The 57,671-nt window shown below is 38.1% G+C and carries 55 protein-coding genes; 43 read left to right on the forward strand and 12 right to left on the reverse strand.

Translation table 11 applies throughout. The features are described from left to right. On the reverse strand, window positions 1–219 hold a 219-nt coding region (locus tag BMY57_RS05720; RefSeq protein ID WP_501037448.1), incomplete at its 3' end, for a transposase. A 140-nt stretch (window positions 220–359) separates the two neighbouring features. Further along, window positions 360–1,259 carry an EamA family transporter RarD gene (gene rarD / locus BMY57_RS05725; RefSeq protein ID WP_091773072.1) on the reverse strand — a complete coding sequence of 300 codons (900 nt, stop codon included), beginning with the start codon at window positions 1,257–1,259 and terminating at the stop codon, window positions 360–362. Window positions 1,260–1,396: 137 nt separating this feature from the next. On the opposite strand from rarD, the gene BMY57_RS05730 reads away from it, so the two are divergent. The 4 genes from BMY57_RS05730 (at window position 1,397) to typA (ending at window position 4,701) form a co-directional block, all read left to right on the forward strand. Next, on the forward strand, window positions 1,397–1,687 hold the full coding sequence (locus BMY57_RS05730) for a HesB/YadR/YfhF family protein (RefSeq protein WP_091773073.1): 291 nt from the start codon (window positions 1,397–1,399) through the stop codon (window positions 1,685–1,687). 15 nt (window positions 1,688–1,702) lie between these two features. Beyond that, window positions 1,703–2,143, forward strand: coding sequence for a hypothetical protein (locus BMY57_RS05735; protein ID WP_091773074.1), 441 nt, complete (start codon window positions 1,703–1,705; stop codon window positions 2,141–2,143). A 177-nt stretch (window positions 2,144–2,320) separates the two neighbouring features. Then, window positions 2,321–2,788, forward strand: coding sequence for an MFS transporter (locus BMY57_RS05740; protein WP_369678848.1), 468 nt, complete (start codon window positions 2,321–2,323; stop codon window positions 2,786–2,788). A 77-nt stretch (window positions 2,789–2,865) separates the two neighbouring features. Then, a complete protein-coding gene (gene typA / locus BMY57_RS05745) occupies window positions 2,866–4,701 on the forward strand; it encodes a translational GTPase TypA (protein WP_091773076.1) in 1,836 nt (611 codons plus the stop codon). A 173-nt stretch (window positions 4,702–4,874) separates the two neighbouring features. On the opposite strand, the gene BMY57_RS05750 is transcribed toward typA, so the two are convergent. From BMY57_RS05750 to BMY57_RS05760, 3 genes are all read right to left on the reverse strand, one after another. Then, window positions 4,875–5,309, reverse strand: a complete 435-nt coding sequence (locus tag BMY57_RS05750; RefSeq protein ID WP_091773077.1) for a ferritin-like domain-containing protein — start codon at window positions 5,307–5,309, stop codon at window positions 4,875–4,877. 167 nt (window positions 5,310–5,476) lie between these two features. Next, window positions 5,477–8,080 (reverse strand): thermonuclease family protein, encoded by a 2,604-nt coding sequence (locus BMY57_RS05755; protein WP_091773078.1) that lies wholly within the window; start codon window positions 8,078–8,080, stop codon window positions 5,477–5,479. Window positions 8,081–8,242: 162 nt separating this feature from the next. Next, a complete protein-coding gene (locus tag BMY57_RS05760) occupies window positions 8,243–9,877 on the reverse strand; it encodes a glutathione ABC transporter substrate-binding protein (RefSeq protein WP_091773079.1) in 1,635 nt (544 codons plus the stop codon). A gap of 600 nt (window positions 9,878–10,477) precedes the next feature. Between BMY57_RS05760 and BMY57_RS05765 the strand changes: the two genes are divergently transcribed. The 6 genes from BMY57_RS05765 to BMY57_RS05790 all read left to right on the forward strand — a co-directional run bounded on the left by BMY57_RS05765 (window position 10,478) and on the right by BMY57_RS05790 (window position 16,674). Further along, window positions 10,478–11,377 carry an ABC transporter permease gene (locus tag BMY57_RS05765; protein ID WP_091773080.1) on the forward strand — a complete coding sequence of 300 codons (900 nt, stop codon included), beginning with the start codon at window positions 10,478–10,480 and terminating at the stop codon, window positions 11,375–11,377. Between the two features lie 15 nt (window positions 11,378–11,392). After that, window positions 11,393–12,313, forward strand: coding sequence for an ABC transporter permease (locus BMY57_RS05770; RefSeq protein ID WP_091773081.1), 921 nt, complete (start codon window positions 11,393–11,395; stop codon window positions 12,311–12,313). Between the two features lie 25 nt (window positions 12,314–12,338). Next, window positions 12,339–13,361 carry an ABC transporter ATP-binding protein gene (locus BMY57_RS05775; RefSeq protein ID WP_091773082.1) on the forward strand — a complete coding sequence of 341 codons (1,023 nt, stop codon included), beginning with the start codon at window positions 12,339–12,341 and terminating at the stop codon, window positions 13,359–13,361. Beyond that, window positions 13,339–14,352, forward strand: coding sequence for an ABC transporter ATP-binding protein (locus tag BMY57_RS05780; protein ID WP_091773083.1), 1,014 nt, complete (start codon window positions 13,339–13,341; stop codon window positions 14,350–14,352). The genes BMY57_RS05775 and BMY57_RS05780 overlap by 23 nt, the downstream gene beginning before the upstream one ends. 155 nt (window positions 14,353–14,507) lie before the next feature. Continuing rightward, the gene (locus BMY57_RS05785) at window positions 14,508–15,698 is read left to right on the forward strand and encodes a glycine C-acetyltransferase (protein ID WP_091773084.1); all 1,191 of its coding nucleotides are present in this window, start codon (window positions 14,508–14,510) and stop codon (window positions 15,696–15,698) included. Between the two features lie 28 nt (window positions 15,699–15,726). Beyond that, on the forward strand, window positions 15,727–16,674 hold the full coding sequence (locus BMY57_RS05790; RefSeq protein WP_091773085.1) for an L-threonine 3-dehydrogenase: 948 nt from the start codon (window positions 15,727–15,729) through the stop codon (window positions 16,672–16,674). A gap of 18 nt (window positions 16,675–16,692) precedes the next feature. On the opposite strand, the gene BMY57_RS05795 is transcribed toward BMY57_RS05790, so the two are convergent. Further along, window positions 16,693–17,172 (reverse strand): tetratricopeptide repeat protein, encoded by a 480-nt coding sequence (locus BMY57_RS05795; RefSeq protein ID WP_091773086.1) that lies wholly within the window; start codon window positions 17,170–17,172, stop codon window positions 16,693–16,695. A 269-nt stretch (window positions 17,173–17,441) separates the two neighbouring features. Here BMY57_RS05795 and BMY57_RS05800 point away from each other — a divergent pair, with 269 nt between their 5' ends. From BMY57_RS05800 to BMY57_RS05875, 16 genes are all read left to right on the forward strand, one after another. Continuing rightward, on the forward strand, window positions 17,442–19,016 hold the full coding sequence (locus BMY57_RS05800; RefSeq protein WP_091773087.1) for a BCCT family transporter: 1,575 nt from the start codon (window positions 17,442–17,444) through the stop codon (window positions 19,014–19,016). Window positions 19,017–19,274: 258 nt separating this feature from the next. Next, window positions 19,275–19,808, forward strand: a complete 534-nt coding sequence (locus BMY57_RS05805; protein ID WP_091773142.1) for an acyl-CoA thioesterase — start codon at window positions 19,275–19,277, stop codon at window positions 19,806–19,808. A 59-nt stretch (window positions 19,809–19,867) separates the two neighbouring features. Then, window positions 19,868–20,317, forward strand: coding sequence for a histidine utilization transcription antiterminator HutP (gene hutP, locus BMY57_RS05810; protein ID WP_091773088.1), 450 nt, complete (start codon window positions 19,868–19,870; stop codon window positions 20,315–20,317). 94 nt (window positions 20,318–20,411) lie between these two features. Continuing rightward, window positions 20,412–21,887, forward strand: coding sequence for a histidine ammonia-lyase (gene hutH, locus BMY57_RS05815; RefSeq protein ID WP_091773089.1), 1,476 nt, complete (start codon window positions 20,412–20,414; stop codon window positions 21,885–21,887). A gap of 50 nt (window positions 21,888–21,937) precedes the next feature. Next, window positions 21,938–23,218 carry a YjiH family protein gene (locus BMY57_RS05820; RefSeq protein WP_091773090.1) on the forward strand — a complete coding sequence of 427 codons (1,281 nt, stop codon included), beginning with the start codon at window positions 21,938–21,940 and terminating at the stop codon, window positions 23,216–23,218. Window positions 23,219–23,239: 21 nt separating this feature from the next. After that, complete coding sequence (gene hutU / locus BMY57_RS05825) at window positions 23,240–24,904, forward strand: urocanate hydratase (RefSeq protein ID WP_091773091.1); 1,665 nt, start codon at window positions 23,240–23,242, stop codon at window positions 24,902–24,904. A gap of 168 nt (window positions 24,905–25,072) precedes the next feature. Beyond that, on the forward strand, window positions 25,073–26,332 hold the full coding sequence (gene hutI, locus BMY57_RS05830) for an imidazolonepropionase (protein ID WP_091773092.1): 1,260 nt from the start codon (window positions 25,073–25,075) through the stop codon (window positions 26,330–26,332). After that, window positions 26,319–27,278 carry a formimidoylglutamase gene (gene hutG, locus BMY57_RS05835; RefSeq protein WP_143063790.1) on the forward strand — a complete coding sequence of 320 codons (960 nt, stop codon included), beginning with the start codon at window positions 26,319–26,321 and terminating at the stop codon, window positions 27,276–27,278. Before hutI ends, hutG begins: the two co-directional genes overlap by 14 nt. Before the next feature lie 69 nt (window positions 27,279–27,347). Continuing rightward, a complete protein-coding gene (locus BMY57_RS05840; RefSeq protein ID WP_143063789.1) occupies window positions 27,348–27,872 on the forward strand; it encodes a hypothetical protein in 525 nt (174 codons plus the stop codon). 79 nt (window positions 27,873–27,951) lie between these two features. Then, window positions 27,952–28,134, forward strand: a complete 183-nt coding sequence (locus BMY57_RS05845) for an SE1832 family protein (RefSeq protein ID WP_091773095.1) — start codon at window positions 27,952–27,954, stop codon at window positions 28,132–28,134. 384 nt (window positions 28,135–28,518) lie between these two features. Continuing rightward, the gene (locus tag BMY57_RS05850; protein WP_091773096.1) at window positions 28,519–29,151 is read left to right on the forward strand and encodes a CalY family protein; all 633 of its coding nucleotides are present in this window, start codon (window positions 28,519–28,521) and stop codon (window positions 29,149–29,151) included. A 99-nt stretch (window positions 29,152–29,250) separates the two neighbouring features. Further along, window positions 29,251–29,814: a TasA family protein gene (locus tag BMY57_RS05855; protein WP_091773097.1), complete on the forward strand. Its 564-nt coding sequence runs from the start codon at window positions 29,251–29,253 to the stop codon at window positions 29,812–29,814. 125 nt (window positions 29,815–29,939) lie between these two features. Next, window positions 29,940–30,821, forward strand: coding sequence for an amyloid fiber anchoring/assembly protein TapA (gene tapA / locus BMY57_RS05860; protein WP_091773098.1), 882 nt, complete (start codon window positions 29,940–29,942; stop codon window positions 30,819–30,821). A 13-nt stretch (window positions 30,822–30,834) separates the two neighbouring features. After that, window positions 30,835–31,443, forward strand: a complete 609-nt coding sequence (sipW, locus tag BMY57_RS05865; RefSeq protein WP_091773099.1) for a signal peptidase I SipW — start codon at window positions 30,835–30,837, stop codon at window positions 31,441–31,443. A gap of 45 nt (window positions 31,444–31,488) precedes the next feature. Then, window positions 31,489–32,217, forward strand: coding sequence for a TasA family protein (locus tag BMY57_RS05870; RefSeq protein WP_177176338.1), 729 nt, complete (start codon window positions 31,489–31,491; stop codon window positions 32,215–32,217). Further along, window positions 32,214–32,837: a class D sortase gene (locus BMY57_RS05875; protein WP_091773101.1), complete on the forward strand. Its 624-nt coding sequence runs from the start codon at window positions 32,214–32,216 to the stop codon at window positions 32,835–32,837. Before BMY57_RS05870 ends, BMY57_RS05875 begins: the two co-directional genes overlap by 4 nt. 45 nt (window positions 32,838–32,882) lie before the next feature. On the opposite strand, the gene BMY57_RS05880 is transcribed toward BMY57_RS05875, so the two are convergent. Beyond that, window positions 32,883–33,215 carry a helix-turn-helix domain-containing protein gene (locus BMY57_RS05880; RefSeq protein ID WP_091773102.1) on the reverse strand — a complete coding sequence of 111 codons (333 nt, stop codon included), beginning with the start codon at window positions 33,213–33,215 and terminating at the stop codon, window positions 32,883–32,885. A gap of 180 nt (window positions 33,216–33,395) precedes the next feature. Between BMY57_RS05880 and lipM the strand changes: the two genes are divergently transcribed. The 3 genes from lipM to BMY57_RS05895 all read left to right on the forward strand — a co-directional run bounded on the left by lipM (window position 33,396) and on the right by BMY57_RS05895 (window position 35,427). Continuing rightward, a complete protein-coding gene (lipM, locus tag BMY57_RS05885) occupies window positions 33,396–34,235 on the forward strand; it encodes a lipoate--protein ligase family protein (protein WP_091773143.1) in 840 nt (279 codons plus the stop codon). A gap of 24 nt (window positions 34,236–34,259) precedes the next feature. After that, the gene (lipA, locus tag BMY57_RS05890) at window positions 34,260–35,183 is read left to right on the forward strand and encodes a lipoyl synthase (RefSeq protein WP_091773103.1); all 924 of its coding nucleotides are present in this window, start codon (window positions 34,260–34,262) and stop codon (window positions 35,181–35,183) included. Window positions 35,184–35,244: 61 nt separating this feature from the next. After that, window positions 35,245–35,427 (forward strand): hypothetical protein, encoded by a 183-nt coding sequence (locus BMY57_RS05895; RefSeq protein ID WP_091773104.1) that lies wholly within the window; start codon window positions 35,245–35,247, stop codon window positions 35,425–35,427. 237 nt (window positions 35,428–35,664) lie between these two features. On the opposite strand, the gene BMY57_RS05900 is transcribed toward BMY57_RS05895, so the two are convergent. The 3 genes from BMY57_RS05900 to BMY57_RS05910 form a co-directional block, all read right to left on the reverse strand. Continuing rightward, entirely contained in the window at window positions 35,665–37,053 is a 1,389-nt protein-coding gene (locus tag BMY57_RS05900) for an ammonium transporter (RefSeq protein ID WP_091773105.1), read from the reverse strand. A gap of 12 nt (window positions 37,054–37,065) precedes the next feature. Then, window positions 37,066–37,407 carry a P-II family nitrogen regulator gene (locus tag BMY57_RS05905; RefSeq protein ID WP_091773106.1) on the reverse strand — a complete coding sequence of 114 codons (342 nt, stop codon included), beginning with the start codon at window positions 37,405–37,407 and terminating at the stop codon, window positions 37,066–37,068. A gap of 168 nt (window positions 37,408–37,575) precedes the next feature. Beyond that, the gene (locus BMY57_RS05910) at window positions 37,576–39,147 is read right to left on the reverse strand and encodes an FMN-binding glutamate synthase family protein (RefSeq protein WP_091773107.1); all 1,572 of its coding nucleotides are present in this window, start codon (window positions 39,145–39,147) and stop codon (window positions 37,576–37,578) included. A 133-nt stretch (window positions 39,148–39,280) separates the two neighbouring features. Between BMY57_RS05910 and BMY57_RS05915 the strand changes: the two genes are divergently transcribed. From BMY57_RS05915 to BMY57_RS05970, 13 genes are all read left to right on the forward strand, one after another. Beyond that, window positions 39,281–41,077, forward strand: coding sequence for a cation:proton antiporter (locus BMY57_RS05915; protein ID WP_091773108.1), 1,797 nt, complete (start codon window positions 39,281–39,283; stop codon window positions 41,075–41,077). A 445-nt stretch (window positions 41,078–41,522) separates the two neighbouring features. Next, window positions 41,523–42,107, forward strand: a complete 585-nt coding sequence (locus tag BMY57_RS05920; protein WP_246247161.1) for a TRAP transporter small permease — start codon at window positions 41,523–41,525, stop codon at window positions 42,105–42,107. Window positions 42,108–42,134: 27 nt separating this feature from the next. Beyond that, on the forward strand, window positions 42,135–43,409 hold the full coding sequence (locus BMY57_RS05925) for a TRAP transporter large permease (RefSeq protein ID WP_091773109.1): 1,275 nt from the start codon (window positions 42,135–42,137) through the stop codon (window positions 43,407–43,409). Between the two features lie 91 nt (window positions 43,410–43,500). After that, the gene (gene dctP / locus BMY57_RS05930; protein ID WP_256205252.1) at window positions 43,501–44,619 is read left to right on the forward strand and encodes a TRAP transporter substrate-binding protein DctP; all 1,119 of its coding nucleotides are present in this window, start codon (window positions 43,501–43,503) and stop codon (window positions 44,617–44,619) included. Between the two features lie 376 nt (window positions 44,620–44,995). Further along, a complete protein-coding gene (locus tag BMY57_RS05935) occupies window positions 44,996–45,793 on the forward strand; it encodes a TerC family protein (RefSeq protein ID WP_091773111.1) in 798 nt (265 codons plus the stop codon). 91 nt (window positions 45,794–45,884) lie between these two features. Further along, window positions 45,885–46,955 carry a hypothetical protein gene (locus BMY57_RS05940; protein ID WP_091773112.1) on the forward strand — a complete coding sequence of 357 codons (1,071 nt, stop codon included), beginning with the start codon at window positions 45,885–45,887 and terminating at the stop codon, window positions 46,953–46,955. A 152-nt stretch (window positions 46,956–47,107) separates the two neighbouring features. Then, complete coding sequence (locus BMY57_RS05945) at window positions 47,108–48,499, forward strand: L-cystine transporter (RefSeq protein WP_091773113.1); 1,392 nt, start codon at window positions 47,108–47,110, stop codon at window positions 48,497–48,499. 118 nt (window positions 48,500–48,617) lie between these two features. Further along, complete coding sequence (locus tag BMY57_RS05950) at window positions 48,618–49,853, forward strand: aminopeptidase (RefSeq protein ID WP_091773114.1); 1,236 nt, start codon at window positions 48,618–48,620, stop codon at window positions 49,851–49,853. A gap of 93 nt (window positions 49,854–49,946) precedes the next feature. After that, window positions 49,947–51,194 (forward strand): helix-turn-helix domain-containing protein, encoded by a 1,248-nt coding sequence (locus tag BMY57_RS05955; protein ID WP_091773115.1) that lies wholly within the window; start codon window positions 49,947–49,949, stop codon window positions 51,192–51,194. A 198-nt stretch (window positions 51,195–51,392) separates the two neighbouring features. Further along, window positions 51,393–51,524, forward strand: coding sequence for a hypothetical protein (locus BMY57_RS16265; RefSeq protein ID WP_256205253.1), 132 nt, complete (start codon window positions 51,393–51,395; stop codon window positions 51,522–51,524). 174 nt (window positions 51,525–51,698) lie between these two features. Continuing rightward, window positions 51,699–53,054, forward strand: a complete 1,356-nt coding sequence (locus tag BMY57_RS05960; RefSeq protein ID WP_369678849.1) for a sodium-dependent transporter — start codon at window positions 51,699–51,701, stop codon at window positions 53,052–53,054. Window positions 53,055–53,106: 52 nt separating this feature from the next. After that, window positions 53,107–53,409 (forward strand): DUF5327 family protein, encoded by a 303-nt coding sequence (locus tag BMY57_RS05965; RefSeq protein WP_091773117.1) that lies wholly within the window; start codon window positions 53,107–53,109, stop codon window positions 53,407–53,409. A 17-nt stretch (window positions 53,410–53,426) separates the two neighbouring features. Continuing rightward, the gene (locus tag BMY57_RS05970) at window positions 53,427–53,798 is read left to right on the forward strand and encodes a DUF423 domain-containing protein (protein ID WP_091773118.1); all 372 of its coding nucleotides are present in this window, start codon (window positions 53,427–53,429) and stop codon (window positions 53,796–53,798) included. 431 nt (window positions 53,799–54,229) lie between these two features. On the opposite strand, the gene BMY57_RS05975 is transcribed toward BMY57_RS05970, so the two are convergent. Further along, window positions 54,230–55,888: a methyl-accepting chemotaxis protein gene (locus BMY57_RS05975; protein WP_091773119.1), complete on the reverse strand. Its 1,659-nt coding sequence runs from the start codon at window positions 55,886–55,888 to the stop codon at window positions 54,230–54,232. Continuing rightward, window positions 55,885–56,826 (reverse strand): BMP family lipoprotein, encoded by a 942-nt coding sequence (locus BMY57_RS05980; protein ID WP_091773120.1) that lies wholly within the window; start codon window positions 56,824–56,826, stop codon window positions 55,885–55,887. The genes BMY57_RS05975 and BMY57_RS05980 overlap by 4 nt, the downstream gene beginning before the upstream one ends. A gap of 191 nt (window positions 56,827–57,017) precedes the next feature. Between BMY57_RS05980 and BMY57_RS05985 the strand changes: the two genes are divergently transcribed. Then, window positions 57,018–57,539, forward strand: a complete 522-nt coding sequence (locus tag BMY57_RS05985; RefSeq protein WP_091773121.1) for a YwhD family protein — start codon at window positions 57,018–57,020, stop codon at window positions 57,537–57,539. The last annotated feature ends 132 nt before the right edge of the window (window positions 57,540–57,671 follow it).

Genomic DNA, 57,671 nt, shown 5'->3' on the forward strand with positions numbered 1-57,671 from the left:
AATCCCATAGAAATAACCTACAAACATCATCTTGAATAATACGAGTGGGTCGAGCGAAGGTCGACCATTATCTTCAGAGTAATATGAACGAACTTTTTCTGGAATGAAAGAAAAGTCTATGTATCGATCTATTTTTCTTAATAAATGATCATCAGGGACAAGCTCATCAATTGTAACCATTTCTATTTCCATTTGACGCTCTTTATTACTATTAAACATGGGAACACCGCCTTTTATTAATCTAACTATATTATAACAAATTAACGCGGTGAATTGTTAAAGTTTAGGCAAAAAATATAGGCTGTCGAGACTTTCTCGACAGCCTGCGGAGGCCTTTTCATTAAAGACCTCCGTTTTTCTTATGCGGCTTTTGCTTTAGTTTTTCTTAAACTTTGTATGCGTTCATAGGAATATAAGATTAATCCTAACCAAATCAGGGTAAACGTAATACCGTGAACGTATGTGAACGATTCATTAAATAAAAAGACACCAAGTAAAAGCATAATAGTCGGAGCAAAGTATTGTAAAAAACCGACTAAAGATAATGGGATGCGCTTGGCTCCTTGGCCGAACAAGAGGAGAGGGAGCGCAGTGGCGAGTCCTGTTCCAATTAAGATTAAGCCTTCGAATGAAATGCCCATTGCCCCTGTTCCATTAAAACCTAAATAAAGTATATAGATCGTTGCAATCGGTGTGACGATTAATGTTTCAATGGCTAGCCCGAAGATGGCATTCAAATCAACAGTTTTCTTTAGTAATCCATAAAACGCAAACGTAATCGCCATTCCTAAGGCAGCCCAAGGGACTGAGCCGAAGTTATACGTCATAAAAAAGACACCTGAAAAGGCGAAGGCAATGGCAATCCATTGTATCTTTGAAAAACGTTCTTTTAAAAAGATGAAGCCAAAAAATATGCTAATGAGTGGATTAATGTAATAGCCTAAGCTTGCATCTAACACGCGATCAGAATTGACGGCCCATATAAAAATGACCCAGTTTAGGCTAATAATGATTCCAGCAGCACTAATGCCAAATAATTTTTTCTTATTAAGCATGATTTGTTTACATTCGTCCATGAATAAATGCCAACGACGAATTACAACAATGAGCACCATCATAAGGACAAAAGACCATAATATACGATGGGCTAAAATCTCCCAAGCTGATACGTGTTCAACAAGCTTCCAATAAAGGGGTAGAAATCCCCACAGTATGTAAGCACTAGAGGCATAGAGTGTTCCTAGGCGTTCTTCTGACATGTTATACATCTTCTTTCTATAAGATTATGATTTTTGAATTTTAGTACAGTATAGAAAAATTTGCAATTAAGATGCTTTAAGTTGAGGTTGATCCATCATTTAGATACACTAAAAGTAGAGTAGAAGGAGGATGCGCTTTGAAAATACACGTGAGTGACCAAATTGTTGATTGGTTTATGGATGAAATGGATTTAGTTGAAGGAGATGCCGTTCGTTTCTTTCCTAAGTACGGTGGGACGAGTGATTTCCAGGATGGCTTTTCAGTTGGGATTGAACCTGGAAGTGCCGAAGTAGTTGGAGTCGAAACGGAAAAGAAAAATATTTTGTTCCAGATTGATGAAAAAGACGAATGGTTTTTTAAAGACCAAGACCTATACATCGGTTTAAAAGATGGGGAAGTAGCCTTTTCAAACGAGCCAATCGAATAACTAGGGGGATGTGTGATGGCTTGGACAAGAGAGGAAGCATTTGATTATTTAAAAACGGTTTATACAGATGAAGTGATGCAGGATGAGAAACGTCGCGTCTTTAAAATGCTGAATCGGCAACTTTATGAACGTTTAGACGATCTGGCGATTAACAATGCTTTATCTGACAAATCAGAAAAGCAGTTGAAATTTTTTAAAGAATTTACGTTTATGCCCGGAGATAATATTTTTCAGTCGATGCGTTATCTGTTTTTAATGGCGCGAGGTGAAAAAGAGCGTGACCGTCAAACGACTGAACAACATTTAAATCGAATTTATAAATCTTTATTTCAGGCAGCTGGATGGAAGAACCCGGTGATCCCTGATTCATTTTGGGAGACGCCGCTTGGAATCGCCTGTACGATTGCAGAAAAAGGGGTCGAGGAAGTCTACCCGATCCTTGATGAGATGAAATAGATAATCACGTACCTACTCGGCAAGAGTGGGTATTTTTTATGCTTTCCGTCTATAGGCTGAAGAGCCTTTCTTGCTTCAGACTGATTTTGTTAGAAACAAGCAAAATAACGTTTACATCAGGGTTTTATTAACATAGTATTTTTGAACTTATTTTTTTCTGGTCCTCTTCAAGTAGGATTGCCGATCTTTGCGAAAAATATCTTAAACGGTAATGAGTTCGTCTTTAGTACATTGAGTGCGGGATTAGCTGTTGGGATGCTTTTAGGTACCATTTTAGTGGGGCTTATCAATATTAAAAAAAGAAGAGGAATCGTTGCTCTAGCTGCGTTAGGAGGAATGGGGGTTTTTTATACCGCATTTAGCTTGGTTGAAATCTTTTGGATAAACGTCACTCTAGTTGTCCTAATCGGGGTGACGGTCGCTTTTACCAATGTACCGTTATCATCAGCAATTCAACATCATACAGAACAACAATATATCGGTCGTGTCATGAGCCTTGTTCAATTTTCGGCAATGGGATTGATTCCCGTTTCATATTTAATCACAACCCTTTTTATTAGTATGGGTATATCCATTGATGTCATTATGTTGTTTGCAGCGTTAGCGCTTTGTTTATTATCGGTTATTGTCCTAATGAAAGCCTAAATTAGGTATTTTGGTCACTTTTTGTTATAATATAAAGGTTGAATAAGTCTAACTGATATGAGAATAGGAGAATAATAATGCAAGAGAACAAAGACATTCGCAACATAGCGATAATTGCCCACGTTGACCACGGGAAAACGACGTTGGTTGACCAAATGTTACATTACTCAGGAACGTTTCGTGAGAATGAACATGTAGATGAACGTGCCATGGATTCGAACGATTTAGAAAAAGAACGCGGTATTACGATTTTAGCCAAAAATACAGCGATTAATTATAACGATACAAGAATTAATATTTTGGATACACCAGGACACGCTGACTTCGGTGGAGAAGTAGAGCGTATCATGAAAATGGTCGATGGTGTTTTACTTGTTGTTGATGCGTACGAAGGCTGTATGCCACAGACTCGTTTTGTGTTGAAAAAAGCGTTAGAAGATGGCTTGAAACCGGTTGTTGTATTAAATAAAATTGACCGTCCGAATGCTCGACCTGAAGAGGTTGTTGATGAAGTATTAGACCTCTTCATTGAGCTTGGTGCAGACGATGATCAGCTTGAATTCCCAGTTGTTTATGCATCAGCATTAAATGGAACTTCTGGTGACGAGCCTGAAGAACAACAAGAAACGATGGATCCGGTATTTAAAGTTATTTTAGATTATGTTCCAAAGCCTAAGCGTGATGTGGAAGGACCACTTCAGTTCCAAATCACGATGCTTGATTATAATGATTATGTAGGTCGTATTGGTGTTGGACGTGTATATCGCGGACGCATGAAAGTTGGCGAGCAGGTAGCGTTAATGAAAAAAGACGGCAGCGTGAAAAAATACCGTGTCACGAAGCTGTTTGGTTTTATTGGGTTAAAACGTGTAGAAATTCAAGAAGCAGAAGCGGGTGACATTGTGGCAGTTGCCGGTATGGAAGACATCAACGTTGGTGAGACGGTTTGTAGTGATGTTGAAAACCCTGATGCACTACCAATTCCGCGTATTGATGAACCGACATTACAGATGAAGTTTGTCACAAACAATAGTCCTTTTGCGGGTCGTGAGGGTAAATTTGTAACGGCTCGTCAGATTGAAGAACGTCTACTCACTCAACTTGAAACGGACGTAAGTCTCCGCGTTGAGAAAACTGATTCCCCAGATGCCTGGATTGTATCTGGTCGTGGTGAGCTTCACTTATCGATTTTAATAGAAAACATGCGCCGTGAAGGTTTTGAACTACAAATTTCTAAGCCACAGGTCATTATAAAGGAAATTGATGGTGTGAAATGTGAACCTATGGAACGCGTTCAAGTGGACGTACCAGAAGAACACCAAGGTGCAGTGATGGAATCACTTGGTGAGCGTAAAGGTGAAATGCTGGATATGGTGAACCAAGGAAATGGTCAAGTCCGCTTAGAATTTAAAATACCTTCACGAGGTTTAATTGGTTATACGACAGAATTTATGACCCAAACACGAGGGTTCGGGATCATTAACCACTCATTTGATTCTTATGAGCCAGTCGTTGGGGGCCGAGTAGGTGGCCGTCGCCAAGGTGTATTAGTATCTCAAGAAAAAGGTAAAGCGACAAACTACAGCATCCTTGCTCTTGAAGATCGTGGCGTCATTTTTGTTGAACCAAATACAGAAGTATATGAAGGTATGATTGTTGGGGAGCACAACCGTGAAAACGACTTAACAGTTAACATCACGAAGGAAAAGGCTCTAACTAACGTGCGTTCAGCAACAAAAGATAACACACAAACCATTAAATCTACACGTAAATTAACGCTTGAAGAAGCAATTGAGTATTTAGATGACGATGAATATTGTGAAGTGACGCCTGAATCTATTCGTTTACGTAAGAAAATCTTGAACAAGAGTGAACGTGAACGCGCTCAGAAAAAGGCAAAACTAAATAGCTAATATGTAAAAAATCCGCTGAACTTAGTGTCAGCGGATTTTTTGATACAATATTTTGAATTTATGAGATGTTTCTTGAAATTTATGAGGTGTTCTTTGAATTTTATGAGATGTTTTTGGGATTTTTTGATGCGTTTTTCTTAATTTATGGTACATTTGACTACATTTATGAGACATTATTGAAAATGCGGGTCCATAAGTAAACGATCGATTTCTTCCATATGACCTGTTTCATCAGCGATCATATCATCGAGTTTAACAGCCAGTTCAGTCAACCTAAGTTCTTCAGCTTGTTTTTTGCGTTTTTCATAACGGTCAATGGTTGCTTTTTCTGCATCACGTGCAGCTTCAAGCATTTTCTTAACATCTGTCTCTTGAGGAACTGGTGCTGGTTCTACAGTCGGTGTTCCGCCTAATGATTTAATTTTTTCGGCTAAATAGAGAGCGTGACTTTGTTCATCTGAAATTTCGCTTTCGAAAAATGGTTTTAATGTTGCTCGATATAAACCGGATACGACTGCAGCGTTATTCGTATACATAATCGAAGCTGTATACTCATTACTTAAGTCTTCATTTAATCCATCAATTAGTTCTTTCATTTTTTGATCCATAACGATCCACCCTTTCTAATTGAGTTCTAATAATGGTTTTCCCTGAATGGCGAGGAATAAACATTGACGATGCCTCATAAATAAATCCGAATGTCCCACATATACGATACTTAATTAATCATTAGGTGCAATTAAAAGAGCCTCCCATCAGGAGAGGCTCTTGTTCATTATGAAGCGTTACGCTCGAATAATTTAGTCAATTCATGATCGATTTTCTTAAGGTGAGCATCTTTACCACTGTTTTGATATTTGATTAAGGCTTTTTCGACTGAATGCATCACGGATTTAATGTGTTGTTCAGTGTTTCCGTTCGTTTCCACGGATTCATAGAGCTCTGTTTCCAACTTGTTTAGTAAAAATTCATTGCCATGTTGCTTCGCAATGTCAACTAACTCAGTAGCTGAGAAGTTTAAAAATTGTGCTTCTACTACATCTTCAGCGTTTCTTGGCATCACTTTGTATTCATCATAGTTATAAGTTAAAACGCCTGTAATAGATTCATAGTATTGATTGGTTTCAACTAGATGGGTATCTGAATCAATGACAAAATGTCCATTTGAGTCATATGCCTGATAATTGTTAAAGCCATCTTCATCTTCAATGTAAAAATCCTTAATCGTTACAAGCTGACCTTCATATTCTTCTCCAACTTCATCAGATGTGATAATTTGAGGTTCTGGGAGGCCAACATCTTCTTCAACAATTGAAATGTTGGATTCATTCGGTAGAATTTGCAATAAACCGAAATATTCTTCAGTACGTGCCTTAGCACTAATTCGATCGCCAACTTCGGCACCAAAATCACTTGCCCGTACGACAATACCAGCTGTGTCATCTTGAACATAGTAATTGTACATGCCGCCTGCGTAGAATGCTGCAGTAATGATACCTTCAATATGAACTCGTGTATCCAGTTCGGCATCACGAGCAGATTGAATGGTTTGAACAGGGAGCTCTTCCTTAAGGTCGTCTTCATGACGAGGCATTAATTTAAACTCATCAAAATTGTAGTCAACAACGCCAACAATTTCATCATAAGTTTTTCCAACTTCTAAGAATCCAGCATCATTATCAATAACGAATTCACCATCAGCATCACGAGCTGTGTAGTCATTGTATTGATTAACAGATAAAATTTCAACATCTTCCATTTTGACTAGTTGAGCTTCAATCGATTCACCAAGGTCTTGAGATGTAACCAAAGTAGGATTAATGGGTTCATCATTTTCTTCAATGATTTCAGCATTGGCATTTACGATTTGAAGCATGCCATAGTATTCATCTGTTACACCGGATGCCATAATTTTGTCTCCAACGTTAGCTTCTAAGTCACCAGTACGAACCACTATTCCTGCCGTATGGTCTTGAACATAATAATTAGTTTGTCCGCCGCTTTCTACTTTATGAGTGATCGTACCTTCAATCGTAACATTCGTACCAAGTGGGGCAGTTCTAGCATCTGCAATAATTGAATCGCGTTCGAATGCTGGCTCATAGCCTTCATTTAAAGCTGTTAATTCATCTTCAAAGAAAATTCGTGCATCAACTGGTACCTCAGCCCAGTCGTTTGGCATATAGTAGAGCCCTGTTTCTGAGTTCGCAACATATCGATATAAAGCACGATCATCGTAACGAGAGCGGAACACAAAAGGTAATTCCATTAATGGAGTATCTTCTGACCAAATACCTCTATGGTGATCTTTCGCTTCACGTACTGCATCTTGGTATTCTTGGTAAGTTTCTTCAGGTCCAATAGGCCAGATAAAGTATGTTGAAGCATAGCCTTGTCGAACTAATTCTAAGTTAGTGTTTAGGTTATCGTCCTTACGAACAACTTCTGCAAGCACCCGACCATACGTATCAAGTGGTTCCTCGCCAACTTTGATGATCACTTCATCGCCAGGTTGAATAAGTTCACTTAAATATTCAGTTGCTTGGTCACCGTGGTATTTTTGTGAATGGTTTGGATCTTCTAAAATCAAGTCTTCGTCATAATCATTTTGGTGGTAAGTTTCTGGGGTGTCCATGTTTAAAAAGCGGATTGTTGTTTCACCTAAAATAGGTTCGTTTACATGAATAGTATCACCATCAACGATACGATCGACGGTTCTAATGTATTCATCTTGAATGTCATCTTCTGGGGGTTCAACTTCTTCATGACTACCAAGATAATCAAAAGTATCTCTAGGAAAAGCAATCCATTCAACTGTAGGGTCAAAATCATCAGTTGCGTTCGTATCACCAGCTGCCACAGAGTAATCTCTTAGGAGTGTCATATCCTGTGTTTTATGTTGGGGGGTTCCCCAATAGCTACCAGGATCTTCTCCAACTTTTCCGATGGAATCGATGATATCTCCACTACGTGTTTCTTCATCATAGTTTTTAAATATAACAATAGCATCATTACCGTTAAAGTTGTAGGCATACGATGTACCGGATACGTCTGCAACATCTAAAATGGCTTGGTCAGCTTGCCCATGAGCCATAACAAATGTTTCACCTGGTTCTATGGTACCTGTTAAGTCAAGCTCATTTGCAAAACCATCGTCAGGTTCGAATGAAGCACCATTTGTAAATGTAACAATAGAATAAGGGGATAAATCAATAGACTCGCTTGTCCCGTTGTAAATTTCAATCGCTTTGTTATAACTACTACCTTCAATATACTCTGAAATGATTAAATCTTCGTGAGTGTCAGCGATTAGAGGTGTTAGGAGAAAAATACTACCGATAAGCGTGAAAAACGATACTAAACTAATGAATTTTTTCACTAAAGAAACCTCCCTAAATTATAAGTACAGGTCTATTATAAAAGAAGAATAAACATAGTTGTTGTTAATTTTCAGTAAATTCATCGAATTGAGTCAAAAGTCACAGGTTTTTGTCATAAAAAAACTGAGTACCTGTTAAAGGCACTCAGTTTATAGTAAGTCTTACTCTTCAATGTAAGCTTGTTTGATTTGGTAAATACCTTGAGCATTAATATCAAAGTCTTTAACGCTATCGCTCACACCAAGTAGATACTCTTGGTGGTGAACATAAAGCATTGGAGCAAGTTCTACTAACATTTCTTGAGCTTGAGTGTATAACTCTTGACGTGCTTCAGGATCTGTTTCACGACGAGCCTCATCAAGAATTTCATCTAACTCTTCGTCTGTTAAGAATGAACGGTTACCAGGGTCACCATGTTGTGATGAATGGAATAATGGGTACATTCCGTAGTCAGCATCAGATGTTACTGTAGACCAACCAAGAATGAACATGTCGTGTTCACCATTAGCTGTACGCTCTAAGTAAGCACCCCATTCAACTTCTTCAATCTTAACTTCGATACCAATTTCTTTTAATTGGTCTTGAATGGCAACAGCTGTGTCAACACGCTGTTCGTTATCGTTAGTCCAGATTGTCGTTGTAAAACCATCTTCGTATCCAGCTTCAGCTAATAAATCTTTAGCTTTGTCTAAGTCATACTCTAAACCACTTACAGAGTCATCATAACCGAATACAGGTGGTGCTAATGGTCCAATTGCAGGAATACCTACACCATTGTAAACACCTTGGATAATTTCATCTTTATCAATTGCATGAGAAATAGCTTGACGTACACGAACATCATCAAAAGGTTCTTGTTCAACGTTAAAGCCTACGTATGATAAAGAAACAGATGGTGCTTGTAGAACACTAGCATCTTGCATACCTTCTACACGTGATACATTGTTTGGACCGATTGCATCAGCAACATGAGAAGTACCAGATTCAAGTTCAGCTACACGAGAGCTTTGCTCAGATACTACTTTGAAAGTAGCCGTGTCTAGCTTAGCTTTTTCACCCCAGTAATCATCATAACGAGATACAACTACTTTCTCGCCAGGTGTCCACTCCTCAAATTCGAAAGGACCAGTACCTACAGGGTTTTGGTTAATGTAAGCATCAGGGTCGCCGCCTTCTTCCATTTGAGCATAATCTTCTTCAATAATTGCAGGACTCATAATACCAGTACCATTATGTGCAAGGTTAGCTAATAATGGAGCATACGGGTATTCTAAGTTAAATCTAACTGTGTATTCATCTTCAACTTCTACACTCTCAACAGCTTCGAATAAGAAAGCACGAGGAGAAGCGATTTCTTCGTCTACAAGTCGATCGAAGTTAGCTTTTACAGCTTCTGCATTTAATTCTTCACCATCATGGAATGTTACGCCTTCGCGGATTTTGAAATCCCATGTAGTTTCATCAACCTCTTCCCAGCTTTCCGCTAGTCCAGGCTGTACTTCTTGGTTCTCATCTAAAACTGTTAAAGTTTCATAGATGTTTTCAGCAACGTTACTAGAAGGAACGTCATTAGAACCTTGAGTTGATAAAGATACAACGTCAGAACCGATTGAGATTACTAAATCTCCACCAGAACCTTCGTCGCCGCCTTCAGCGTTTTCATCCTCGTTCTCAGAACCAGTCTCTTCACCATCATCAGTTGGTTCTTCTGGTTCGCCATCGCCAGCACAAGCCGCTAAGACTAGTGATAGCATTAGCAATAGAGAAACGAGCCATAAAGTTTTGTTAAACTTCATTGTAGATTAGCCCCCTTAAATTTTGTATCGATTACACAATTATAGTATGTAATCAGTTCTTAATATATATGATTTAAGTAAAAATATCAAGAAAATTTGCAAGGCTAAAACTATTTAAATTACTGAAATAATTACCAAACAATTTTCTATATAATGTAGAAAAAAATAAAGTGAATTTCTAGGGAGCGATTAAAGAAATTCTATTAATTTCATTTTTAGAATTGAAAGAATCCAAAATAGGAATAAATATTCACATTGATCGAATATTTATTAGAAACTATAATTTTCAAATTCAAGAACTATTTTTTGAAAAATCGACATAAACTGAAAATTTAAACTTATTGAAAGCGTTTACAAGAAAACGGTTACATACAAATCTTTATCAAAATTGATGACATCGCTATTATAAGGGGGAGTAGGTTTGATAGAGTGTAAGATTTACCATCGACAAATTTCGTAACCTTGTTGTAAAAAAACTAGAATAATTGTATTATGAAATATGAGTCTTTTCTTGGAAGGTCACCACATAAATAGCTTGAATTTTCCGATTTTTGTTAAAAAAACTACTATTAATAAACAAATAGGGGAGGTTATGACAACATGAATGCTGAACAAGCGAGCAGCGAAGTGACACAAGTGCCTAAAGTTGATAGTCCACTAAAGAGAGCAATGAAAGATTTTTATAATAAGTTAAAGAAAAATAAGACAGCCTTATTCGGTGGCTATTTAATTATCTTTTTAATTGTTGTTGCAATTGTTGGTCCTTATTTGACAAGCTTTAACCCAAGCGAAACGGACTACTCAGTTAAATTACAAGGACCATCTGCTGAACATTGGTTCGGAACAGATCACCACGGGCGTGATATATTTACACGTATTATTCATGGGTTAGGAATTACAATGGGGATTGGATTTTTCTCTACATTAATCGGCAGTATTGTCGGAATTTTCTTAGGTATTGTTTCCGGTTATTACGGTGGAAAAATTGACAGCGTCATTATGAGATTAATGGATATTCTTTTGGCCTTTCCAGGAATCTTACTAGCTCTAGCATTAATTAGTATTTTAGGGGCTAGTTTACAGAACGTTGTTATTGCAATTGCTATTTTCGCAATACCTACTTTTGCTCGTATTGTGAGAGGTTCGACTCTGGCAACGAAAAACTTAGAATATATCGATGCGATGCGTGCGTTAGGTGCATCTGATATCCGTATTATTTTCAAACACATTTTTCCCAATATTTTGTCTCCGATTATAGTCCAAGCAAGTTTATTTATCGCGACAGCTGTTCTATCAGCGAGTGGTTTATCATTCCTAGGACTTGGGGTGCAACCACCTTCGCCAGAATTAGGTGCGATTCTAAGTGATGGTAAAGACTTTATGTGGGACGCAGGTCATATTGCTTTATTCCCAGGATTAGGGATTATGGTAATCGTTCTTGCGTTTAATGTGTTCGGTGATGGATTACGTGACGCTTTAGATCCAAAAATGAAAAATTAGGAAGTAGGTGCAAACATGTTTCAGTTTATTGTTAGAAGGTTGTTTCAATTAATTCCCGTATTATTAGGGGTTACCATACTAGTATTCTCTTTAATGCACCTATCTCCGGGTAATCCAGCGCATATCATTGCCGGAGAAAGTGCACCAGAAAGCACAGTCCAGCAGATTGAAGAACGACTTGGATTGAACGATCCAATTCCTGTTCAATATGCTAATTTCTTAAAAGATGTCGTAACGCTAGATTTTGGTAACTCTTGGAGAACCAGTTTACCAGTTAGTACTGAACTGTGGCCAAAGTTTTGGGTTACATTTGAACTAGCAATATATAGTACCATTTTTAGTATTTTCTTAGGTTTAATCGCTGGTATTATTTCAGCCGTTAGACAATATTCCGTAGCAGACGTATCAATTATGTTGGTTGCATTATTTGGTTTATCAATGCCGAACTTCTGGTTAGGACTTATGCTAATGCAATGGTTCTCGATCAATTTAGGTTGGTTACCACCAACAGGTTGGGGAACGCCAGAACAGATTATCATGCCTGTATTTACGTTAGGTACGATGGGTGCAGCCGTGATCGCTCGTATGACTCGTTCCAGTATGCTTGATGTTATTACTCAAGACTATATTCGGACGGCTCGAGCGAAAGGTTTAAAAGAAAAAGTAGTTATTTATCGCCATGCACTTAAAAATGCATTAATCCCAGTTGTAACGGTAGTAGGTTTACAATTTGGTGGTTTACTAGCAGGTGCAGTACTGACGGAATCCGTATTTGCGATTAACGGTATGGGTAAATTAGTCGTTGACCGTATTTTAGCTAGAGATTTCCCTGTCGTTCAGGCAGCAGTACTTGTTATGGCAGTAGTTTTCGTATTTGTAAACTTAATTGTTGATGTTTCGTATAAATTCTTAAACAAACGAATCGATTTAGATTAGTTTGCCAGTAGAGAGAGGTGAAATCATGAGTGAGGAAATCATTCTAGATGTTAAGGACTTGAGAACTTCTTTCTTCGTCGATGACTTTGAGGTTAAAGCCGTAGATGGCGTTTCTTTCAAATTACCAAAAGGTAAAACGATTGGTATTGTTGGTGAGTCTGGTTCTGGTAAAAGTATCACGGCATTATCAATTTTAAGATTGCTGGAAAAGCCGGGTAAAATCGTTGGCGGAGAAATTAATTTTAAAGGAAACGATTTAACGAAAGCATCTGAGCAAGAGATTCGTAGTATCCGAGGTAACGAGATCTCGATGATCTTCCAGGAACCAATGACTTCGTTAAATCCTGTATATACAGTAGGTCAACAAATCCGTGAAACATTAAAAGTACACCAAGGCCTTGGCAAAGAACAAGGTATGGAAAAAGGTGTGGAATTACTAAAACTTGTAGGAATTCCATCTCCTCAAGAACGTATTAAACAATATCCGCACGAACTTTCAGGTGGTATGCGTCAACGTGTGATGATCGCGATGGCATTAGCCTGTAACCCTGAATTACTGATTGCGGATGAGCCTACAACAGCATTAGACGTAACGATTCAAGCACAGATTCTAGAATTAATTAATGAATTACAAGAAGAATTAGGCATGTCAGTGATCATGATTACACACGATATGGGTGTAGTAGCTGAGACATGTGATTACGTTGCTGTTATGTACGGTGGTAAAGTTGTCGAATACGCAGATGTAAAAACGATTTTCAAAGATCCAAAACATCCTTATACAGTAGGTCTATTAAATTCCATTCCGCGTCATGATATCGATGTGGATGAGTTAGAGCCAATTAGAGGCAGTGTCCCAAGTCCGAAAAATATGCCTAACGGCTGCCGATTTGCTCCGAGATGTCCGTTCGCGACAGACCTATGCATGGAAGAACTTCCTGATTTAGGTGATGTTAGTGATGAAAACTTAGTTCGTTGTTGGATCTATTCAGAACGTTGGGATGGCGATCCGGAGGTGAAAGAACATGGCCCAAAAAGAACTACTTAAAGTCAATAATTTAAAACAGTACTTTCCTATTAAAGGTGGTTTCTTAGGAAGAACTGTTAACCACGTTAAAGCAGTAGACGATGTGACTTTTAATATTTATGAAGGTGAAACAGTTAGCGTCGTTGGTGAATCAGGTTGTGGTAAGTCGACAACTGGGCGTGCGATTTTACGTTTAGATGATCCAACAGATGGAACGATTGAATTTAATGGTGAGGATTTACTTTCATTAAATAAGAAAGAAATGCGTAAAAGACGTAAAGATATCCAAGTCATTTTCCAGGATCCTTACGCATCGCTAAACCCACGTCAAACGGTATTCCAAATTTTAGCTGAAGCAATGGAAATTCAAGACGTTGTTCCTAAAGATAAACGTCGTGAACGTGCTATTGAACTATTAGAAACTGTTGGATTAAATGCAGAACAAGTTGATCGTTTCCCACACGAATTCTCTGGTGGTCAGCGTCAACGTATTGGGATTGCTCGTGCGTTAGCAGTAGAACCAAAACTAATAATCTGTGACGAAGCCGTTTCGGCACTGGACGTGTCCGTTCAGGCGCAGGTATTAAACTTATTAAAGAAACTACAGCGCGAATTCAACTTAACGTTCTTATTCATCGCACACGATTTAGGTGTGGTTCGACACATTTCAGACCGAGTAATTGTAATGTATCTGGGTAAAGTTGTAGAGATTGCCGATAAAAAGTCTTTATTCGATAATCCACAACACCCTTATACGAAGGCGTTACTATCTGCGATTCCAACACCTGATCCTGAAGCTAAAAAAGAACGAATCGTACTACAGGGAGATGTACCTTCTCCAATCAATCCACCAACCGGTTGCCGTTTCCATACAAGATGTCCATTTGCGACTGAAATGTGTAAAACGGATACACCTGAGTTGCGTAACTTAGATAATATGGCTGAAGGACATCAAGCTTCATGTCACCATATTGAAAAAATCTTTTCAGGTGATTTGGTGTCGAAATATTAAAAGGAATTATTTAAACCTAGCCTTCAAGTTGAGGGCTAGGTTTTTAATGTTTTGAATCCTTTTAGGCATTTTTGATATATTTTTTCTTATTAACGTAAAAAATGTTATTATAGAATGGGTTTTAAACATTTAACGTAATTTTAGGAGGTAACGTAATGCCAAGTGAAACGTTAAATCAATTTTTGGATGAAAACTTACAGGAATTAAAAGATCAAGGACTCTATAATGAAATCAATGTGGTAGAAGGAGCCAATGGGCCAAAAATCATAATTGATGGAAAAGAGCTCATTAATCTTTCATCTAACAACTACTTAGGTTTAGCAACTGACGAACGCCTAAAAGACGTCGCAAAAAATGCGGTTGATTCTCATGGTGTTGGAGCAGGTGCTGTACGTACAATCAATGGAACACTTGATGTACACGTGAAATTAGAGGAGAAAATTGCTGAATTTAAAGGAACCGAAGCTGCTATTGCTTATCAGTCTGGTTTTAATTGTAATATGGCAGCGATTTCAGCCGTGATGGATAAAAACGATGCGATTTTATCGGACGAGCTAAACCACGCTTCAATCATTGATGGTTGCCGTCTGTCGAAGGCGAAAATTATTCGTTTTAATCATTCGGATATGGATGATTTACGCCAAAAAGCTAAAGAAGCAAAAGAATCAGGTCAATACAATAAAATTATGGTCATTACAGATGGCGTTTTCTCAATGGATGGAGATGTAGCTAAACTTCCTGAGATTGTAGAGATCGCAAAAGAATTTGACCTCATCACATATGTTGATGACGCGCACGGATCAGGTGTGTTAGGAAAAGGAGCTGGAACGGTTAAACACTTCGAGCTGCAAAAGGATATCGATTTCCAAATGGGTACACTTTCGAAAGCCATTGGTGTTGTCGGTGGTTATGTTGCTGGTAAACAGAATTTAATCGACTGGCTAAAAGTTCGTTCTCGTCCGTTCCTATTCTCAACATCTTTATCTCCAGCAGATGTTACAGCTTGTACAAAAGCAATTGATTTATTAATGGAATCAACTGAACTACATGATCGCATGTGGGAAAACGGTGATTATTTGAAAAAAGGTCTTAAAGAATTAGGCTTTGACATTGGGGATAGTGAAACACCAATTACACCGTGTGTGATCGGTGAGGAAAAAGCGACGCAAGAATTTAGTAAACGATTATACGAAGAAGGTGTCTATGCGAAGTCAATCGTATTCCCAACGGTACCTAGAGGAACAGGTCGCGTACGTAATATGCCGACAGCTGCCCATACTAAAGAAATGCTTGATGAAGCAATAGCCGTATATGAAAAAGTCGGAAAAGAAATGGGCTTAATTTAAGCTTTTTGGGGAATTGGAGGATACATCAATGAAGAGGATTTTGATTACGGGAGCGCTTGGCCAAATAGGTTCTGAACTAACGATGGCTTTACGTCAAAAATACGGCTCTGACAATGTCATTGCAACGGATATCCGAGAAGAAGATCTTCCTGTTGTAACAGGCGGTCCTTTTGAAATTTTGGATGTGACTGATTATGACAGAATGTTAGAGTTAGCTAAAAAATATCAAGTTGATACGATTATGCACTTAGCTGCGCTTTTATCTGCTAAAGCTGAGAATAATCCGAAGTTTGCTTGGGATTTAAACATGGGGGGACTCGTGAACGCGCTTGAAGTCGCACGTGAGTTAGACCTGCAGTTTTTCACACCAAGCTCAATCGGTGCATTTGGTCCAACAACGCCAAAAGAGAAAACACCTCAAGATACAATTCAACGCCCGACTACGATGTATGGCGTGAACAAAGTATCAGGTGAATTGTTATGTGATTATTATTACCATCGATTTGGTGTTGATACACGAGGCGTTCGCTTCCCTGGATTGATTTCTTATGTCACAGAGCCAGGTGGAGGCACAACAGATTACGCTGTTGAAATTTATTACGAAGCGCTAAAAAATAAAAAATACTCGTCTTATATTGCTCAAGGCACATACATGGATATGATGTACATGCCAGATGCAATTAATGCGATCATTCAATTAATGGAAGCTGATGGGGACAAACTAGAGCATCGCAATGCGTTTAATGTGACAGCGATAAGTGCAGCTCCTGAAGATTTTGAAAAAGCAATTCAAAAACATATTCCGGATTTTGAACTAAGCTATGATGTGGATCCGGTTCGTCAAAAAATTGCTGACAGCTGGCCTGATTCCATCGATGCAGAATGTGCTTCGAATGAATGGGGCTTTAAGCCAGAGTATGATATCGATAAAATGACAGAAGATATGTTAGAGAAGTTAAAAGAAAAGTTGGGCTAATCGCCCAACTTTTTCTTATTAATTAAAAACTTCATCTAAACGGCTCGCATAAAATTCAAGTGCACGCTGATAGGCTTTGATTGATTGATCATCCGTTGTCTCTAAAAGCTTGGTCATTAAAATTTCAACGGCTAAATCCGTATCACCTAAGTTATATAGCGTCATCGCGAAGAAAATATAAAACGCATTATAGTCAGGATATTCGCTCATTCCAATTTCTAGTGTCTCGCGAGCTTGTTCGTATAAACCAACAGCACGATAACTGCTTCCAAGACTCAATAACGCATCTCGTCTTTGATTACCTTCTAATCCAACATCTAACGCTTGTTTATAAAATGTAATGGCCTGTGGCTCCATGTCACTTTGGTCATGAATAAAAGCTGTTTCTAATAATAATTCTGCATTTTGATTATCTTCTTTTAATAATTCCATCGCCATTTCTCGTGCTTCAATTAATTGACCTTCTTGTCTAAGTTCTTTCACTTTATGTAAATCCAAGTTTTATAACCCCCTTTAAATCCAATTGTATAGGTCGAGCTAATCCTAGGCAAACTAAAACCAGCTTCACCTGTTATATGAACTCATTTTTACTTAAATTTATTTAAATTATATGTCTTAACCAATAAAAATCTATAAGTACGTAACAAATCCTTAGACATAGTTCAAAATGCTATTTTGACTATTTTCGGACAATTAACTACAATTTTCTTTGTGTAAAAAATTCGAAGGGCGAAATGTCTTCGTTTTTGAAAATTAGGAGGAACAGAATGAAAACTAAGAAAAAGTACCATACCGATGACTATCTGGGAACAGGTGTCCAAAAAACTGCTTTGTTTATAAGTGGTGGATTTTTAATCTTATTCTTTCTTATGGCGTTTTTAGCGCCTGATGTTACAGAAGAAGTAGTTGGCGCATCATTTGACTGGTCAGCTAAATATTTTGGTCTCTTCTGGCAGTTACTAATGTTAGCAACATTAATTGTAGGATTATTATTAATGTTTACGAGATATGGACGTGTTAAATTAGGAAAACAAGAAACACCTGAGTTTACGAACTTTCGCTGGATCGCGATGGTATTAACAACTTTACTAGCAAGTGGTGGTGTGTTCTGGGCAGCTAGTGAACCCATGTCACACTTTATTACGACCCCACCTTTATTTAGCGCGGAAAACCTAAGTGATTGGGATCGTGCTGTGCCTGGAGTAGCACAAGCCTTTTTCCACTGGGGCTTTTCAGCATGGGCAGTCTTAGGTACTGTAGCGACGATTGTCTTGATGTACTGCCATTACCATAAAGGTATGCCTCTAAAGCCGAGAACTATTTTATACCCACTAATCGGAGATAAAGTTTTCAAACGTTATAATTTCTTTGGATTAACTGCTGACGTCACCTCGATTATTGCCGTTGCTGCTGGTACGATTGGAGCGATTGGCTTCTTGGGACTACAAGCTGCTTACGCATTCGAACAAGTAACCGGAATCGAAAGTAACTTGTTCATGCAAATTTTATTTATTGTTCTGTTAATCGGAATTGCAACAATCTCTGCTGTGACAGGTGTTGATAAAGGGATTCAGATTTTAAGTCGATTTAATGTTGCCTTTGCGGTTATCTTAATGATCTTAATTTTAATTGTTGGTCCGACGATGTTTATTTTAGATGTTTTCGTTTCAGCAGAAGCTTTTCAGTTACAAAATTACTTAATGATGAGCTTAACCCGCGGTGATGAAGCATGGTTAGCTTGGTGGACCGTTTTCTTCTGGGGTTGGTTCATTGGTTTCGGTCCGATGATGTCAATCTTTATTGCACGTATTTCTCGTGGTCGTACGATTCGTGAACTAATTGTTGCTGTTGCACTAATTTCGCCTCTTGTCAGTAACTTCTGGTTCGCAACATTAGGTGGAACAGGTGTATTTTTTGAAATTGAATCGTCTGGAATTATATCTGGTCCATTAAATGATGTTGGTCAGGAAGCTGCCGTTATGGCAATCTTGAATGAGCTACCGATGAGCGGACTATTTGCGATTGGCTTTTTAATCATTACGATAATATTCGTAGCAACAACAGCTGACTCAATGTCTTATGCATCAGCAGTTGCTGTAACGGGTAATGATGATCCTAGCAAGTACATCCGTGTATTCTGGGCATTAATCTTTGGTGCCGTAGCCGTCGCACTATTGACACTAGGTGAAGGTAGTATCAGTATGCTGCAAAACTTTATCGTAGTCTCTGCTGTGCCAGTGTCACTCTTATTACTTCCGCCCGTTTGGGATTCAGTTAAAATTGCGAACAAAATGGCAATCGAACAAGGAATTAAGGATAAAGAAGATCGTAGTAAATTATAAAAATTGAGAAGAAGCTTTTGCGCGTTGGTCGCGCAAAAGCTTTTTTTCACAATCTGTTTCGCCGAAAATAAATGCTGTTTCGCTAAAAATTCAGATAGTGTCGCCAAAATAAAGCTCAATTTCGCTATAACGGAACGACATCTCGCTAAAAAGACATATACTTTCGCCAAAAACAGCCCAGCTCTCGCGAATCATGTGTAAGGATACACAAGCGTGGTATACTATGAAGTAGAAAAAATTGAAAAAGAAGGTGAAGCCATGGAAGCAAAACCTTGCGTAAATTCTTTAACCGTTAAAAACTCACATGTTTTGCCGCCAGATACCAATAGTCATGGAACGTTGTTTGGTGGACAACTCATGGCCTATATTGATGACGTGGCAGCCATTGCAGCTACTCGACATGCAAGAATGCCTGTAGTAACAGCGTCGACAGATTCAGTTGACTTTTTGAATCCAGTCAAAGAAGGAAACACAATTTGTTTAGAAGGGTATGTTACATATACCCATCGTACATCTATGGAGGTTTTTGTAAAAGCCGTTACAGAAAATTTACTGACAGGAGAACGTCAAGTGTGTACGACGGCCTTTTTAACGATGGTTGCATTAGACGAAAATGGGAAACCTGCTGAAGTCCCACCTGTTTATCCAGAGTCAGAAGAGGAAAAATGGTTGCATAATGGGGCAGCTGAACGTGCGGAGTATCGTCGTAAAAGACGTGAGGATTCGAAGGAATTGGCCGAACGTTTTGGTGCGGATTTCCCATGGGATCCGACAACGAACCGAAAGGCCTAATTGACTTTAAACTTAGCACCATATAAAATGAAATTATAAAGAGGATTGTTGGTGTTAAGATGAAAAAGTCATTAGAAGCGGGAATCGGAAAGTCAGCTCTTCAGTTAGTGTTAGCCAATAGTCATGAGTTAGAAGAGACCAAATCTCGTGTATCAGAAGCAGGATTTACTTATTGTATAGGTAAAACAGGTTCAATGGATATGCAAAAAGTTGTCTCCGCAATTGAGACGGCTGCAAAACGCCAGCATATTATTGATGAAAAGCTTTACCGTGAGATGCACGCATTATACCACGCCATTTTAGAAGCGTTAGAAGGTGTCACAAGAGGTCAAGTTTTACTTGGTGATGTGTTGCGAACCGTTGGATTAAGGTTTAGTGTTGTACGCGGAATGCCTTATGAGAACGAAGCTGAAGGCGAATGGATTGCGGTAGCATTATACGGAACAATTGGAGCTCCGATTCGTGGATTGGAGCATGAAACAACTGGACTTGGTATTAATCATATTTAAATCATAATGCCCAGAGTGATGAGTTAATAGGGGGCTAACCTTCAAGGATGACCTTGAGGGTTAGCCTCATTTTGTTTAAAAAGGGAGTGAAGTTATGGAGTTAACCGGATCTAACCTTGATTTAGAAAAAGTAAAGCATATCGTATATGATTTTGAAACCGTTACCATATCACAGGATTGCCTTGAACAAGTGAAAAAAAGTCGTGCTACTGTTCAAGAATACTTAGATCAGCACCAAATCATTTATGGGATTAATACAGGTTTTGGGAAGTTTAGTGATGTTGAAATCGAAGCGGATGATTTGGATGAACTGCAGCTTAACTTAATTCATTCACATGCATGTGGGGTTGGAGAGCCTTTTTCAGAATACGTTAGTCGGGCGATGATTTTGCTTCGTGCGAATGCCTTGTTAAAAGGGTTTTCTGGAGTAAGACCAGTTATAATCGAAAGATTAATCGATTTATTAAATCACCGAATTCACCCAGTTATTCCACAACAAGGGTCACTGGGTGCCAGTGGAGATTTAGCTCCACTGGCTCATCTTGCATTAGTTTTACTCGGTGAAGGGGAGGTGTTTTATAAAGGAGAGCATGTGCCAACAGCGATTGCCTTTAACCAAGAAAAACTAGATCCCATTCAGCTTAAAGCGAAAGAAGGTCTGGCTCTTATTAATGGAACGCAAGCGATGACCGCAGTGGGAGTGCTGGCTTATCTCGATGCCAAGCAGGTTTTAACCTATTCTGAAAAGATTGCAGCTATGACGATGGAAGGGTTGCAAAGTATAACTTGTGCGTTTGATGACTTAATTCATGCAGCTCGGGGGCATGTCGAACAACGAGAGGTAGCAGAACGGATTCGAGAATATCTCATTGGTAGCAAGCTTACAACCAAACAAGGGGAGAAGAGAGTTCAAGATGCGTACTCAATTCGTTGTATTCCGCAAGTGCTAGGTGCTTCATGGCAGACTTTAAAATATGTCGAGGAAAAACTTGAAACAGAGATCAATGCTGCAACCGATAATCCGCTTATTTTTTCTGATGAAGGAAAAGTGTTATCTGGAGGAAATTTTCATGGGCAATCGATTGCGATTGCCATGGATTTATTAAAAATTGGCATGGCCGAAGTCGCGAATATGTCAGAGCGTCGAATTGAACGACTAGTGAACCCGCAACTTAATGATTTACCCCCGTTTTTAAGTCCAGAACCAGGGTTGCAATCGGGAGCCATGATTATGCAGTACACGGCTGCATCACTCGTATCGGAAAATAAAACACTTGCTCATCCAGCGAGCGTGGACTCGATTCCGTCATCTGCAAACCAAGAGGATCACGTCAGTATGGGGACGATTGGAGCGCGTCATGCTGCTCACATTATTGAGAATGTCAGGCGTGTAATCGCGATTGAACTCATATGCGCGATGCAAGCTGTAGAACTAAGAGGTGGACCTTCGCACATGGCTGAAACAACGAGTAACCTTTATCAAACAGCAAGAGAAATCGTTCCGAGTATTAAACGAGATCGAGTGTTTTCAAAAGACATTGAAAGATTACAAGAGTGGCTACAAGATTAGCAGAAAGAATTTGTCCTTAGTCTCATAGATTGTACTAAGGAGGGATTCATATGACATCGATTTTAAGATTAATTGTATTTAGCCTAATTGGTTTATTTACATTTTTTATTCCAATCACCATCAACGGTAAGTCGAGTATTCCGCTCGATCATATGGTGACATGGGTTCAAACGACGTTTCCAACGCTCGTCCCTTATTATGCGTTAATGGTAATTTTACTCGGAGCGATTTACCCGTTTTATAACAAAACTTGGAACAAGGACACCGTTACTAAGGTCTTTTCGTTATTAAAAGTTGTTGGATTGATTGTTGCCGTGATGTTAATGACGGACGTCGGACCAGCTGTTTTATTTGACCCTAACATTGGACCATTTTTGTATGAAAAGTTAGTTATTCCAGTTGGCGTGCTCGTTCCAATTGGGGCTGTGTTTCTAGCCTTTATCGTCGGTTATGGTCTATTAGAATTTATAGGCACATTGCTTCAACCGATTATGCGTCCTTTGTTTAAAACACCAGGACGTTCCGCGATTGATGCTGTGGCTTCATTTGCCGGAAGCTATTCGATAGCTTTACTTATTACCAACCGGGTTTATAAAGAGGGTAAATATTCTTTGAAAGAAGCCATGGTGATTGCGACTGGGTTCTCGACAGTTTCGGCTACTTTTATGATTGTCGTCGCTTCGACTTTAGGGTTCATGGATATTTGGAACACCTTTTTCTGGACCACGCTACTTATTACGTTTATTGTGACCGCAATCTCGGTTCGAATATGGCCGTTACGAAATGAGGAAGAAGTCTATTATACAGGGACCCCGATTCAAGAGGAAAAAGTCGAGGGAAATATTTTTAAAGCTGCTTGGAATTCAGGTGTTCAAGCGGCAAGTCATGCTCCATCGTTAGGTAAGAATATTTTAACCAATTTAAAAGATGGGTTTGTCATGGTCATGAGTATTTTGCCATCGATTTTATCTGTTGGGTTAATCGGTCTATTATTAGCTGAACAAACCCCCGTGTTCGACTGGTTAGGATATGTGTTTTATCCGATTACAGCCTTGCTTCAAATTCCTGATGCCTTATTAGCTGGAAAAGCGGCGGCGATTGGGATTGCTGAAATGTTCTTACCAGCGTTATTAGTGGCTGAGGCAGCGTTTGTTACGAAATTCGTCGTTGGCGTCACGTCGATTTCGTCAATCTTATTTTTCTCAGCTTCGATCCCGTGTATTTTAGCGACCGAGATTCCAGTTAAAATTTCTAGATTAGTAGTCATATATATTGAGCGCGTCATATTAACGATCATCATCGCGACGCCGATTGCATTTTTACTAGCTTAATAGTTTAAGGAGGAGTATCAAATGTCAAATCCAGTTAAAACAATTCGTGCACCACGAGGGACTGAACTGAATACAAAAGGTTGGGTTCAAGAAGCAGCGTTACGTATGCTGATGAACAATTTGGATCCTGAAGTGGCAGAAAATCCAGATGAATTGGTGGTTTACGGAGGAATAGGAAAAGCTGCTCGCAATTGGGAGAGCTTTGAAGCAATCGTGAGCACACTTAAAAAGTTAGAAGAAGACGAAACATTACTCGTCCAATCGGGTAAGCCAGTAGCCGTCTTTAAGTCGCACAAGGATGCACCGCGTGTATTACTGGCAAACTCTAACCTCGTTCCAGCTTGGGCGAATTGGGATCATTTCCGTGAGCTTGAGAAAAAAGGTCTTATGATGTACGGGCAAATGACAGCAGGAAGCTGGATTTACATTGGAACTCAAGGGATTTTACAAGGTACTTATGAGACATTTGCGGAAGCCGCACGTCAGCATTTTGGAGGCTCACTTCGTGGAACACTGACGGTAACAGCAGGCCTCGGTGGCATGGGTGGGGCTCAACCACTTGCCGTTACGATGAATGATGGCGTTGTCATTACGGTTGAAGTGGATGAGTCTCGCATCAAGCGCAGGATTGAACACCGTTATTTAGATCAAATGGCGACGTCGTTAGATGAAGCACTTGAGATGGCGAAACAAGCTAAAGCTGATGGTCAGCCATTATCAATCGGACTTCTTGGAAATGCAGCAGATATTTTACCAGAACTAGTAGAGCGCGGTGAGATTCCTGATCTAGTGACCGACCAAACGTCAGCTCACGACCCATTAAACGGGTATTTGCCATCAGGTTACTCCATGGAACAAGGCGCTGATCTCCGTCAATCAGATCCAGACCGATATCTTGCGGATTCTCGTGCAAGTATTAAACAGCATGTCCAAGCGATGCTAGATTTGCAGAAAGCAGGAGCCGTGACGTTTGATTACGGAAATAACATTCGTCAGGAAGCTTATAACGAGGGCTTAGAAAACGCCTTTGATTTTCCAGGTTTCGTCCCAGCGTTTATTCGCCCTCAGTTCTGTGAAGGCAAAGGTCCTTTCCGCTGGGCAGCTCTATCGGGGAATCCTGAAGATATTTTTAAAATTGATGAAGTGCTGCTTGAAGAGTTTTCTTATAATGAGCATTTATGCAAGTGGATCCGTATGGCACGTGAAAAAGTGGCATTCCAAGGACTGCCATCACGCATTTGCTGGCTAGGATACGGAGAACGGGCCCGCTTTGGAAAAATCATCAATGACATGGTAGCACGTGGTGAGATTTCGGCTCCTATTGTGATCGGACGCGACCATTTAGATGCCGGGTCCGTAGCTTCACCAAACCGTGAGACAGAAAGTATGAAAGACGGAAGTGATGCTGTTGCAGACTGGCCAATTTTGAACGCGCTCATCAATTCCGTCAATGGTGCAAGCTGGGTATCCGTCCATCACGGAGGCGGTGTCGGCATGGGGTACTCGCTCCACGCAGGAATGGTCATCGTAGCCGATGGAACTGAAGAAGCAGCCGCACGCCTCGAGCGCGTATTAACGTCCGACCCAGGAATGGGAGTGGCGCGCCACGTGGATGCAGGATACGAAATAGCTGAAAAAACCGCTCGAGAAAAAGGCGTGCACATCCCGATGTTGGATGAAAACTAAAATCGCGCATAAATGTAGACCTCGGATGGCTTATAAAAATTTTTCGCTCAAAAATCTAGATTTTCGCTCAATTATTGAGAAAATCGCTCAAAAAAATAAAATATCGCTCAAATATAAATTTTTTCGCTCAATTAATAAAAATATCGCTCAAAAATTAGGAGGATTCATATGGCACAAACGACTCTACTTTATAATATCGGACAATTACTGACGATGGATCAGCACGAAGGCCTTGTTCGTGGTGAGTCAATGGGCTCTTTGGATGTGAAAGAAGACTATGCAGTCTTAATAAAAGATGGAAAAATTGAAGCGGTGGCCCCGACGGATCAATTACAAGATATCGAAGTAGATGAAAAAATAGACTGTGAAGGAAAACTCGTTACACCGGGGCTAGTTGAACCTCATACGCACCTCGTTTTCGGAGGTTCGCGCGAGCATGAAATGGCATTAAAACAACAAGGAGTTCCGTACCTAGAAATATTAAAACAAGGTGGGGGCATTCTGTCGACCGTGCGAGCGACTCGAAAAGCGACTGAAGAAGAGCTATATGAAAAAGCAATGTTCCACCTTAACCGGATGGCGTCTTATGGAATTACGACTGTTGAAGCTAAAAGCGGATATGGCATGGATCGTGAAACCGAGCTTAAACAATTACGCGTAGCGAAAAAAGCAGGGGAAAACCACCCACTGGACCTAGTATCTACGTTCCTTGGAGCACATGCAATTACGGAAGAATACAAGGACAAACCAGATGCGCTTCTTGATGAAATGGCATCCCTTTTTGATCAAATTAAAGAAGAAAACTTAGCTGAGTTTGTCGATATTTTTACTGAAACAGGTGTATTTACTATTGAACAATCTAGACGCTACCTGCAAAAGGCGAAGGACCACGGGTTTGATGTCAAAATCCATGCTGATGAAATTGACCCACTTGGAGGTACACAACTTGCGGTTGAACTCGGTGCAACAACTGGTGATCACCTAGCAGTGGCAACCGACGAAGGGATCGAACAGTTAGCCAAATCAGATACAATTGGTGTGTTGCTGCCTGGAACGATATTTTATTTAGGAAAAGGCGAATTCGCACGTGCGAGGGATATGATTGAAGCGGGCGCTGCGATTGCGATTTCAACAGACTTTAACCCTGGAAGCAGTGTCACGGAAAATATTCAACTGATCATGTCGTTAGCTGCCCTAAAAATGAAAATGACACCAGAAGAGATCTGGCATGCAGTTACCATAAACGCCGCACACGCGATTAACCGTGGTGATCAAGCAGGACAAATTAAAGTCGGACGAAAAGCTGATGTCGTCATTTGGGATGCACCGAACTACCTGTACATCCCGTATCACTATGGCGTGAACCACGTCAACACAGTTTTTAAAGCTGGACAAAAGCTTTATCAACGAGGTGATCTCCTTGTCTAATTTTTTAAAACCTGCAGGAAAAGCAAAGTTTGTCGATCGGTTTACGATAAAAATGAATGAGTTACTCGTTAGTCCTGACAAACACGAGGGTCCAGTTAAGTACGGACTGATTGGGGCACCATTATCCAAGCCATCGATCAGTCATTCGGGAGCATCGATGGCTCCAAGTGCCATTCGAGAAGCGATGGCAAGTTACTCAACATATGCGAATCACAGCGACCAAGATTTTCGCGACATCTCCATAGTCGATTTCGGTGATGTACTTATGCACCCGACCGGCATTCTCGAGTCTCAAGATCGAATCTATCAGTCTGTTAAAGCCGTGTTAGGCCAACATGATATTGAAAACTTTATATTATTTGGCGGTGACCACTCGGTTAGTTTTCCTTCTATAAAAGCCTTAAATGAACAAAAAGGTACTGTCGGTGTCATTCAATTTGACGCCCATCATGATCTACGTAACTTAGAGGATGGTGGGCCAACAAATGGAACACCTTTTCGCAGGTCAATAGAAAATAACGTCTTAAAAGGAGAACATATTGTTCAAATTGGAATTCGTGATTTTACGAATGCAAAAGCTTATGCAGACTATGCCGAAGAACAAGGTGTTCAAGTTTATGCGATGCAAGATGTTCAGCAAAGAGATATTCAATCAATTATTCAAGAATCGCTGGATTATTTAAGTGAAAAAGTAGACTTGATCTATTTATCAGTTGATATGGATGTTTTGGATCAGGCTTTTGCCCCAGGATGTCCGGCTATTGGACCAGGTGGCATGGATAGTCAAACCTTGCTTACGGCCGTTGAAAAAGCAGCAGATCATCCAATGGTAAAGGGAATGGATATTGTTGAAATTGATCCAACCCTTGATATTCGTAACATGACAAGTCGGGTAGCTAGTTACGTTCTTTTTTCCTATATTAAGTCAAAAGACCTAAAAAGATAGAGGATTAATTACTTACTGCGTCGAATAGAATAATGAAAACCGTATATAAAACTATTGGAGTGAACCGACGTGAAAAAGATAAAAAGATGGTGTCTAGGTTTGATTGTAGCCGTGATCGGGTTAGTCGGGTACTTTGTAGTAGAAGCGGCAAGCGAGGATGTTGAGTTCACGAGTGTCAGTCACGCTGGCGTTCAGCACAGTTTGTTGGTTGAGAATGAATATGTCTACATCGGAAAAAATTTAAAGTGGCCAGGAGAAGATTTACCTGTTATTCATAATGTAAGTATTTTGACTAAAGAAGGTGAAGAACTCGATTCTCAAAATGATCATATTCAAATTGAGCTGCTAGTAGATGAGTCTCAACAAACTCAAATCTTGTATGGAGAATTAAGTGACGAACAGACAGAAATCGTTGCTAATTATGAAAAACTACAAGATTATCAAATGACAGAACCTCAAATGACAATGGTCATGCAAGTGAAACTGAAAAATCCACAATATCAGTATCATCTAGACTCGTTGAACATTGAGTACACAATTGACGGAAAGACACGTACGCAACAACTACCACTTAAAAACTTTATATTCCTTTAAGGTTAGGTCATCCATGCCTAACCTTTTTATTTGGAAAAACTTCATATTTTTCTTACAATAAGGAATGAGGTGATGAAGAATGAAAAAAGCAGATATTCAAGCACGAATCGATGAACTAAAAATGGATTATATTCGCATTCAAGGCGATCTCGATAAATTAGAATCAACTGGTGGTAACGTCACGATGTTAGAAAAAACTCTTTCAAGAATGGAAGATGAATTGAACGATTTAAGAAAACAACTTGATAAAGCTAGTGAATAGGTATGAATAACTAGGCCTTGTCTCATAAATTGAGGCAGGGTTTTTATTTTGCTTTGTTGTTCTTTATAAAGAACAGAGTAAATTGAAGAAAAAGTTAGTAATTTTAAGGAAAAAGTGTTTAGTTCTTTAAAAAGAACATAATACGTTCATTATTTAGAATATTTGAACCTATTTCGGGTTTTGCAAATAGGAAATAAGCCTCTATAATTTAAATTGTTCTTAATTAAGAACATATAAGTTATTTTATTTGCCGGTAAGTTCTCATTAACGAATTCAGCTATCATGAAATACTTATTTGATTTTAGCAGGATTGATGAAAGATCAATCGTGTTGAAATAAAAAATGTTTAAACCTCATGTTGGGGAAAAAAGAGGAGGAATTATTTTGAGTATTAAAAAGAAATTAGGAATGGGCGTATTATCAGCAGCACTTGGCATTTCACTAATTGGTGGAGGAACGTTTGCGTATTTTAGTGACACAGAAGAAACAAACAACACTTTTGCAGCAGGTACTTTAGATCTAAGCGTTGATCCAACAACTGTAATTGATGTTGACAATATCAAACCAGGTGACGTAATGGTAAGAGAATTTGAATTAATTAATGGTGGTACATTAGATATTTCTTCAATTGATTTATCAACTGCTTACGAAGTGATTGATGCTGAAGGTAACAACACGGATGATTTTGGTAAACATATTAAAGTATTATTCCTTGAAAACGCAGATAAAACCGGTGATGGCTGGATAATTGGTGACTATAATGATGTAATTGCTGAAACTACCTTATATGATTTACAAAACCAAACTCCGGACGCAGTGGAAAACGTACAAGGTTTCTTTACTCATCTTCTAGGTTTAAATGGTGAAGGTGATGGTTTAGAAGCCGGTACATCAGATCAAATGTATGTTGGATTCGAATTTGTTGACAACGGTGAAGATCAAAACGAATTCCAAGGTGACGCTTTAGAACTTACTTGGACTTTTGAAGCCCACCAAACTGAAGGTGAACTTAGATAACTTTTATAAGGGAGGGGGGTCAACTCCTTCCTTATACATATAGTAAATAACTAATACGACTATATTTACAACATTATTTATAGCTATGGAGGTATGATTATGTCTATTAAAAAGAAGCTGGGAATGGGTGTGTTATCAGCGACACTAGGTATTTCATTAATTGGCGGAGGAACATTTGCTTACTTTAGTGACACAGAAGAAACAAATAACACATTTGCAGCAGGTACTTTAGATCTAAATTTAAAATCTACTGATGATAGTGAAGAAGTGAACGTAAATATTGACAATATGAAACCAGGCGATTGGAAAGTTCATCAAATTCGTTTATACAATGATGGATCTTTAAACTTCAAGGATGTGGTGATGTCATCTTCATATGAAGTAACAGATGATAAAGGTGATAACGATGGAGAAGACTTTGCAGATCATCTCCATGTCAACATTTTGGATACAGCTACAAATACAAATATTGTAAGTTGGACTCCTTTAAGTGAAATTGATGATACTGTTTTAACAGAAAATTTAGAGGCTGGTGCCAGACAAATTCTTAGATTTGACTTCAAATTTATCGATAATGGCGAGGATCAAAACAAATTCCAGGGTGACGCAATTGATCTTAACTTAACATTTGAAGCAAGCCAAGAAGATGGCAGTCTTAGATAATTAATTAGGAAAGGTGAGAAATCTCACCTTTCCAGTGTTTGTTTTTTATCATAAGTCTATTATTTATTAATAGATTTACGATAAGGAATAAGCGTAATACTGATTCCTTAGATAGGGGGAAAATAATGCGAAGATATACGAGGGTCGTAAAGTATCGTAAGAAACATCAGAAGCTGATATTACTGATTAAAATAATTGCAATTTGGTATTTTAGTGTGTTTTTTGTTTCTATGTTAACCTCTGGTACCCAAGCTTACTTTAACAGCCAACCACATTCTAGTGTATCAATTAATGCTGCTGATTCGTGGTGGGACGGAAGCGAACTGATTTTTACTGGTAAAAATACTCAAAATGTAAAAGCTTGTGCACCAGAAGAAATAAGTGTTGAAATTAAGAATATTGGAAAAGACATGTATGATTCTGCAACTTTTGAAGTGTATTTCACAACAACAGGTAAACCACAAAATCCTCATGGAGAAAAGGTTGGAGAAGGAGTTATAGAACCTTTAAATAAAGATGAGGTTAAGGATATAGTCTATTTAGCCGAAGAGAATGGCTTCTATGAATTTAAAGCTTATCAGCATAAAGACTATGAAGGTGAAAATGTAGAAATTTGGAGCGAAAAAGTACATGTGAACTGCAATGCAGCAAATGAGGAAAAAGATAAAGGTGATGAGAAAGAGCAGAATGAAGTAGAAAGTGCACCAGTGAACGAAGATAGTAAAGAAGAAGTTAATAAATCAGTAGAAGATCATCAAGAGAAAGAACAAGACGAGGAAGGTTCAAAGCAGGAAGAAAAGCAACAAGAGGAAGAGACAGGTAAAGAAGATGAGGTTCAATCTGTAAATGAAGAGCAAGACCAGAGTGAAGATAACGTAGAGAAAGAAAACTCAAACGCCGATAGTGAAAAAGGTTTAGAAAATAAAGATTCTAAAGGTGACCTTAAAGGTTCAGAAAAAGATTCCTCTAAAGAAGAGAATGATGAAACAGCTGATTCAGAGGAATAAAGGTGGAGTAACGATGAAAAGACTTAATAAATATTTAAACCTAAAAACAGCAAAAAAAGTATTCAGTGGAGTAGTTAGTGTAATCCTCGCCATAACTTTAATCATCATGTTATTTACGGTAATTACAGTTAAAGCCTCAGGTGGGGAACCTGAAGTGTTTGGATATCAAATAAAGACAGTTTTATCTGGATCAATGGAACCAGAATTTAAAACGGGATCGATTATTGCTGTAAAACCTGGAGGGGATATGACTCGCTTTAAGGATGGTGATGTCATTACGTTCATGGAAGAGGATAGGTTAATTACTCACCGTGTTATTGAAGTTGTTCATAGTGGTGAGAACGTAATGTATAGAACTAAAGGGGACAACAACGATGCCCCTGATCGTAACTTAGTTTTATCAGATAATGTGGTAGCTGAATATAAAGGTTTTACGATTCCATATGTAGGATATATAGCGAGTTTTGCTCAATCTAAAGAGGGTGGGGCGCTGTTGTTAATCTTACCTGGGTTACTTTTATTGGGTTATGCAGGTTATTCCATATGGCAAGGTTTGAGTCAATTAGAAAATCGTAAAGAAAAAAGTAACAAAACTGAGAAGGTAAAAGAAGACCCAGTATAAATATTTTAAAAGCTCCCAGTAGGGGTGTGAAAAGAAGGTGAAATGATGAAAAAGCACTTGAGACATATCTTTTTAATCTCAAAAGCTTTGGTAATCATGGTTATGATGATTTCTAGTATTCAATATCATGATAAAGTTTTTGCAGATAGTGATAATTTATCAATTTCAACTACTCCTGATCAAGTTATATTCGACGTTAACAATATCAAGCCAGGAGATTGGTTTGAAAGAGAATTTACAGTTGAAAACGATGGAGATTTAGACATAGTTTATTATATTGATAGTCGGATGATTAATGGGTCTGAAAAGTTATATAATCATATGAATCTGACTATTAAAGATTCAAGTGGTGACGTTTTATATAATGGAAAATTAGGAGATTATAAGGGTTTGGAGTACCGCGAATTAGCAATAGGTGAAAAAGATGAGTTGATGTTAATTGCCGAATTTCCTCCAGAGTCTGGGAATGAATATCAAGGTTTAAAGACAAATTTTGTTATTAGGGTGAATGCACGTGAAGAACCAATAGATGTACCTGAAGACATTGAAAAACCAGATGAACAAGACCGTGAACAAGATGATCTTGCTAGTGGAGTGGGAGATTCAGGAGGAGACAAAGATTCAACTGACGGTGAACAAGTGAAAGGAAACAGCGCCCTTCCTCAAACCGGTGAACAAATACCCTACTTATTTTATATTATTGGGGGAATCTTCTTATTAAGTGGAGTGACTCTATATCTAATTACTCGTAGGTTGGCACGTGATCATAAGTGAAAAAACTGGTTGCGGTTCTTTTCATTATAATGGGTATAGGAATAATCGCATTTCCACATGTTCAAAATCAACTCTATGCATCAAAAGAAGATGAGCTAGTTCGAGAGTTTCAAAACTTAAATCAGGTTTTTAATCAAAACCAAGAACGCTCAGAAATCGAATTGGAGGACGATGACCATGATGTAAGTGAGACTCAAAATAGCTCTCTAGATTCTCGTGTAATTGGTTTATTGCATATTGAAAAAATTGATCTAACTGTTCCGATGTTACAAGGGGCTTCGGAGGAAAACTTGGACATAGGTGTGGGGATCATGGATGGAACCGATCCTCTAGGCAATGTTGGAAATACAGGTATTGCAGGCCACAGAAGTTATACAGAAGGACGCTTGTTTAATCGTTTAGATGAAATATCTAAAGGCGATGAGATCATCATTGAAACATTAGACGGTGAGTGGCTGTATGAAGTCTTTGATACTAAAATTGTCACCCCTGATGATGTTTCTGTGTTAGAGCCAATGGCTGAAGAATCTATTATAACTTTAATAACGTGTGAACCAATGTATGATCCTACCCACCGCATCATTGTTCACGCAAAAAAAATTGATGATGATGCCTCATAACGGGGCATCTTTTTGTACATAAAAAAATCGCCAAATTAGGCGATTTTAATCATCTTCTTTTTTCATTTTCCATTTATTAAATTCAAGGAAGTTTTTGAATTCTTCTTTTGATATGCCTGAACTCATCGCTTCTTTGACTAAATTCTCCCACTCTGAATCAAGTCCAGATTCTCCTTCTTCAACAGTATCTTTGATTAAGTGGTCAATCGTAATATTTAATTCATTGGCAACTTTTTCTAAAAATTGGACGGATGGGTTTTGTTGTATATTTCGTTCAAGGGCGCTTAAATACGATTTAGCAACTCCTGCTCGTTCAGCTAACTCTGTTAATGACATACCTTTTTCCTGCCTATATTTTTTGACGCGCTCACCGATCATTTATGAAAACTCCTTAACGTTTACAGTATTAATTATAATCTTATCAATAATATAGCACAATTTCACAGAAAAAAGTTAGGTCAATTCTTGAAATTCGGTCTAATTCGTTTTATTTTTTTGAGTAGACTTGTTAAGATGTTAGTGTTAGAAAAATTTTCTGTCCAAAGTGAGTGTTACAACATGACAAAAGAGCAGTGGTATTTTATTAATACAGGAACGAATGATGCCGCTTATAATATGGCGTTTGATGAGTGTTTATTAAGGTGGCATAGCGAAGGGAAAATTCCACCTGTGCTGCGTTTTTATACTTGGACGCCAGCAGCGATGTCGGTTGGATATTTTCAGAAGGTTGAAGGAAAGATACATACGGAGAATATTAAACATCACGGGTTTGATTTCGTTCGACGCCTAACTGGTGGTCGTGCAGTACTACATGATCACGAATTAACATATAGTGTTGTCGTTTCTGAAGATCATCCAGAAATGCCGAAAACAGTCACGGAAGCTTATCGTGTTATTACGAAAGGGCTGTTAGAAGGTTATCGTAATTTAGGCATTGATGCCGATATGGCGGTGCCTGAAGGGAAACTGCAACAAACAGGTTCAGCAGTTTGTTTTGATGAACCTTCGTGGTATGAACTAGTGATTGGCGGAAAGAAAGCGGCAGGTAGTGCTCAAACTCGTAAGCAAGGTGTCATCTTACAGCACGGGTCTGTGCCAATTAGTATGGATGATGATGTGTTGTTTGACTTGTTTGCATTTCCTAATGAGAAGGTTAGAGATCGTTCAAAGGAAAAGTTTAAGGAAAAAGCAACCTCGATGGAAGAATATTTAGGTCGTGAGTTGTCGCTAGAAGAAGTTGAGGACGCCTTTTATCAAGGTTTTGAAAAAGGTTTAGATATAGAGTTAGTCCCTTTTGAGTTAACAGATGAGCAAAAGCAGGAAGTTAAGATGTTAGCAAAAGAGAAATACGAGTCAGATGAGTGGAATTTTTCACTTAGTAAAAAGGGAGTCAAGTAAATAAAATTCGAAGGGGTGGCATGGATGACGAACAAGAATGAATACGTTAGAAAGCCAGAATGGTTAAAAATTAAGTTAAACACGAACAAGAACTACACTGGTCTAAAGAAAATGATGCGTGAGAAAAACTTACATACTGTATGTGAGGAAGCGCGTTGCCCGAATATTCACGAGTGTTGGGCAGTTCGTAAAACGGCTACATTTATGATTTTAGGTAAAGTATGTACGCGTGGTTGCCGTTTCTGTGCGGTTCAAACAGGTCTTCCAACTGAAATTGATTGGCAAGAGCCGGAGCGTGTAGCGGAGTCAGTTGAAATTATGGGGCTTCGCCATGCAGTCATCACAGCTGTTGCACGTGATGACTTAAAAGATGGCGGTGCGGGTGTTTTCGCAGAGACTGTAAAAGCTGTCCGCGAACGTAATCCCGGTACGACGGTTGAAGTTCTACCTTCTGATATGAAAGGTGACTATGATAGCTTACGCACATTAATGGACGCGAAGCCAGATATTTTCAATCACAATATTGAAACGGTTCGTCGATTAACACCGACTGTTCGTTCTAAGGCAACGTACGATCGTTCATTAACGTTATTAAAACGTGTTAAAGAAGTAGCTCCTGACGTACCGACAAAATCAAGTATCATGGTAGGTTTAGGTGAAACAAAAGAAGAAATCATCGAAGCAATGGATGACTTATTAGCACATGACGTTGATATTCTTACGATTGGTCAATATTTACAACCAACTCGTAATCACTTAAATGTCGTTCGTTATTATGAGCCACAAGAATTTGCAGAATTACGTAAAATCGCCTTCCAAAAAGGCTTTAAACATTGTCAAGCTGGCCCATTAGTTCGTTCATCTTACCACGCGGATGAGCAGGTAAGTGAAGCAGCAAAACGTCGACGCGAACAATATGAAGAACATTACATGAAAAACCCATCGTAATGAAGAAAAATCCCCTTAGCCTTGGATATGGCTAAGAGGATTTTGTGTGATTAAGTAAAACGTGTCTATAGAAATTGAAAACGTGTCGATAGAATCGGAAAACATGACCATAGAAATTGAAAACGTGTCGATAGAATCGGAAAACATGACCATAGAAATTGAAAACGTGCCTATAGAGTCGGAAAACATGCCGATAGAATTTGCAAACGTGTCGATAGAATTCGAAAACATGCCGATAAAATAGAAAAACATGTCCATAGATTCCTAAAACATGACTTTGAATACTTATATGATTGAAAAATACACCCATAGAATTTAGAAAAGCCCCTATAGATTTAAGAAATGCGCTTATAGATTTTAAAAACCCACCTATAGATTCTAGAAATACTCTTATAGAATTCAAATAAGCACCCATAGAAATAATAAATACATTTATAAAAAAAGTAACACAGACCACAAAAGTCTGTGTTACTAATCTTAATTACAGCGGCTGTTCCCTGGAATCGGGTGCTTTTTGATCTAAACTATCTAGACGTTTAAGTAAGCCGACTCCGAATTCACCTCGTATGTCTAAGTTTTCATTATAGATACTGTTAGTTGATTCATATGCAGATGATCCGTGCTCTGAAAAGTCGAGTCCAGCAATTTCGTCTTCGCGAGATACTCTGATTGAACCTGCACGAGTGACAATGAATAACGCAAGGCCTGTTGCTAAAGATGTCCAGAGAACGACGCTTAAGACACCCAAAGCTTGAATACCTAAAAGCTCAACACTTCCTGTATAGAAAAGCCCGCCTTCAACAGCGAATAATCCAACGGCGATGGTCCCCCAAATACCACAAATACCGTGAACTGTAATCGCGCCAACAGGGTCATCAATTTTTAGCACGCGATCTAACAACTGAACGGCTTCGACTAAGATAACTCCTGCAATTAAACCGATGATGATGGCGCCAAATGGTGTGACATCAGCTGTACCGGCTGTGATACCAACCAGGCCGGCTAAAGCACCGTTTAATGTTAACGTAGCATCAATACGTTTAAACTTAACATAAGAATAAAGGCCTGATGCCACGATTCCAGCTGAAGCAGCCAATAAAGTGGTCGCGATTACGGATGGAATTAATGTCGGGTCTGCTGCTAGCGTGCTCCCCCCGTTAAACCCAAACCATCCAAACCATAATATGAAGACACCTAATGCGCCAATTGGTATGTTGTGTCCTGGAATGACATTCACTTTATTGTTTTTGCCGTATTTACCAATCCGTGGTCCTAATACTAATACCGTTATTAATCCCCCAACAGCTCCAGTCAAGTGAACGACTGATGACCCGGCAAAATCAACAAATCCTAAACTTGCCAGCCAACCGTCCCCCCAGATCCAGTGACCAACAATTGGATAAATAAGTCCTGTCATAAATATCGTTAGTAACAAGTATGAGCTTAGTTTGATTCGTTCAGCGACAGCCCCTGAAATAATGGTGGCACATGTAGCGGCGAACATGGCCTGGAATACAAAAAATCCGATTTGGTCGACTTGACCTTGTAAAAAGAAACCTGATGTTCCAACGAATCCCCCTAAAGTGTTACCGAACATAAGGCCAAACCCAATTAAAAAGTAAAGAACTGATGCGATTGCAATTGTCATCATGTTTTTCATCAAAATGTTTAATGCGTTTTTAGAACGTGTAAAACCTGTTTCGACCATGGCGAAACCTGCGTGCATGAAGAACACGAGGAAAGCCCCTAGCATCATCCAAACCATATCAATCGAATCAATTAGTGGTGCCACTTCTTGTGACGTTGCGGCAAACGATACGGTTGGAATAAAGAATAATCCAATCATGATCGTTAATACTCTTTTAATCATTATTTACTCCCCCTAAATTAATGCTTCTTTTCCAAGTTCACCAGTTCGAATTCGATATACATTCTCGACTGGAGAGACAAAAATTTTCCCATCACCGACCTGACCTGTTGAGCAAGTGTCTAAAATGGTATTAACCAGCCCATTGACTTCATGGTCATCTACGACTAGCTCTACTTTAACTTTTGGATAAAGCTTTACTTCATATTTTGTACCTCTAAACATGCCTTCTTGACCTTTTTGTTGGCCACATCCAGCAACTTCAGAAATCGTCATTCCTTTCACACCTTTTTGATCAAGTGTTTCCCTAAGTTCTTGAAACATCTCTGGGCGAATAATCGCTTCAATCTTTTTCATAAATAATCACCCCTATATATTTTGTTAACTTTCTTAACATCTTATGTTATTAATATTTATAATACGCATATTATTCAGAAAAATCAACCGTTATTTTTAATTTATGTAAGGAAAGTTAACATAAATAAAAAAACGCCCGAAAATTGGGCGCCTTAAACTGGAATCATTTTATTGTTTATTAGTCATTAAGTGATTTTCATAAATGACATCATAAAGATCTTTATAAGAAACATGTTCATCTTTTAATTCGGTAGGTGATTCGAGGCCAGCAGCGGCAGCAATATTAAATAATCCTTCTCGAATCGAAATGACATAATTGGTCACACGATATGACTTCTCTTCGATATCTAGAGCTTGCTGTAATTTTTTATCTGTGGTTGCAACACCAACTGGGCAGTGGTTAGTGTGACAAACTTGTGCCATAATACAACCAACTGTCACCATGAAGGCTCTAGCCACTTGTACTAAGTCTGCACCTAGAGCTAAGGCAATAGCGATCCGATCAGGTGTAAACAATTTACCTGAGGCAATGATTTTAACACGGTCCCGTACATCTTGATCTACTAGCGCTTGGTGTAAAATTGGGATAGCTGACTTGATAGGTAGACCGACACTATCGGCAAGCTCTTGGTAAGTTGCTCCAGTGCCGCCTTCACTACCATCAACCGAAATGAAGTCTGGAGATTGGCCAGTTTCCTTCATTATTTTAGCTAAATTGTCAATGTCGCTTTGTTGTCCAACGACTATTTTAATTCCTACTGGTTTTCCTGTGACGTCTCGTATTCGATCTATAAAATCCAACATTTCATAAACGTTATTAAACTCTTTGAATCGATTAGGACTGTCGACTGTTTGATAAGGTTTAATGTTTCGAATCTCAGCGATTTCTTCAGTTACTTTCTCGGCTTCAACATGTCCTCCACGAGTTTTGGCTCCTTGTGCAAGCTTTAATTCGAAGGCTTTAATTTGTTTGATCTCTGACTTCTTCTTTAGTTCTTCCCAGGACATTTCTCCCTCTTGAGTTCGAACTCCGAATAGACCTGGTCCGATTTGCATGATTAAGTCGACGTTTCCTTTTAAATGATATTCGGATACTCCTCCTTCGCCTGTATTCATCCATGTGCCGCCTGCTCGACCGAGTCCAAGGGATAAAGCTGTAATGGCTCTGTCTCCCAAAGCCCCATAGCTCATCCCGGACATTCCGATCAGTCCTTTTGCGACGAAGGGATGTGTACATTGCTCGCCTATGGTAACGGCGTATTGGTCATCTAAAAAGTAAGGTCCGCTTTCTTTTTGAATACGATATTCTCTGCGCGAGAAAAGATGTTCTTTTTCAATATAGTAAGCGTAAGTTTGAATTTTTTCTTTTTGATCAATCGCTAATTCTTCTGTTAACTTGGGAAACATCGTATTTTTTATGTAATAACCTGGTTGATCAAAATCTCGCTGCGATCCAAATCCGACCATGCGTTTTTTGTATTTTGCCGGTAAGACAATATTTTGATAATCTTTTCTAGAAAAAGGTTTCCCGTCATTATCCCCAGTAAAAAGGTACTGTCGTAATTCAGGTCCAATACTTTCGAAAAAGTAGCGCACCCTACCTATTAATGGATAGTTTTTTAATACAGAATGGCGTTTTTGATTGCGGTCTACAAAATAACTGTAAATCATGAAAACGCTAGGAACCAATAAAAAAGAAAGAATAATAATTAATAAAATTAATGATGCGATTTCTATCATTGACTCGCCCCCTAAATATATATATAATTCAAGCGTGAAAATAAAATAGAATGACTCTATAGTCTTTAGGTACCAATATATCACAATAGAATACATGAATCATACATGAATATAGAGTGAGAGAGGTATAGCAATGGATAGTTTATTATTTATATTAATGTTAATTGGTGCTCTCGGAGTTTCCTCTCAATGGATTGCGTGGCGTTTTCGTATGCCGGCTATCGTTGTGATGTCAGTGATGGGTTTGTTAGCAGGTCCAATCCTAGGTATTATAAGCCCGCAAGAAGATTTAGGTAGTATGTACAGCCCTCTAATTTCAATTGCGGTAGGGATTATATTATTCGAAGGAAGTCTAAATTTAGATTTCCGTGAAATTAAAGGACTCGGAAAACCAATATTTCGTATTACAACGCTAGGGGCTTTCCTAGCGTGGATTATAGGTTCATTAGCTGCACACTATATTGCTGATTTATCCTGGGCGGTCGCTTTTGTTATCGGTGGTATTTTCATCGTTACGGGACCAACTGTTATTTTACCATTATTACGACAAGCAAAACTAAAGCCCAGGCCAGCTGCGATCTTAAAATGGGAAGGGATTATTGTCGACCCATTTGGTGCTTTAGTCGCTGTTTTCGCTTTTGAGTTTGTAAAGTTTGTCACGATGGATACTGTAACATTTGCTACGATTCTAGCCTTCTTGGCCGGTTCATTACTCGGGGCTGCAATTGGTGCGTTCTTTGGTTATGGAATCGGTTGGATGTTCGAAAACGGTTATGTACCTGAATTTCTAAAGTCACCAGTTGTTCTTGCCAGCGTTGTCATGGCGTTTGCGTTAAGTGACACCGTTATGCATGAGACAGGATTATTGGCTGTGACAGTCATGGGGATGACAATCGCCAATATGCATATTTCGTCTATTGGGGATATGCGTCACTTTAAGGAAAACATATCCATATTACTTATATCGGTTATCTTTATTATGTTAACTGCATCGTTAAATCGAGAAACGTTATTGTCGATTTTTGACTGGCATATTATTTTATTCATTTTAATTATGCTATTTGTGACTCGTCCATTAAGTATATTCTTATCAACGATTAATACTGATTTACAATTTAAAGAAAAATTACTTGTTGGTTGGATTGCACCTCGCGGAATTGTGGCATTAACCGTTTCAGGTTATTTTGCGGGAGTATTACTTGAAGCTGGATTTGATGATGCAGAGATCTTAACATCCTTAACATTTGGCCTAGTGTTTGCGACGGTTGTTGCTCACGGATTCTCATTAGGTTGGGTGGCCCGTCGATTGGGCTTATCAACAGAAAGTAAGCCAGGAGTACTCATTGTGGGCTCGAGTAAATTCTCTGTTAACTTAGCGAAAGTATTAGAAGATTTAAATATTCCAGTGTTAATTAGTGATTCCTCTTGGAGCCGTCTCTCTCACGCGAGAAGACTAGGTGTTCCTTATGAACATGGTGAAATCCTATCTGAGCAGACAGACTATCAGATCGATCTAACTCCTTATGAATATATGATTGGTCTGACGGAGTATGATTCATACAACACACTTGTGAGCTCAACTTTTATGCCGGCATTTGGCCGCGAACATTTATTCCAGTTGCCTTTACAAGTGAATCAAGGGGATCATTTGGAAGACGTTAGCAAGCACATCAGTGGACGCTTATTATTTGAAGAAGGAGCTAACTGGAGTGCCTTAAATGAAAAAATCAATAAAGGATTCTTGTTCAAGAAAACGACGATTACACAGAAATATACGTACAATCAATTCTTGAAAGATCTTGATTCAGAAAGCGTATTGCTCTTTATTCTAAGGAAGTCAGGTAATATTGACTTCTTTACTCCGAAAAGCGAAATTCGTCCTGAAGCAGGCGACACTGTTGTATCTTTGCAAAAACCTGTCCAAAATTAATAATGACCTAGCCGTTTATTAACGGCTAGGTTTTTTTGGTATTCTGGACGAAATGGATTAATGATTTATGAGGCTTTTTTCATGAAGACTAAATTCTCATTATTACGAAAATATGTTTTGCAGGATTTGGTAAAGGGTATATAGAAGTAGAGGTTATGCGAAGAAATTTTCATAATATAATAATTGATGTTATATTTTGGGGGTTTTATGAACTTTTCCGACATATTGTGAGGATTTGTAACTATTACGAAGGATATAAGAAGTAAATAGAGGATAATAATTTTATAGTTCAAGACATAAGTTTATAGAAAAGATAATTCTATTATATCCGATTATACCGAGTTTGTGTGATAGTTGTTTTTTTAGATATCATTAAATAGACAAGTCATGGAATTTTCAAAAAATGATGGATAGATGTGTACCTGACCTGGAGGGGAGGACAAAAGTGAATATAGTAAAAGTAATCTTTCAAAAAGTCGATCGGGCTTTTATGAAGTTGGAAGAATTTATCTTAAGTTTTTCCATTATTTTAATTGCAATTATGATTGTGGGGAATGTTATTGCTCGTGAAGTATTTAATTCTGGAGCGTTTTACTTTGCATATGAAGTAAGTAAATTTGCGATTGTGATTGCTACTTTTATGGGAATTGGCTATGCTGCGCGAAAAGGTCGTCATATTAGTATGTCAGCATTTTATGACTTTGCGCCGTTTAAAGTACGAAAAGTTATGATGATTATCATTAATTTTGTAACAGCCATCATCATGTTTGTAATGGCTTATTATACATATCAATACGTAATGTTTGAATATAACACTGGAGCTATTACGACTTCATTACAATTACCAAGGTATTTAATGGCTGTTTTTCTACCAATTGGATTTCTCGTGGCAGGAATTCAGTTTTTACGTAATACCTTTGTAAACTTTACGAAGAAAGCGTCAGATAAGGTTTATTTAGGTACGGATGCGGTCGATTATAACGATGACAAAGATAAGGACGTTAAATTAGAAGATATTTCTTCTATATAACAAAGAAAAAGTGGAGAGGACAATAGTATGTTAACTACTTTAATTACCATTATGGCCATATTCTTACTGTTGAACTTCCCGATGATGATCCCTTTAATTTTAGGGCCATTAATCGTCATGTTAGTTTATAATTCAACAGTAACAATGGACTTACTGATGGGGCAATTATTAACCGGCATTGAATCTCCAGTGCTATTATGTGTACCGCTATTTATTTTTGCGGCAGACATAATGACGGCTGGTAAAACGTCTGAACGTTTACTTGATTTCGTCGGTGCTTTCGTTGGTCATATTCGTGGTGGTTACGCCGTCACAACAGCAGCTTCTTGTACAATGTTTGGTGCCATTTCTGGGTCAACGCAAGCAACGGTTGTTGCAGTTGGTCGACCGATGAGAGAACGTTTATTAAAAGTTGGTTATAAGGACTCGAGTGCCATGGCTTTAATTATTAACTCGAGTGATGTTGCTTTGTTGATCCCACCTAGTATTGGGATGATTATTTACGCATTAGCAGCTGGATCTGGAGTATCTGTTGGTGATTTATTTATTGCAGGGATTATTCCAGGTATTATCGTCTTTTTAGCATTTGCTACATATAGTATCGTTTATGCAAAAGTAAAAGACATTCCATTGGCTCCGAAAGCCAATTGGTCCGAAAGATTTAAATACTTTAGAAAAGCATTATTACCATTAGGTTTTCCCATACTAATTGTTGGTGGGATTTATAAAGGTTGGTTTACACCTGTTGAAGCATCAGGGATATCAGTGCTTTATGCATTAATTTTAGAGGTGTTAATTTATAGAACAATTCCGTTTAAGAAAATTCCTAGTATTGCATTATCAACAGGCTTAGTCACATCAGCTGTATTTATTCTAGTTGCTGGTGGACAGTTATTTACTTGGGTGTTAGGTTATGCTCAAATTCCACAGCAGATTACTGAAGCTGTATTAGGATCTGATCCAAGTGCTTTATATGTATTAATTATCGTAAGTATATTCTTCTTTATTGGGTGTATGTTTGTTGACCCGATTGTGGTTATACTAATCTTAACTCCAATCTTTGTGCCGGCAGCTACAGCAGCAGACGTTAACTTGATACATTTAGGAATCATTGTTACGTTCCAGGCAGCATTAGGGTCAGCCACACCACCTTTTGGCGTGGATATCTTTACAGCCAGTGCGGTGTTTAAAAAACCTTATTGGGAAGTTATTAAGAGTACACCGCCATACATCATTATGTTATTAGCGATTGGAGCATTGTTAATTCTCTTCCCAGAACTATCATTAGTTCTAATTGATTAAAGTTATAAAGTGTGTTTCAAAAGCACTTTAAATAAAATTATTACAAAATTATTAGGGGGTAATGGTTATTTTTAACAAGAAGCTTTTAGTAATGTTAATTGCAATCCTTTCACTAGGCTTATTCTTAGCCGCTTGTGGTGGTGGAGATAGTGAAGAAAGTACTGGTGGCGAAGAAGCTAACGGTGGAGAAGAAGCTAACGGTGGAGAAGAATCAAACGAAGAGTCTGAAGGTGAGTCAAGCGAAGGCTCTGGCGATGGTGAATTTGAAGAACAAGAATGGCAAATCGTAACTGAGGAGCTTCAAGGTGAAGTTCAGTACGAATATGCGGCAGAATTTGCTAGCCGTATTGAAGAAAAAACAGATGGAGCAATCACTGTTGAGCCTTTAGAATATGGGGCATTAGGTAGTGAGGTTAACCAAGCACAGCTTTTACAACAAGGCGGTGTTGAAATGGCCGTTATGTCACCGGGTTTCACAGGAGGACAGGTGCCTGATGGACAAATTTTCTCTCTACACTATTTCTTCCCGGCAGACCCTGAATTAACTCAGGAAGTATTAACAAATAGTGAAGCTTTAAATACAGATTTAAGAGCAAAATATGAAGAGCATAATATTTCACCTTTATCTTTCTGGACGGAAGGATCCATGGCTTGGACTAGTAATGTAGGTATTGAGTCACCTTCTGATTGGGAAGGTCTAAACATGCGTGTTCAAGAGTCGCCACTAATGCGTGAGACTTATGACGCGTATGGTGCAACTGTACAGTCGTTAAGCTGGGGTGAGCTATACACAGCTTTAGACCGTGAAACAGTTGACGCACAGGAAAACCCACTATTCTTTATTGAATCAGCAAGTTTCCACGAAGTACAAGATACGGTTACCATTTCGAACCATAATAACTATATTGCCATGACGACTGTTAATACGGATTGGTATAATGGCCTTTCAGATGCCGAAAAAGATTTAATTGATGAAACAGTCGCAGAAATGCAAGAATGGGTATTCGATGAGCAGAAGCAACAAAACGAAGCAGGTCTTCAAGCAATTGAAGAAGACACTGAAATTATCCGTCTAACAGATGAGCAGATTGCTGAGTTTAAAGAAGCAGCTGAACCTGTTCACGAATTCTACCGAAATGAAGTAGAAGGAATCGATCCAGACTTATATGACAAGTTAAAAGAAGAAATTGCTGAAATTACAGGTGAATAATAATGTGGCCAGGTTTTCACAACCTGGCCTATTTATTTTTAAAGGATTGACACTTAAGGATGATCAACTTATAATTAATAATACAAACATATACTTCTCCAAAGGGGAGTAGCTTAATACGTTATAGTCGTCATGACGAGGGAAATTCTCCGGCTGTAACGGCAACGTTATAAATGTTGTAAGCGAGACCTTTACGCGAACGGTGATTGCGTAAAGGTTTTTTATATTTTATAAGCCTTGATCGCAATTTCGCGGTAAAGGCTTTTTTATTTTGGGTAAACATATTAAAACATCTAGTGTAGCTAACAAATAAAATTTTCCGTATAAAAAGCCTATGTTTGTATTCAAACTACAAAGGTAAGGGAGCGATTGTGAAATGGATGCAGGATTATTACTTGAATATGGATGGGTACTACTCGTATTAATAGCTTTAGAAGGAGTTTTAGCAGCAGATAACGCACTAGTATTAGCTATTATGGTCAAACACCTGCCAGAAAAAGAACGTAAAAAAGCGTTATTTTATGGTTTATTTGGAGCATTTGTATTACGTGTCGGGTCTTTATTTATCATTTCGTTCTTAGTTGATGTATGGCAGGTTCAGGCTTTAGGTTCAGCGTACTTATTATACATTGCGATTAATCATTTGATTAAGAAACGGCTTAAAAAGAGGGAAAAGGATACCCCTGAAGAAGCGGACGCCAAGAAGGATACTAAAGGTACAGGTTTTTGGATGACCGTTGCAAAAGTGGAATTCGCGGATATTGCTTTTGCTGTCGACTCTATTTTAGCAGCCGTCGCTTTAGCAATGGCGTTACCATCAACCCCATTACCTCAAATTGGTGGCATGGATGGTGGTAAATTCTTAGTCGTTTTAATGGGTGGTTTAATCGGGGTTATTATTATGAGGTTTGCGGCAACATACTTTGTTAAGTTATTGAAGAAACGACCTGGATTGGAAACAGCAGCCTTTCTCATCGTTGGTTGGGTAGGGATTAAATTGGCAGTTATTACCTTATCGCATGAAGATATCGGCTTAATACCATATGATTTTGCTCATTCGACTTGGTGGAAATTAGCGTTCTATATCGTACTAGTCACGATCGCTGTTATTGGATGGTTCTCTTCTGGAAAACAAGAAATTGATGAGGAGGAAATCGAACAGATCAAAGAATAAGTAGAAAAAAGAGCTAACCTTTTGGGTTAGTTCTTTTTATGTCGTACCCCTCATATAATAATACAACGACTAATGCTACGGGGGGCCATTTATGATAAGAAAGTATTTTCTCGGTGGAACGACAGCAAAAGGGTATTACCGCTTCTATGATGAGCTAATCAATAATCTCGATCGAGTTATGTACGTTGAAGGTGGATTCACATCGATTGTTCACCTAACATTAGAAAAAATAGCAAATGAATATGAGAAACAAGGTGAAGTAGGGTGTGTCTATAACCATATTGAACCAACTATGTTAGAAGCAATTGTTATACCAGATAAACGTCTTGCGGTGATAGATCGTTCGAAGGCGAATGTAAAACGTCTAAGCTTTCCTAAGCTCTTTGAGAATGTCATCTATATAGGTGAGGGGTTTGATTATGAATATTTAAAGAAGAATCAAGATCGATTAACACAATCTAGAAAAGACATTCAAGATCTTTACCAACAAGCTTTTGAAAACTTCAAAAAAGCGCATGATGCTCATGAGGAAGTCGAAAAGATCTATATTCAACATTTAAATTTCGATAAAGCAAATTCGGAAACGGAAAAATTAAAACAATCTATATTTAGAGCGACAAAGCTTAATAAAGAATCTTCAGTAGATCATCGTTATTTAGGTGCAGCGACACCAGAGGGTCCAATGGATTTTGTGTTAGATTTAACATCAGATGTCGAAAAGAGAATTTTCATTAAAGGAAGGTCAGGAACAGGTAAATCAACGATGTTGAAAAAATTAGTGGATGAATCCATTGATCGAGGCATTGACGTCGAAGTGTACCATTGTGGCTTTAATCCAGAAAGCCTTGATATGGCCATATTTAGAGAATTAGGTATTGCAGTTTTTGACGCTACGTCTCCCCACGAACATGAACCACAAAGATCTAATGATGAAATATTTGATGTGTATGAGTTATTTGTAGAAGGGTCACCTGATGATGAACATGCTGAAAAAATTATAGAACTGAAAAATAATTATAAAATGCTGACTCAACAAGCAACAGAGTGTCTGAGACAAATTCAGGATCGTCAACGTTCATTTGAATCAATTTATCAAGAGGCGTTAGATGATGAGTTTATGAAAGGTGTAGCCGCACGAATTTATAATTGGATTGAACATTAATATTCAGAGAACCAGTCTTTGGGCTGGTTTTTTATTTTGTTCTAAAAATTAAGCGATCTATTTGACTTTAAGAAAAAATGACTTTAATGTATTAATGTCTAGTAAACTTATAGGAATTATATAATATATATGTAAAAGAGGGAGGAGTTAAAATGTTAACTATAGTCAATATTGCGATCATGCTGGTTTTAATTACAGTTCTATATCAATTACAAAAGAAGCATGTATCGTTTAGTAAGCGTGTTTTTACTGGACTAGGCTTTGGTGTTCTATTAGGGATCTTTTTACAGGTTGCCTACGGAAGTGACAGTAGTGTTGTATCAAGTACAACCGACTGGTATTCGCTGGTTGGTTCTGGATATATACGATTACTCATGATGATTGTTATTCCGTTAGTTATGGTGTCGATTATTAAAGCCATTACAAATTTAGAGAAAACATCACAGCTTGGCAAAATGTCCGGTTGGATCATTGGTATACTTGTAGGGACAGCGATGATTGCAGCAGTGATAGGTGTTGGTACTTCTGTTGCCTTTGATTTAAATGCTGATCAAATTGAAGCTGGTCAATCTGAAGAAGAACGTGGAGCGTTTCTAGAAGAGCGTTTAGGTGATGTAAAAGATATGTCAACGCCTCAACGTATATTAGAATTTATTCCAAGTAATCCATTCCAAGATATGACTGGTGATCGAGCAACATCGACAATTGCTGTTGTTATTTTCTCAGCCTTTATTGGTATAGCAGTATTGGGATTAAGACGTAAGAAACCAGAACAAGCAGAAATGTTTACCAAGATGATCGATGCTGTGTATGGTGTTGTTATGCGAATCGTTACATTAATTTTACGCCTGACTCCATACGGTATCTTAGGTTTAATGGCTAATACAGTCGCGAGAACAGATGTAGGCGGAATTATTGAACTATCCAAATTCGTTGCAGCGTCATACGTTGCCTTAATCATTATGTTTGTCATTCACTTATTGTTCATTAGTTTTGCTGGTTTAAATCCGGTTACTTACCTTAAGAAAGTTCTACCTGTACTCGGATTTGCTTTCACATCACGTTCTAGTGCTGGTACGATTCCATTAAACATTCAAACACAAAAGAATAACCTTGGAGTACCGGATGGAGTAGCAGATATGTCGGCATCATTTGGTGCGACGATTGGTCAAAATGGATGTGCTGGTATTTATCCCGCAATGCTTGCTGTAATGATTGCGCCAACTGTTGGCATTAACCCGTTAGATCCTAGTTTCTTAATCATGTTAGTCATCATTATTGGAATCAGTTCTTTTGGTGTAGCAGGAGTGGGTGGTGGCGCCACATTTGCTGCTCTGATTGTTCTATCAGCTATGGATTTACCAGTTTATTTAGCTGGGTTATTAATATCTATTGAACCGTTAATAGATATGGGACGCACTGCCCTGAATGTTAACGGTGCAATGACGTCAGGAACGATCACATCTAAAATATTAGGGAATTTAGATAAAGAACGATTTAATGACAAAGATGCGAATGAAATCGATCTATCTGAAGTATCATAATATAATAGGTAACCTTTTTTAGGAAGGTTACCTATTTTTAATCGTTTTATTTAAAAAACTTTTTTTAAATTCCAAAATATGAAATAATAAAAGAAAAATGTGATCGAGGAGTGACAAAATGGTTCCGACGAAAGAACAGCTTACTAAATACGCAAAATTAGCGGTAGAAAAAGGCGTCAATATTCAAAAAGGACAAGCATTATTTATCAATGCTCCAATTGAAGCACGTGAATTTGTACATTATGTTGTGGATGTAGCTTATGATGCGGGAGCAGAAGGTGTTACAGTTAACTGGTCAGATGAAGTGTTAATTAGAAAGGGATATGAACGTGAACCTTTACATATTTTAGAGGACGTTCCAGAGTGGTTTGTTGAGAAACAGCTGAGCCATGTTAAAAAAGGTGGAGCGCTATTAACGATTTATGCACCTAATCCTGATTTATTAGAAGGCATTGACGCAGAACGCGTTGCTAAAGCAACGAAGGCGAAAAGCCAGGCTTTAAGTGAATATAAAACGTATATTATGAACGATCGAGTCCAGTGGTCCATTGTATCTGTACCAACAGATAAATGGGCGAAGAAAATCTTTCCGGATAAAGGTCTTGATGAAGCGGTAACCTCACTTTGGGAGCAGATTTTCTCGATTGTAAGAGTCGATCAAGAAAATCCTATTCAAGCTTGGAAAGATCATAATGAAACGTTATACAAAATTCGTGACTATTTGAACGATAAGCAGTACCATTCCTTAGAATATCAATCAGAAGGGACCAATATGACGGTAGAACTTCCTGAAAATCATGTTTGGGCCGGTGGCGGTGCTGTGGCAGAAAACGGTGCCGAATTTAATCCTAATATGCCGACAGAAGAAGTTTATACTGCACCACACCGTGAAGGTATTAACGGTACAGTTACTAACACTAAACCATTAAATTATAATGGTAATTTAATTGATGGTTTTACCCTAACATTTGAGAATGGTAAAGTCGTGGATTATAAAGCAGAAACAGGTGAAGAAACATTAAAACATTTATTAGACACGGATGAAGGTGCAACTCGTATCGGGGAGATTGCGCTTGTCCCACATTCATCCCCAATTTCACAGTCAGAGTTAATTTTTTATAACACTCTATACGATGAAAATGCTTCTTGTCACTTGGCATTAGGGGAAGCTTATCCGACAAATGTTAGAGATGGGGAAAAAATGTCACAAGAAGAGTTAAAAGAAAAAGGAATTAATACAAGTCTTGTCCATGAAGACTTCATGATTGGATCAGCAGATTTAACAGTCTACGGTGTAACGAAAGATGGCAAAAAAGAACCTATTATCGAAAATGGTGATTGGGCCATAGTGTAAAGGCTAAAAAGAAGGATGGGACACGGCTCTCATCCTTTTTAAGAGGGCTAACGCCAAACAGGTTAATTTTAGAAATAGAAAGATGGTATAGTTATGAAATTAGATGGGAAATTGATTAAGTGGCATCGAAATAAAAATCGTTTAACACAAGAACAGCTAGCAGAAAATATTTGTTCGGTTACACAGTTAAGTAAAATTGAAAACAATCAAATAAAAGCCAATGATGAAATACTAGTTGCTATTGCCCAACGATTAAAAATCCCGGAAATGAAACTAACCAATTCTATTGAACCTAATCATGAAGAAATGGTTCATCAATTTTTAACAGCTATTCATGAACATGATATACCTAATGCTAAAAAATTAAATAAGAAAATATCCGAACTCAATTGTGACGAACTTCACTATGATATAGAATTCTTGTGTATATTAGCCCAGTTTGGCTATTTGTTGATGATGAAAGAGTTACGACAAGCAGATGAGTTACATGAACTAGTTGCAGAGTATGATGAGATTTTTGAAGAAGTTGATCCTTATAGTTTTCATAAATTTATAGGTGATTATTTAATCAATAAAGGGTTTTTTATTGACGCTAGAAGTCATTTGTTGCAAGCCAAGTCACTAATACCAGATCATGAGGACCCGGAATTATACATTCTATTAGCAGTTGTAAATAGTCATTTAGAAAATATATTAACGTCAAATGGATATGCTCGGCGTGCTTTAAGAATTTTACAAGAAAAACTCTATTATTCTAGAATTATTGAGTGTGAGATTATTTTAAGTTCCAATCACACATTTGTAAATGAATACAACGTAGCAAAAGAGCAATTAGATCGGTTAGTTTCGCTGATTGATCAAAAGTTTGACCCGAATTCAACCGTTAAAATATATTTTCATTTAAGTTTGATTCATGTTGTATCAAGGAATTTCGAAGAAGCAATTAGACTCTTAAATAAGAATCTTGAACTTAATGTGAACCAGACTGAACTCATGCATTCTCGTTATTTATTAGCTCATGCCTATTATTTAATGCGAGAAGAACGTAAAGCTTTTGACTTAATAGAAAAAGGTGAATCCATTGCGAAGGAGCATGAGTTAAACTATTACCTTGTTAAATTTAAAGTTTTAAAACTCATTATAGAAGAGAAAGAAAAAGAATTAGTAGAGTATTTAACAAAAAGAGCCATTCCATTTTTTAGACTTACTGGTCAGGCATTTGATCTAAGGTATTACTATCAATTATTAGGTCATACTCTTTATAAAATGAAAAAGTATAAGAAAGCAGCTGAAATTTTTATGGCAGCAGATGAACAGCGAAAACGTTTTTTTGGAGTATAATTTAACCGAATCATAATCAAAACCTAACAAAAATTTAAATTTTCAAAAAATACACTTCACAAAATGATTTTTTTATGTTTATAATGAAGATGGTTGTAATTCTTCAGCAGTGACATACATATATGTCATATTTTATTGGCTTTAAAATATATTAGTGGTGGGTATCTATTTTTGTAGATGTGGGGAGGAGCTAGTCGAATGCTGAAGTATGATGGTTTTGTCAATAATTTCGAATCTAAATTAGGAAGAAATTTATGTCCTAAAGAGAAAGACTTTGTGATTTGGGTTTGGCAAAAGCATAAAGTTGAAGACCGCATAAAAAAATCTTAATTTGGCACTGCTATACTTATAGCAGTGTTTTTTATCACAGAGAACCTTGACTCGCCATTCTCGGCGAGTTTTTTTAATCAAACCTTTTTTTGATTAAAAACTTTAATGTGCTAAATTTTTACTTTGTTGATAGCGTTATCATATGCTATATTAATAAAAGTTGTCTTAAGCGAGGTGAAACAGTTGAATCAAAATCAAGATCAATGGAAAACAAGGCTAGGATTTATGTTAGCTGCCATGGGGTCAGCTGTGGGGTTAGGGAATATTTGGCGTTTCCCTTATGTTACAGGTGAGCTTGGTGGAGCAACATTTTTAATAGTATATTTAGCGTTTGTATTTTTAATTGGTATTCCGTTGTTATTAAATGAATTTAGTATTGGTAAGGCTGGACAAAAGGATGCAGTTGGCTCCTTTCAAAATTTAGCACCTAATACTAAATGGCACTGGACAGGCTTTATGGGAGTAATAGGTGGTATTTTAATCTTAAGCTTTTACAGTGTGGTAGCAGGTTGGTCTTTATTTTATTTATATAAATATTTAACAGGTGCTTATTGGTCTGAACCAGATGGTGGATATGGAATGGTCTTTGATGAATGGATTTCCAATCCTATTTTACCTTTATTATGGCAAGCATTATTCTTAGGAGTAACGTTATTTATTGTTATTCGAGGAGTTAAAGGCGGTATTGAAAAAGCGAACGCCTTTTTAATGCCCGTTCTGGCAGTATTAATGATTTTTATGGCAGGTTATGTTTTAACTTTAGATGGAGCATTAGAAGGGGTCACCTTTTTATTCCAACCAGACTGGTCACAGTTATCTAATCCTAAGCTTTATTTAACGGCTTTAGGGCAATCCTTCTTCTCACTCAGTATTGGGGTTTCAGGAATGTTGACCTATGCTAGTTATTTAAAAGCGAAGGATCGTTTACCTGGAGCAGCTATCGGTGTCGGTGTTATGGATACCGTTTTTGCAGTTATCGCGGGTATTATGATATTCCCTGCGGTGTTTAGCTTTGGTTTAGAGGTTAATGAAGGGCCACCATTAGTATTTATTACCCTTCCGAGTATTTTTGCTAGCATGCCGCTAGGAAATGTTGTCGGAATCATATTCTTTGTTCTATTAACCATGGCCGCATTATCGTCGGCTATTTCGTTACTTGAATTGCCAGTGGCATTTTTCAAGCGTACAATTGGAATGTCTAGAAAAGCAGCAACATACCTATGTACGTCTATTATTTTTGTATTAGGTATTGCTTCTTCATTAGGTTTCGGTATTTGGAGTGGCGTGACAATAGGTGGACAGAATATTCTTGGTATGATTGATTACCTAACCGCAAACTTTGTTTTACCATTTGGAGCTCTATTAATGGCTCTCTTTGTCGGTTGGTACCTGAACCGTGAGCAGGCACAGAAAAATAGTGAAATTGAAAATCCACTAATGTTTAATATTTGGTACATTAGTATTAAAATTATCGTTCCAGTCGTTATGATTATCATTGTGATTGCGAACATATTTGGATACACTGCGTAAACCTTATGTCCGTGTTATACTAGTTATGAGTAAAATCTAGGAGGATTTTTTGATGACCGTTTCTTATCATGCGATTATCCGCCAGATGAAGAAAGAATTAGAACAACTTAATGAGAATACTGATCATCAACAAGTTTTAGCTAAGATGCATGTGGTTAAGTCTTTGGCTGATGTTGTCATCAATTCTTATGAAGATATAGGAGAGAAGCCTCAAACGGCAGTGATCTCATCTTCAAAGAAAGTAGATATGACAGATGCAGAAGCTAAAATGATGGGTATTCGAAAGAAAGATTCTGATCAAGGTCGCCTTTTAGAGGATGATGATGCAAACGGTGATTCGATCTTTGACTTTTAACAAAGAGGGGATAGAATATGAAAGCACTATTACTCATCGGAGTATTAAATGGATTCCTCGCAGTTGCTTTAGGTGCATTTGGAGCACACGGACTTGAAGGAAAAATTAGCGAAAAAATGTTAAACACTTGGGAAAAGGCCGTTCAATATCAAATGTTCCATACGATCGCAATTTTTGTTGCTGGTATGATGTTATTACGTTTCGATCACTCAATGTTAGTATCAGCTGGATGGACATTTCTAATTGGGATTATACTTTTCTCAGGAAGCCTTTATATCTATTCGTTAAGTGGCATCAAAACATTTGCCATGATCACACCAATTGGTGGTGTAGCGTTTTTAGTAGGATGGGTTCTATTAGGGCTTAGTATTATGAAAATAGTAGGGTAAGAGGGGCTGGACGAACATAGTTGGTTTCTTTAACCTATCAAAAACATTAAAAATGTAACTTTAAATGACTACTAAATTATAACTTAATTTAGTAGTCATTTTTTGTTGGAAATAAGCCATTTATGCATATCAAATTTCGGTTGTTTAAAATAAAAAAATGGATAATTATGTTAATGTGAATGTGGATGGAAGTTATTATATAGAAGATATAAAGGAAATGTTCCCTAATCATATATAGGATAAAATCTTAGATTATAGTTCAGCACATATTGATGAATTAATTAAAGAAATTGAGCAAAAAACTAAAGATTATTCTTAAGGAAACCTTTTTTGGATAACAAATAAAAGCACTCACCAATTAATGTTTATCAAAATGAAAAAGGGGGTCCCGTCAGTCATTTTTCATGACTTTTGGGACAGCCCCAGTAATATTATTCCTTCATCTTAAAATGCGCTAAGTGTTTGTTAAGCTCGTTTACCATGTTTTCTAGTTGTTTGGCTTCTTGTTTTAATTGATCAAAGGCGTGCTGTTGTTCTTCTGCTGACGCTGAAATTTCTTCAGTGCCTGCAGCAGTCTCTTCGGTAATTGCGCTTACGTTCTGAATGGACGATGTGACTTGTGAGCTTTGATCTTTAGATATATTCATTTCTTCTACTAGTGCATTTAGACGTTCATAGATGGTGTTAACATGTTCATGAATGTATTTAAACGATTCTTCTGATGAATTAAGCGATTCATGTTGTTGGTTAGTTAATTGTACGGTCTCATGCATTTCTTGTTCAATCGTTGTGACGCCTGATTTAATTTGATCGACCATGTTTGAAATTTCACTCGTCGCGTTCGTCGATTGCTCAGCTAGTTTTCTTACCTCATCTGCGACAACTGCAAATCCTTTCCCATGTTCTCCAGCGCGAGCAGCTTCAATCGCAGCATTTAATGCTAATAGATTCGTCTGTTCTGAAAGATCATTTACAAGATTAATGGTTTTTTCAATTTCGTCGGTATATTGTATAAATTGATTAACTGACTTCTCAACCTTCTGAATCGATTGATTGTGTTGTTCCATGACAGTTCTTTGATCTTGAATAGCTGATTGCCCATCTTTAACAGAAGAGAGGGCCTGTGTACTTTTTTCAGATGCATTTTGGCTTTCTGCCATATTCTTCTCAAAGTTAGTATTCATTTTCTCCATTAATTCCGCTACATCTTGAATATCATTTGAAATGGATTGGCTTCCCTCTGCTAGCTCATCTGTTGAACTAGATACTTGCTGGGAGGCCTCTGATAATCCTTCCATCTCATCGTTCAACTTTGTACTAAATTCATTGACATTGCTTCCGATTTTTTGAACCGATTGAAGTGTGGAAGTTAAGTTATCAATCATAATTTTAAATGCCTGTTTTAATTGATCTATTTCGTCTTTAGCAACCTCAGGAGCACTGATATTTGTTGTTAAATCCCCATCTGCTACTTGAGTTGCTTGGTTTGACAGCTCTCTCATTGGTTTTGCAATACGGGCCGTCAGTCGAGATGTAGCTAGAATAGATAATGCCACTAGAACGATCGCTGCAATAACGGCAAACGTAATCAGATTTTGAATTGCATTTTCTTGAGAGGCAACCTTTCCATCGTACCACGCTTGTGCCTCTCGCTGAAGCATATAAATATCATTTAACATACCTGCCGTTCTAGAAGCTTGCCTTTGGACTTCGTTTAAATCTTCCGTTTCTAATGCGCTGTTAGTGGTTTGCTCCCAGCTATTAAACTTATTTAAAGCTTGATCGAACCACTTTTGTTGTTCTTCCGTACGAATCATTGATTCGACGTTTTTGATGGTTTCATTTGTCGTTTCAACTTGTGTTAAAGCCTTTTGTCGAGATGCTTCTGAAGGGTTGAAGCCATATGTATCTAATGTCTGTTCAACCGTGATAAGTTCACTGTTTAACTCTTTTACCTCAAGTAAATACTCGACATCCTCGTTTGAAGAACTCTCAAGACTAATCATCTGAAATACAATATATGAAATTAAGACTAGACTTAATAACAGTGGGATTAGTGTCATCGTGTATAATCGTTTACTAATACTCATTGTTCCACCACCTCATCAATACGACTTTGCTCAGATTCTGTCAGCTGTATGAGTCGAATTGGAGCTAGGCCGACACCTTCTTCTTCAATCCCTAATTCAATATGGCTTCCGTCTAATTTTTCACCATTTGCAAGCTTTTCCATGATATCGTACAAAGCAATGTTCACATTTTTCATCATCGAAGACACCACTGCATCTTCTGCAACAAAATACTGATCCGTATCTACACCAAAAGCATAGATTCCTTGTTTTTCAGCTTCTTTCAGTGTTCCGACTCCTGTAAAGCCAGCCGCATGAAAAATGTAATCGGCACCTTGTTCGACCATATCTTGCGTGATTTGAGCACCTAATCCGTCATCGTCAAAGGTTTCAGCATACTCAACTAATACGTCTGCTTCACTATTGACCTCTTTAACACCTTTTGTAAATCCTTCTTCAAATTTCTCTACAACTTCAATGCGCTCTCCACCAATAAATCCAACAACATCGGATTCTGTTTTCATGCCCGCAATGAGCCCGATTAAGTAACTACCTTCATCCTCTTTAAACGTAATCGAGGTTACATTGTCCTTCTCAGAAACCGCGTCGATTAATACGAATTGCTGTTCAGGATATTTTTCCGCTAATTGGTCCATGGCTGCCAAAGCATTATAGCTTAAACCTATAATGACATCATGGTCTTGTTCTATAAGATTCTCCATTTGGGCTACAAAATCACTTTCAAAAGGTTCGCGGTAATCGAAGGTAATGCCTAACTCATCTCGTGCTTGTTCTAAACCATGAAAGGCAGAGTCGCTAAATGAATCATCACCTAAACCACTTTCGGTAACTAATAGACCAGCACTGATTCCATCATCTGCTGTATGATTGTTGTCGTCATTACACCCAGTAAGTATAATGGTTATGACTATAAGTGCGATAAATAGCACCCGTTTCATATCATCACTCCTAACTACTATTCTTAGATCGTATCGAACTATAATATCGGCATAGTATTCCACCTTTTAACACTTTAGGAAATAGACTGAATTGGAGTTATTTTCGATCAATTTGAGAAGTCGCCTTTACTTTATAATCAAGCCGCTTTATGGCAAAATAGATTTAGACTAGTATTGAGGGAGGTTTCGCGATGAAGTCGTTTGACGATAAAGACAATAAGAAAAGTAATCAATTTACGATTATGAAAGATGATCCCATTGATGGTCACCCAGGTTATACCGGTGGAGGAGCCATCAGTTTAGAAAATATGTCTCCATTAATTGTTGACCCAAATGAGGACCGTGTATGGGTGGATATGGGTGCGATGCATGCTCGAAGTGAAGTGGAGAAAAGAATAAAATTTGTAACCGAAAAAGAAGAAGTTCCAAATGGAAAACCTTATTGGATTGTTTGGGTGACGGTCGAACGCAAAGAAGAGGGACCTTATTATCACGGTGTGGCAGCAAGTTATTTAGAAGTAGACCGTGAGGCACGTCGTGGGTTTAAAATTTTAGCTGAACACGTCAACCGAATGGACAAATCGCTTAAAGGTCGTGTCGTTGTGGATCAAATGGATGATCATTCGAAGAAATTATTAGGAGATTTCCTTAAAGATTTCAATGAGACTTACTGGGAAAATTCAACAGATGAATTGAAACAAGCGTTCGCATAATTATGAATGAATTGTGAACATTAATCTTTTACATTGTAAGATTAGAAAATCATTTGTAAAATAAAACTAAACATGGGTTTTTACGCACATGTTTATTAGGACAAATAAAAGGGGCTAGCCATTTGTGGCCAG

The organism is Piscibacillus halophilus (assembly GCF_900110685.1).
GTDB lineage: Bacteria > Bacillota > Bacilli > Bacillales > Alkalibacillaceae > Piscibacillus > Piscibacillus halophilus.

What these genes read in the sequence shown, in the direction of transcription:
- rarD (WP_091773072.1), bottom strand. Translation starts at nt 1,259, where the DNA reads ATGTCAGAAGAACGCCTAGGAACACTCTATGCCTCTAGTGCTTACATA.
- BMY57_RS05735 (WP_091773074.1), top strand. Translation starts at nt 1,703, where the DNA reads ATGGCTTGGACAAGAGAGGAAGCATTTGATTATTTAAAAACGGTTTAT.
- typA (WP_091773076.1), top strand. Translation starts at nt 2,866, where the DNA reads ATGCAAGAGAACAAAGACATTCGCAACATAGCGATAATTGCCCACGTT.
- BMY57_RS05750 (WP_091773077.1), bottom strand. Translation starts at nt 5,309, where the DNA reads ATGGATCAAAAAATGAAAGAACTAATTGATGGATTAAATGAAGACTTA.
- BMY57_RS05760 (WP_091773079.1), bottom strand. Translation starts at nt 9,877, where the DNA reads ATGAAGTTTAACAAAACTTTATGGCTCGTTTCTCTATTGCTAATGCTA.
- BMY57_RS05765 (WP_091773080.1), top strand. Translation starts at nt 10,478, where the DNA reads ATGAATGCTGAACAAGCGAGCAGCGAAGTGACACAAGTGCCTAAAGTT.
- BMY57_RS05770 (WP_091773081.1), top strand. Translation starts at nt 11,393, where the DNA reads ATGTTTCAGTTTATTGTTAGAAGGTTGTTTCAATTAATTCCCGTATTA.
- BMY57_RS05775 (WP_091773082.1), top strand. Translation starts at nt 12,339, where the DNA reads ATGAGTGAGGAAATCATTCTAGATGTTAAGGACTTGAGAACTTCTTTC.
- BMY57_RS05780 (WP_091773083.1), top strand. Translation starts at nt 13,339, where the DNA reads ATGGCCCAAAAAGAACTACTTAAAGTCAATAATTTAAAACAGTACTTT.
- BMY57_RS05785 (WP_091773084.1), top strand. Translation starts at nt 14,508, where the DNA reads ATGCCAAGTGAAACGTTAAATCAATTTTTGGATGAAAACTTACAGGAA.
- BMY57_RS05790 (WP_091773085.1), top strand. Translation starts at nt 15,727, where the DNA reads ATGAAGAGGATTTTGATTACGGGAGCGCTTGGCCAAATAGGTTCTGAA.
- BMY57_RS05800 (WP_091773087.1), top strand. Translation starts at nt 17,442, where the DNA reads ATGAAAACTAAGAAAAAGTACCATACCGATGACTATCTGGGAACAGGT.
- BMY57_RS05805 (WP_091773142.1), top strand. Translation starts at nt 19,275, where the DNA reads ATGGAAGCAAAACCTTGCGTAAATTCTTTAACCGTTAAAAACTCACAT.
- hutP (WP_091773088.1), top strand. Translation starts at nt 19,868, where the DNA reads ATGAAAAAGTCATTAGAAGCGGGAATCGGAAAGTCAGCTCTTCAGTTA.
- hutH (WP_091773089.1), top strand. Translation starts at nt 20,412, where the DNA reads ATGGAGTTAACCGGATCTAACCTTGATTTAGAAAAAGTAAAGCATATC.
- BMY57_RS05820 (WP_091773090.1), top strand. Translation starts at nt 21,938, where the DNA reads ATGACATCGATTTTAAGATTAATTGTATTTAGCCTAATTGGTTTATTT.
- hutU (WP_091773091.1), top strand. Translation starts at nt 23,240, where the DNA reads ATGTCAAATCCAGTTAAAACAATTCGTGCACCACGAGGGACTGAACTG.
- hutI (WP_091773092.1), top strand. Translation starts at nt 25,073, where the DNA reads ATGGCACAAACGACTCTACTTTATAATATCGGACAATTACTGACGATG.
- BMY57_RS05845 (WP_091773095.1), top strand. Translation starts at nt 27,952, where the DNA reads ATGAAAAAAGCAGATATTCAAGCACGAATCGATGAACTAAAAATGGAT.
- BMY57_RS05855 (WP_091773097.1), top strand. Translation starts at nt 29,251, where the DNA reads ATGTCTATTAAAAAGAAGCTGGGAATGGGTGTGTTATCAGCGACACTA.
- tapA (WP_091773098.1), top strand. Translation starts at nt 29,940, where the DNA reads ATGCGAAGATATACGAGGGTCGTAAAGTATCGTAAGAAACATCAGAAG.
- sipW (WP_091773099.1), top strand. Translation starts at nt 30,835, where the DNA reads ATGAAAAGACTTAATAAATATTTAAACCTAAAAACAGCAAAAAAAGTA.
- BMY57_RS05870 (WP_177176338.1), top strand. Translation starts at nt 31,489, where the DNA reads ATGAAAAAGCACTTGAGACATATCTTTTTAATCTCAAAAGCTTTGGTA.
- BMY57_RS05880 (WP_091773102.1), bottom strand. Translation starts at nt 33,215, where the DNA reads ATGATCGGTGAGCGCGTCAAAAAATATAGGCAGGAAAAAGGTATGTCA.
- lipM (WP_091773143.1), top strand. Translation starts at nt 33,396, where the DNA reads ATGACAAAAGAGCAGTGGTATTTTATTAATACAGGAACGAATGATGCC.
- lipA (WP_091773103.1), top strand. Translation starts at nt 34,260, where the DNA reads ATGACGAACAAGAATGAATACGTTAGAAAGCCAGAATGGTTAAAAATT.
- BMY57_RS05900 (WP_091773105.1), bottom strand. Translation starts at nt 37,053, where the DNA reads ATGATTAAAAGAGTATTAACGATCATGATTGGATTATTCTTTATTCCA.
- BMY57_RS05905 (WP_091773106.1), bottom strand. Translation starts at nt 37,407, where the DNA reads ATGAAAAAGATTGAAGCGATTATTCGCCCAGAGATGTTTCAAGAACTT.
- BMY57_RS05910 (WP_091773107.1), bottom strand. Translation starts at nt 39,147, where the DNA reads ATGATAGAAATCGCATCATTAATTTTATTAATTATTATTCTTTCTTTT.
- BMY57_RS05915 (WP_091773108.1), top strand. Translation starts at nt 39,281, where the DNA reads ATGGATAGTTTATTATTTATATTAATGTTAATTGGTGCTCTCGGAGTT.
- BMY57_RS05925 (WP_091773109.1), top strand. Translation starts at nt 42,135, where the DNA reads ATGTTAACTACTTTAATTACCATTATGGCCATATTCTTACTGTTGAAC.
- dctP (WP_256205252.1), top strand. Translation starts at nt 43,501, where the DNA reads ATGTTAATTGCAATCCTTTCACTAGGCTTATTCTTAGCCGCTTGTGGT.
- BMY57_RS05935 (WP_091773111.1), top strand. Translation starts at nt 44,996, where the DNA reads ATGGATGCAGGATTATTACTTGAATATGGATGGGTACTACTCGTATTA.
- BMY57_RS05940 (WP_091773112.1), top strand. Translation starts at nt 45,885, where the DNA reads ATGATAAGAAAGTATTTTCTCGGTGGAACGACAGCAAAAGGGTATTAC.
- BMY57_RS05945 (WP_091773113.1), top strand. Translation starts at nt 47,108, where the DNA reads ATGTTAACTATAGTCAATATTGCGATCATGCTGGTTTTAATTACAGTT.
- BMY57_RS05950 (WP_091773114.1), top strand. Translation starts at nt 48,618, where the DNA reads ATGGTTCCGACGAAAGAACAGCTTACTAAATACGCAAAATTAGCGGTA.
- BMY57_RS05955 (WP_091773115.1), top strand. Translation starts at nt 49,947, where the DNA reads ATGAAATTAGATGGGAAATTGATTAAGTGGCATCGAAATAAAAATCGT.
- BMY57_RS16265 (WP_256205253.1), top strand. Translation starts at nt 51,393, where the DNA reads ATGCTGAAGTATGATGGTTTTGTCAATAATTTCGAATCTAAATTAGGA.
- BMY57_RS05965 (WP_091773117.1), top strand. Translation starts at nt 53,107, where the DNA reads ATGACCGTTTCTTATCATGCGATTATCCGCCAGATGAAGAAAGAATTA.
- BMY57_RS05970 (WP_091773118.1), top strand. Translation starts at nt 53,427, where the DNA reads ATGAAAGCACTATTACTCATCGGAGTATTAAATGGATTCCTCGCAGTT.
- BMY57_RS05975 (WP_091773119.1), bottom strand. Translation starts at nt 55,888, where the DNA reads ATGAGTATTAGTAAACGATTATACACGATGACACTAATCCCACTGTTA.
- BMY57_RS05980 (WP_091773120.1), bottom strand. Translation starts at nt 56,826, where the DNA reads ATGAAACGGGTGCTATTTATCGCACTTATAGTCATAACCATTATACTT.
- BMY57_RS05985 (WP_091773121.1), top strand. Translation starts at nt 57,018, where the DNA reads ATGAAGTCGTTTGACGATAAAGACAATAAGAAAAGTAATCAATTTACG.